Origin of the sequence: Archangium violaceum Cb vi76 (genome assembly GCF_000733295.1) — a bacterium.
GTDB classification, from domain to species: Bacteria; Myxococcota; Myxococcia; order Myxococcales; family Myxococcaceae; genus Archangium; species Archangium violaceum.
The window spans coordinates 57,672-113,701 of the sequence record NZ_JPMI01000017.1 but is presented as its reverse complement, the minus strand read 5'-3'; the positions used below and the strand labels follow the sequence as shown (position 1 = coordinate 113,701).

Annotated in this window: 17 protein-coding genes and 1 tRNA gene (1 of these 18 only partly in view); 7 read left to right on the top strand and 11 right to left on the bottom strand. The window is 69.3% G+C overall.

Translation table 11 applies throughout. The features are described from left to right. Positions 1 to 582, top strand: a 582-nt coding sequence (locus Q664_RS58810) for a hypothetical protein (RefSeq protein WP_043389811.1), incomplete at its 5' end; no start/stop codon positions are given. Between the two features lie 363 nt (positions 583 to 945). Further along, on the top strand, positions 946 to 1,476 hold the full coding sequence (locus Q664_RS03485) for a hypothetical protein (RefSeq protein ID WP_043389810.1): 531 nt from the start codon (positions 946 to 948) through the stop codon (positions 1,474 to 1,476). 570 nt (positions 1,477 to 2,046) lie between these two features. On the opposite strand, the gene Q664_RS03480 is transcribed toward Q664_RS03485, so the two are convergent. Both Q664_RS03480 and Q664_RS03475 read right to left on the bottom strand, forming a co-directional pair. Beyond that, positions 2,047 to 2,132: transfer RNA gene (locus Q664_RS03480), tRNA-Leu, on the bottom strand. 129 nt (positions 2,133 to 2,261) lie between these two features. Then, positions 2,262 to 4,172, bottom strand: a complete 1,911-nt coding sequence (locus tag Q664_RS03475; RefSeq protein WP_235216535.1) for a hypothetical protein — start codon at positions 4,170 to 4,172, stop codon at positions 2,262 to 2,264. Between the two features lie 215 nt (positions 4,173 to 4,387). Here Q664_RS03475 and Q664_RS03470 point away from each other — a divergent pair, with 215 nt between their 5' ends. Next, positions 4,388 to 29,941, top strand: a complete 25,554-nt coding sequence (locus tag Q664_RS03470) for a hybrid non-ribosomal peptide synthetase/type I polyketide synthase (RefSeq protein ID WP_043389808.1) — start codon at positions 4,388 to 4,390, stop codon at positions 29,939 to 29,941. A gap of 205 nt (positions 29,942 to 30,146) precedes the next feature. Here the strand turns inward: Q664_RS03470 and Q664_RS03465 are convergent, their stop codons facing one another. The 4 genes from Q664_RS03465 to Q664_RS03450 all read right to left on the bottom strand — a co-directional run bounded on the left by Q664_RS03465 (position 30,147) and on the right by Q664_RS03450 (position 35,539). Beyond that, the gene (locus Q664_RS03465; protein WP_043389807.1) at positions 30,147 to 31,892 is read right to left on the bottom strand and encodes an ABC transporter ATP-binding protein; all 1,746 of its coding nucleotides are present in this window, start codon (positions 31,890 to 31,892) and stop codon (positions 30,147 to 30,149) included. Positions 31,893 to 31,912: 20 nt separating this feature from the next. Further along, entirely contained in the window at positions 31,913 to 33,505 is a 1,593-nt protein-coding gene (locus Q664_RS03460; protein ID WP_043389806.1) for an MBL fold metallo-hydrolase, read from the bottom strand. A gap of 29 nt (positions 33,506 to 33,534) precedes the next feature. Then, the gene (locus Q664_RS03455) at positions 33,535 to 34,566 is read right to left on the bottom strand and encodes a nucleotidyltransferase domain-containing protein (protein ID WP_043389805.1); all 1,032 of its coding nucleotides are present in this window, start codon (positions 34,564 to 34,566) and stop codon (positions 33,535 to 33,537) included. A gap of 106 nt (positions 34,567 to 34,672) precedes the next feature. Then, positions 34,673 to 35,539 (bottom strand): 5'-nucleotidase C-terminal domain-containing protein, encoded by an 867-nt coding sequence (locus Q664_RS03450; protein ID WP_043389804.1) that lies wholly within the window; start codon positions 35,537 to 35,539, stop codon positions 34,673 to 34,675. A gap of 146 nt (positions 35,540 to 35,685) precedes the next feature. On the opposite strand from Q664_RS03450, the gene Q664_RS03445 reads away from it, so the two are divergent. The 4 genes from Q664_RS03445 (at position 35,686) to Q664_RS54425 (ending at position 41,582) form a co-directional block, all read left to right on the top strand. Continuing rightward, positions 35,686 to 37,275 carry an MBL fold metallo-hydrolase gene (locus tag Q664_RS03445; RefSeq protein WP_043389820.1) on the top strand — a complete coding sequence of 530 codons (1,590 nt, stop codon included), beginning with the start codon at positions 35,686 to 35,688 and terminating at the stop codon, positions 37,273 to 37,275. A 40-nt stretch (positions 37,276 to 37,315) separates the two neighbouring features. Continuing rightward, positions 37,316 to 37,534 (top strand): MbtH family protein, encoded by a 219-nt coding sequence (locus Q664_RS03440; protein WP_043389803.1) that lies wholly within the window; start codon positions 37,316 to 37,318, stop codon positions 37,532 to 37,534. A gap of 194 nt (positions 37,535 to 37,728) precedes the next feature. Then, positions 37,729 to 39,372: a signal recognition particle protein gene (gene ffh, locus Q664_RS03435; RefSeq protein WP_043389802.1), complete on the top strand. Its 1,644-nt coding sequence runs from the start codon at positions 37,729 to 37,731 to the stop codon at positions 39,370 to 39,372. Positions 39,373 to 39,632: 260 nt separating this feature from the next. Next, positions 39,633 to 41,582: an Ig-like domain-containing protein gene (locus Q664_RS54425; protein WP_075207313.1), complete on the top strand. Its 1,950-nt coding sequence runs from the start codon at positions 39,633 to 39,635 to the stop codon at positions 41,580 to 41,582. 81 nt (positions 41,583 to 41,663) lie between these two features. On the opposite strand, the gene Q664_RS03425 is transcribed toward Q664_RS54425, so the two are convergent. The 5 genes from Q664_RS03425 to Q664_RS03405 form a co-directional block, all read right to left on the bottom strand. Further along, entirely contained in the window at positions 41,664 to 42,704 is a 1,041-nt protein-coding gene (locus Q664_RS03425; protein ID WP_084609496.1) for a TIGR04552 family protein, read from the bottom strand. Positions 42,705 to 42,869: 165 nt separating this feature from the next. Continuing rightward, on the bottom strand, positions 42,870 to 43,370 hold the full coding sequence (locus tag Q664_RS03420; RefSeq protein ID WP_043389800.1) for a toxin-antitoxin system YwqK family antitoxin: 501 nt from the start codon (positions 43,368 to 43,370) through the stop codon (positions 42,870 to 42,872). Between the two features lie 219 nt (positions 43,371 to 43,589). After that, positions 43,590 to 44,492 carry a hypothetical protein gene (locus Q664_RS03415; RefSeq protein WP_052517618.1) on the bottom strand — a complete coding sequence of 301 codons (903 nt, stop codon included), beginning with the start codon at positions 44,490 to 44,492 and terminating at the stop codon, positions 43,590 to 43,592. A 222-nt stretch (positions 44,493 to 44,714) separates the two neighbouring features. Beyond that, entirely contained in the window at positions 44,715 to 46,757 is a 2,043-nt protein-coding gene (gene gltJ / locus Q664_RS03410; protein WP_043389798.1) for an adventurous gliding motility protein GltJ, read from the bottom strand. 154 nt (positions 46,758 to 46,911) lie between these two features. Next, positions 46,912 to 56,030: the 3' portion of a tetratricopeptide repeat protein gene (locus Q664_RS03405; protein ID WP_043389797.1), read on the bottom strand. Its footprint extends 3,148 nt past the window's final position; only the last 9,119 of its 12,267 coding nucleotides appear in the window; its start codon lies off the right edge, out of view; its stop codon occupies positions 46,912 to 46,914.

The following is a 56,030-nucleotide window of genomic DNA, read 5'->3' as shown; positions in this document are numbered from 1 at the left end:
CCGAAATACATCTCCATCGCCGTGCGGCCGCCCTGGGTGCCATGTGCCGTGGGGCGGCTCCTGCTCGATGCGAGCGGCAAACGCGTCACCATCCTCCACGACCTCTCGCCGTCGGTGCCACCCGAGCGGGACTGGGCCAATGCCCTACCCGCCAGGGCGGCCCCTGACTCCCGCGGGCTGGTATACGTGGTCATCACCAATGGCCTGCGCGAGGTGGCTGTGGGTTACCTGCACAACCGCGAGGGCAACCCCGCCCTCCGTGAGCGGATCCGCCTGCGAACCCACCGCATGCTGCGCGTGCTGGAGCAGCATCCCCTCGCGCCCGCCATCAGCTACATCGGCGGCGGCTTTCATCTGCCACCGAGCAGGGTGGGAACGGACGCCACCGGATTCGCCTTCGCCTATGGCCTGGGGCCGACCACGGCGGAGGGCGACATCCACGATTATTGGTATTGCCGGGTCAATCCCTTCACGCCCGTGGGTCTGCCGCCTGGATTCATCGTCCCCGCGCCCTCGCTGAGTGCGGCGACCGTGGGGTCCACCCGGTCCGATCATGCGGCGTGCCTGTTGCGTGTGATTTGAAGCGTCACGTGCTCTGGATGCTCATGGTGGCTCTCTCCTGGCGCCTCGGCGCACGGTGGAGACACATGTACTATTCGTGGCCAGGCCGCTCTGTGTGCGGGTTCACTGGCGAGCTGTGACGCGGGTCATAGGTCACTCCCGCGAGCCCTCCGGAGACATCCCCTCCATGTGGCCCACGGTGGCGGTGAGGCGCGTCGAGACCTCCAGCCCCCTTCGTCGGCTCCTCCGCAAGACGCCGGAGCCGGACGGTGTGAACGGCACAAGGCTCATGTCTTCACCCAGCGGCGCCGCTCTCGGGGAGTTCATCACACCGTCCACGCCACCACGTCTGAAGGGAGACCTACAACAGAACAGGAGGGCCGCATGAGGAAGATTTCCGTTACCGACAAACGAGCACTGGACGAGACGTTCACCAAGCAATTCCTGTCTATCCAGCAGGTACGCGAGCAATTGCAGGACTACGCCAACAAGTTCCTGGAGAACTTCCACCAGGACACCTATCTGTTGTTCGACACGATCCGCATCAGCGAGCTGTGCTCGCTCAGCGTGAAGGGAGGATTGGGCATCGCCAATCTGATGGCACGCCGGCAGCAACAACAGCTCAGGGGGCTGGTGTGGGACGACTATGTCGGCGACTGCGATCTCAACCTCTTGATCCGGAAGAACGAGTTTCCGCCGGGCCGTACCACGGGTGAGGTCATGGCCGCGGTGGCGCAACGGATCAAGATCCTGCTGGCCAGGACCATCTCGGATACGGCCTATTGCTCGCTCGTGAAGGATGTCGAGACCCCGCTCCCGTGCCCCGGAGTCACGCCCCCCTTCTCTCCCCCCTGTACCGCTGCACCCAACTGCAGGCCCTGTCCCACCTGCTCGGCTTCGTTTCCGACAAGATGAGGCCGCCGCTGCCCAATGCGCCGCTGACGCAGCCGCGCGACCTTCAGTCCGTCCTGAACCTCTCCGAAATGTTACGCACCGTCTCCTCGGCCATGATCGAGGTGTGCGGGGCCGATCTCCAGGCCGCCATCAATTCCGTGGCGGTGTCGAAGAGCATCGAGTGGCTTCATGGCCGCGGGAGGCGGCGTACCACCAGCGCGTGGCCACCGAGGACCCCTGGAGCGCCCTGCGTCTGGGCGAAGGCGCTGCTGGACGGCAAGAACGCGATCGTCCTCGCCCCACCGCCGGAGGGAAGACGGAGGCATCCCTCTTCCTCATGCTGGCGGAACTCATCGAGCGCCCCGGAACGCCATCCTCCGGGCCAGCAAGCGGGCGGGCCTGCGTTCCATCGGCTGGCACACGCTGCGGCACAGCTTCGCCAGCCACCTCGTCGCGCGCGGGTGATGACGATGCGCTACACCCACCTCAGCCCGGACGTGAAGAAGGACGCCGTGCGCGCGCTCGAGGGACACACCGGGGCACATGGCGCGGGACGAGAGAGAATCCTCGGTGAGTCCAACCACTTAGGATTGCACGAGCCGGGGATCGAACCCGGACGGCCCCTTCGGGCCAGCGGATTTTAAGTCCGCTGCGTCTGCCAGTTTCGCCACTCGTGCGTCCATTACCTCAATAGCCTACCGGCCCGCGCCCCACATTGCACTCCCGCAGCGCCCATGGGGCCCTGCGGGTACCCACTTTCGTACCCCTCCGAAGTACCCGCTTCCATCCCCTCGTCTAATGGTGAGCTACCCGCCGTAGCAGATACCACCGCAGACGGCCTCGACCTTCCCTCCTGGCACCAGGAAGCGGTTCACCTGCTCACGGCTCTCGGCGTCACGCCGCACGCCCTCGTGGACCGCGTTGTTCTCCGGTGGCAGGTCCGCCACCGTGCCCGGCAGCGGCTCCGGCAGCTTGAAGTCGAACTGTACCAACGCCGAACCATCCACCTCACCCTCTCGCAGCAGAAGCCCTGGCACCAGCTTCGTGGCGGGCAGTTGCTGCACCAGTCCCAGCGCGCGGGCGTGCACCTCGGTGGCCACGTTGGGTACCGAGGGATCTCCCAAGCCATACTGCATCAACACCCGGCGCGACGCGGGACCTCCGGCGTACGTGTCCGCCAACACGTGCGGCGCGTAGGTGATGGGATCGATCCGATCGAACCCCGTCTGCGTCAGCGCCGCGAACTTCTGCTGGTCGAGCGCGTCCGGCAGCACCTGCGCGATGGAGGAGAGGAACGGGCTGAACGGCCTGGCCCGGAACATCATCAGCGAGAAGTCCACCCCTCCCACGCTCAGCACGCCCCGCTCGATGTGCGGCGAAAGCGCCAGATACGTCCCCCCGAGGATGTGGCCCTGGCTGATGCCGTAGAAGTACGTACTCGCGGGGTCGTACACGAGCACGCCGTTGTCCCTCAGCTCCTCCAACGCCCCGAGCGTGGTGCGCGCCGCGTACGTGACGGCGATCTGGTTCGCCATCGCCTGATGCACGCGATCCGTGAAGCCCAGTGTCTGGCCAGGGTTGTTCGCGATGGCATTCAACACCATCGGCGCATCCGCGGAGGACATGCCCCACCAGTCCACCGTGAGCACCACCATCTTCGCCCCGTTGATGAAGGGCCTCACGAACGAGGAGTCCGCCTCGGCCCGGCTTCCGAAGAAGCCATGGCCGTACTGGAGCAGTCTCACCGGCGCCTCGCCCTGCCCCCAGACACTCCGGGGAATCTGGAGCGTGAAGGGCACCTCCGCCTCCCCATTGCGCCGCACCCGGCCCCGCTCGTCCCTCGCGAGCAGCGCTCCCGGTTGGGCACTCTCCAGGAAGAGCGGCACGCGCAACGTCCCGGTGATGCGCCGGGCGATGTTCGCGTCCACATCGTCCTTCACCTCCGTCACCGTGATGGCGGGCGGCGTGGCCTCCAATGACTCCATCGCGAGGCGCCGCACCTCCAGCATGTCCCGGGTGACGTTCTCCTCCGACCCCGTCGTGAAGTCCCACGCCAGCTGGAGCTCCGCGCGCGGGATTCCCGCGGCCTCGAGCACCGGGAAGATCCGCTCCTCGTAGTGCCGGGCGAGTGGCTCCAGGAGCGGGTCTCCTTCCGTCTGGCCATCGCGGATGCGGCGGAAACCCTCGGGGACGGGCACCCGGCCCCCACTCTTCGCCCTCAGCCCGCGCAGGGCCACGATGTAGCGCGTCTGGTTGCGCAGCCGCACCAGGGGCCTCAAGAGGAGCGCGCGGCGCTCGTCAATCGGAGCACGCGGGTCCAGCTCGGCGAAGTGGAGCACGCCCTTTCCCTGCTCGGCGTCCAGCAGCATCGTGGTCCCGCTGACCGCCGCGGGGCTCTGGAGGGACGGGAGGTTGGCGACGTCCACGCCTCCGGGAAACAGGGCGAGGATCTGCGTGCCGTGCGACCAGCCGTCCGCCGCGTGCAGGTCCGTGAAGTCGAACCCCGTCCCCTCCTTCGTCTTCAGCTTCGCGGCCTCGGAGAGCCGCACGCGATGGCCCGAGGGCAGCGTCCCGTCCTCCGCGAGGAAGTAGTCCGAGGGGAATGGCAGGAGGCAGTCGTGCTCCGCCGCCAGCGGATTGCAACCCTCGGGCACCTCCAGCGGCCGCTCGGGGTCCGGGCAGGCAGCCAGCAGCGCCACCGCACACAGCAAGGCCATCGTCCCGTGTCTCCGCATCCGCTCCCACATACGTCGCGCTCCTGGCCGGCTCCGGCATGAGGTCGAGACGGGGGTTCAACCACACGCGGCGGAGGCGGGAAAGCCCGGGCGGTCAGACGTCCGTGCTGGAGTCGCTCGAAAGTGACGTATCTTGAAGGCCCCCCGGCGACCCCCCGGCGCGGCAGCCTCCCGGCTCCAGTCCCACACCCTCGACCATGCCCCAGCCACGTTCCCTCATCGACCTCCTCGAAGAGCGAAGTGCCACCCGTTCGGAGCAGCGCCTCTACACCTTCCTCGAAGAAGGGGACGCGGAAGGGGTTCCGCTGACGCGAGGGGAGCTGTACACGCGCGCTCGGCGGATTGGCGCCGTCCTCCAGGAGCTGGCCCCCGCGGGCGAGCGCGCCGTGCTCCTCTATCCCCCGGGAGCCGAGTACCTCACCGGCTTCTTTGGGTGTCTCTTCTCCGGCCTGGTGGCGGTCCCGGCCTACCCGCCGGATCCCTCTCGACTGGAGCGCACGCTGCCCCGGCTGAGGGCCATCATCCAGGACTCGAGCGCCACGGTGGTGCTCACCACCTCCTTCGTCCTCTCCATGGCGGAGCTCATCTTCGAGGCCGCCCCGGACCTGAAGGCCCTGCGCTGGGTGGCCACCGATGAGCTCGCTCCGGGTGCGGAGACGGGCTGGAAGCGGCCGGACGTGACGAGCGACTCGCTGGCCTTCCTCCAGTACACCTCCGGCTCCACCGGCACCCCCAAGGGCGTGATGCTCAGTCACGCCAACCTGCTGCACAACCTGGAGCTGATCCGCGGCGCCTTCCAGACGCGCGAGGACAGTGCCGGCGTCATCTGGCTGCCGCCCTACCACGACATGGGGCTCATCGGCGGCATCCTCGTGCCGCTGTACCAGGGCTTCCACACCGCGTTGATGTCGCCGCTGTCCTTCCTCAAGCGCCCGCGCTCCTGGCTGGAGGCCCTCACCCGCTTCGGAGGCACCATCAGCGGCGGGCCCAACTTCGCCTTCGAGCTGTGCGTCCGCCGCATCGCTCCCGAGGAGCGCGAGGGGCTCGACCTGAGCCGCTGGGAGGTGGCGTTCTGCGGCGCCGAGCCCATCCGCGCCGGCATGATGGAGCGGTTCACCCAGGCCTTCGCCCCCCACGGGTTCCGCCGCGAGGCGTTCTATCCCTGCTACGGACTGGCCGAGGCCACCCTCATCGTCTCGGGCGGCGCGAAGTCCGAGCCGCCCCTCCTGCGCGAGGTGGAGACCGTCGCGCTCGAGCGGGGTCATGCGGTGGCGCCCCGTCCGGGGAGCGAGGCCAGCACGCTGGTGAGCTGTGGCGGAACATTGGGGGAGCAACGTGTCGCCGTGGTGGATCCCGAGTCCCTCCGGCAGCTCCCTCCCGGCGAGGTCGGTGAGATCTGGGTGAGCGGCCCCAGTGTGGCTCACGGCTACTGGCAGCAGCCGGAGGAGTCCGCGGCCACCTTCCACGCGCGCACCGCCAGCGGAGAGGGACCGTTCCTCCGCACCGGGGACCTGGGGTTCCTCGACGGGGGCGAGCTGTACGTGACCGGGCGGCGCAAGGACCTCATCATCCTGCGCGGCCGCAACCTCTACCCCCAGGACCTGGAGCTCACGGTGGAGCAGAGCCACCCGGCGCTGCGGCCCGGGTGTGGTGCCGCCTTCGGCGTCGAGGTCGACGGCGAGGAGCGGCTCGTGGTGGTGCAGGAAGTGGATCCGCGCAAGCTGGACGGCACCACGGAGTACCTCGTGGGCGCCATCCGGCAGCGGCTCGCGGAGGGGCACGAGGTGCGGCCCCACGCGCTGGTGCTCATCGAGCCGGGCAGCCTGCCAAAAACATCCAGCGGCAAGGTGCAACGCCGGGCCTGCCGGAGTGCGTTCCTCGCGGGCGAGCTCCGCGCCATCCATGACTGGCGCGCCACGGAGGAGTCCACCCCTCGGGCTCCGTCCGCGCCCTCCCCTGCTCCTCGCGCCGCCTCCAGTGAGATGGAAGCCCTGGTGCTGGCGCGGATCGCCGCTCGGCTGGGAGTTCCCTCGGAGTCGTTGGATCCGGACATGCCGCTCACCCGCCTCGGCCTGGACTCGCTCGCCGCGGTGGAGCTGGCGCACGGGTTGGAGAAGGCCCTGGGCGTGACGCTCCCCATGGAGACGCTGTTGAGCGGAGTGAGCGCCTCGGAGCTGGCCCGCGAGCTCTCCGCTCGAAAGGCGGCGGCCGGTGCGCGCCCGGCGATTCCACGCACGCCTCGCACCGCGTTCCCCCCACTCTCCTTCGCGCAGCAGCGGCTGTGGTTCCTCGACCGGCTGGAGCCGGGCAGTGCCTTCTACAACCTGCCCGTGGTCTCCCGGTTGACCGGGGCCCTGGATGTGCCAGCGCTGGAGCGGAGCCTCCAGGCCCTGCTCCAGCGGCACGAATCCCTCCGCACGGTGTTCCTCGAGAAGGACGGCGAGCCGTACCAGCACATCCTGGACGAGCTGTCCCTGCCGCTCGCATTCGTGGACCTGAGCGGGCTGCCGGAGGATACGCGCGAACAGGAGGCACAGCGGCTCTCGCGAGAGGAGGCCCAGCGCCCCTTCGAGCTGTCCCGGGGACCCCTGCTCCGGGCCACCTTGCTGCGCCTCGGTGCCGAGCGGCACCTGCTGCTGCTCACGCCGCACCACATCACCGCGGATGGTTGGTCCATGCGCGTCCTGGTGCGCGAGCTGGAGGAGCTCCACCGGGCCTTCTCCGCCGGGCACACGCCCGCGCTCGATGCGCTCCCCATCCAGTTCGCGGATTACGCGGTCTGGCAGCGTGAGTGGCTGCGGGGCGAACGGCTCGAGGACCTCGTCGGCTGGTGGAAGACGCACCTCGCCGGGGCTCCTTCCGTCCTGGAGCTGCCAGGTGACCGTCCCCGGCCCCGGGCCCAGTCCTACCGAGGCGCGCAGGTGGTCCGGCGGCTCGAACCGGCGGCCTGGGAGCGCGTGAAGGCGCTCGCCCGCCGCGAGGGCACCACCCCCTTCGTCACCCTGCTGGCCGGCTTCCAACTGCTGCTGCACCGCTATACCGGCCAGGAGGACCTCGTCGTGGGCGTGGACACCGCCCACCGCGCCCGCCCCGAGACGGCTGGGCTCATCGGCCTGTTCGTCAACCAGCTCCCCGTGCGCGGCAACCTCTCCGGCGCCCCCACCTTCCGCGAGCTGCTCGCTCGGCTCCACCAGGAGACCCTGGACGTCTGGGCCCACCAGGACCTGCCCTTCGACGAGCTGGTACGTGGCCTCAACCCGGAGCGCAGCCTCGCGCATGCGCCCGTCTTCCAGGTGAAGCTGGTGCTCCAGGATGCCGCGCCCGCGTCCCTGGGACGCTCGGGCCTGTCCCTGGAGAGCACCCTGGGTGACACCGGCGCCACCAAGCTCGACCTCACCCTCTCCGTCACCGATACCGCCCACGGGCTCGAGCTGCTCTGCGAGTACGCCACCGACCTCTTCGACGCGAGCACCGTCTCCCGCATGCTGGGACACCTGTGTCTCCTGCTCGAGGGCGCCGCCGCCGCACCCGGACGCCGGATCTCCGAGCTGCCCCTGCTCTCCCAGAAGGAGCGGCACCTCGCGCTGGTGGAGTGGAGCCGCACCACGCCCGCGGCCCCCGAGGATTGTGCACACCGCCTCTTCGAGGAGCAGGCGCGGCTCACCCCCGAGGCCACCGCCGTCTCCCTGGGAGAATCCGCCCTCACCTACCGGGAGCTGGACGCACGCGCCAACCAGCTCGCCTGGCACCTGCGATCCCTCGGCGTCGGACCCGATGTGCTCGTGGGCATCCACCTGGAGCGCACACCGGAGCTCGTGGTGGCGATGCTCGGCGTGCTCAAGGCCGGTGGTGCCTTCCTGCCGCTCGATACCAGCTACCCGTCCGCACGCCTGGAGCTGATGCTCCGCGAGGCCCGCGTGCCCGTGCTCATCAGCCGCGAGGCGCTCGCGGATTCCCTCGGCTCCCAGGGCGAGCTGCTGGTGCTCCTGGACACGGAACGCTCCACGCTGGCGAGCCAGCCGGAGACAGCGCTCTCGCCTGCTCCGGACGTCACGCCCTCGAACCTCGCCTACGTCATCTTCACCTCCGGCTCCACCGGCACGCCCAAGGGCACCCTGCTGGTGCACCGCGGCCTGTGCAACACCGCCCGCGCCACCCACGAGGCCCTCGGCCTGCATCCTGGCGGCCGCTTCCTGCAACTGGCGGCCATCGGCTTCGATGCCTCCGTCAGTGAGATCTTCTCCACGCTGCTCTGCGGCGCGGAGCTGGTGCTCGCCCCGCCCGAGTCGCTGCTGCCCGGCCCCCCGTTGCAGCAGGTGCTCGCGGAGAAGGCCATCACCACCATCACCGCCACCCCCACCTCGCTCGCTCCGCTGGAGCCGGAGGCCCTGCCCGCCCTGGCCGTGGTGGCCTCCGTCGGCGAGGCGTGCACGCCGGAGCTGGCCAGGCGGTGGAAGAACGGCCGCCGCTTCCTCAACTTCTACGGCCCCACCGAAGCGACCGTCTGCGCGACCATGGAGCGGGACGTGGATCCGCGTCAGCCGTCCATCGGCCGCGCCATCCCGGGCGCCCAGACGTACGTGCTGGATGCGCGCATGGAGCCCGTCCCCGTGGGCATCCCCGGCGAGCTGTACGTGGGCGGCACGGGCGTGGCCCGCGGCTACCTGAACCGCCCCGCGCTCACCGCCGAGCGCTTCGTGCCCAACCCCTTCTCCGCTTCTCCGGGAGAGCGGCTGTACCGCACCGGGGACCTGGTGCGCCTGTTGCCGGATGGGAGCCTGGAGTTCCTCGGGCGGCGCGATGCGCAGGTGAAGGTGCGTGGCGTGCGGGTGGAGCTCGGCGAGGTGGAAGCGGCGCTGGGCCTGTACCCCGGCGTGCGCCAGGTAGTCGTCGTCCCGCGCGAGAGCGCTGGTGAGTCGAGGCTGGTGGCGTACGTCGTGGCCAGTGAGGAGGCCGAGCCGGCGGCCCTGCGGCGCTTCCTCAAGGAGCGGCTCCCGGATGTGATGGTGCCCTCCTCCTTCGTGCGGCTGGACGCGCTCCCCATCACCCCGGGCGGCAAGGTGGATCGCCAGGCACTGCCCTCGCCCGAGCCGGTGGGCCCCGCACCGGATGCCCCCTTCGCCGAGCCTCGCTCCGAGCTGGAGCGGCGCATCGCCACCATCTGGGCCCGCGTGCTCGAGGTGCCTCGTGTGGGGCTGCACGACCACTTCTTCGAGGACCTGGGCGGCAGCTCGCTGCTGGTGGTGAAGGCGAGCACACAGCTGCGCGACGAGCTGGGCCAGACCGTCCCGGTCACCCACCTCTTCGAGCACCCCACCGTGAGCAAGCTGGCCGCGCGCCTGGAGCGGGAACTGCCGGCCCGCGCCCCCGAGCCCACGCCTCGCCCCGCTCCCTCCGGGGATGAAGGCTCCCACGACATCGCCCTCATCGGCATGGCCGGACGCTTCCCTGGTGCCAACGATGTCCACGCCTTCTGGGAGAACCTGCGCCAGGGCGTGGAGTCCATTTCGCGCTTCGCTCCGGAGGAGCTGGAACCCTCGCCGCTGTTCCCCGACTCGCTGCGCGACCATCCGGACTTCGTCCCCGCGGGCGGAGTCCTCGAGGGCGCGGACGGGTTCGATGCCCGCTTCTTCGAGCTGTCGCCGCGCGAGGCGCAGTGGATGGATCCGCAACAGCGGCTCTTCCTCCAGTGCGCGTGGCATGCGCTGGAAGACGCTGGCTACGACCCGGAGCGCGTCCAGGGGCCCATCTCGCTCCACGCCGGAGCGGGGACGTCGAGCGTGCACCTGCTCTCGCTGCTCGGCCAGACGAAGAAGGACCCGGCCTCGCTGTTCGAGGCACTCGGGACCACCAGTGGCGAGAACGTGGCCACCAAGACGGCCTACAAGCTCGGGCTCTCGGGTGAGTGCCTCAACGTCTATACCGCCTGCTCCACCGGCCTGGTCGCCGTCCACCTGGCCTGCCAGAGCCTGCGCACCCGCCAGTCGGACCTGGCGCTCGCGGGCGCGGTGAAGGTCTCCCTGCCGCAGCGCACCGGCTACCTCTTCCAGGAGGGGATGATCCTCTCTCCCGACGGGCACTGCCGCGCATTCGACGCGAGCGCCCGCGGCACCGTGCTCGGCAACGGCCTGGGTGTGGTGGTGCTCAAGCGGCTCTCGGACGCCCTGCGTGATGGGGACAACGTCTACGCCGTCATCAAGGGCTCGGCCCTCAACAACGACGCGTCCGCCAAGGTCAGCTACACCGCGCCCAGCGTCCAGGGACAGAGCGAGGTCATCGCCCGCGCCCTGGCCTCGGCGGGCGTGGACGCCTCCAGCATCGGCTACCTGGAAGCCCACGGCACCGGTACCTCGCTGGGTGACCCGATCGAAATCGCCGCGCTCACCCGCGCCTTCCGCGCCCAGACGGACCGCACCGGCTACTGCGCCATCGGCTCGGTGAAGACCAACATCGGGCACCTGGACACCGCCGCCGGTATCGCCGGCCTCATCAAGGCAGCCCTCGCGCTGCACCATGGCGAGCTGCCCCCGAGCCTCCACTTCGAGCGGCCCAACCCGGAGATCGACTTCGAGCACAGCCCCTTCTTCGTGAACACCACCTCGCGCGCCTGGGAGCGTGGAGAGAGCCCGAGGAGGGCCGGTGTCAGCTCGTTCGGCATCGGCGGCACCAACGCCCACGTGGTGCTGGAGGAGGCCCCCCGCCAGGGCGGCGGTCAGGGCAGCCACCGCACCCGGCAGCTCATCACGCTGTCGGCCCGGAGTGCCTCCTCGCTGGAGGCGATGACGCACTCGCTGGCCGGCTTCGTCGCGACCCACCCGGAGGTGGACCTGGCGGACCTGGCCTTCACGCGCAACGTGGGGCGCAAGTCCTTCGAGTACCGCCGTGCGCTGGTCGCGGAGGATGCCGCGGGCCTGCTGCGTGCACTGCGCCACCCGGGCACTCCGTCCGAGGTACGTGACCTGGAAGCCGCCCGCTCGCGCCGGGTGGCCTTCCTGTTCCCCGGCCAGGGTGCCCAGTCCGTCCGGATGGCCCAGGAGCTCCACGCGACCGAGCCGCTCTTCCGGCGTGAGCTGGACGCGTGCCTGGCGCTGCTGCCCAAGGCGGGCCTGTCCGAGGACCTGCGCCCGGTGCTCTTCCCCGAGCCGGGCGCCGAGGCCCAAGCGGAGGCACGTCTCGCCGAGCCCCGCTTCGCGCTGCCCGCGCTCCTGGCGGTGGAGTACGCGCTCGCACGGCTGTGGATGGGCTTCGGCTTCGAGCCTTCCGCGCTGCTCGGCCACAGCTTCGGCGAGTACACGGCGGCGTGCCTGTCCGGGGTGCTCTCCCTGGAGGACGCGCTCCGGCTGGCCGTCGTGCGTGGCGAGCTCATGTCCCGGCTCCCGCCCGGCGGCATGCTCGGGGTAGGGCTCTCCGCCTCGGAGGTGGCACCGCTGCTCTCCGGTGAGCTGGAGATCGCCGCCCTCAACGGCCCGGATCGCTGCACCGTGTCCGGCCCCGTCGAGGCGCTGGAGTCCCTGGAGCGCCAGCTGTCCGCGCGCCGCGTGGGCGTGGTGCGGCTCGCCGCGGCGCACGCGTTCCACTCGCGCGCGGTGGAGCCCGTCATGGCCGAGCTGGAGCGGGCCGTGGCCAGGCTCACGTTGAACGCGCCCACTATTCCCTTCGTGTCCAGCCTCACCGGCACGTGGATCCGCCCCGAGGAGGCCACCTCCCCGCGTTACTGGGCCCGGCAGATGCGCGAGCCCGTGCGCTTCGCCTCCGGACTGGACGCGCTGGTGGACGCCGGCTGCGGCTGGTTCATCGAGGCCGGCCCGGATCAGGCGCTCACCGCGCTCGCCAAACCGCGCCTGCGGACCGCACGTGAAGCACTGGTGGTGCCCTCGCTCCGCCGGAGCGGCACCTCCACATCCGACGCCCAGACCCTGCTGGAGTCCCTCGGCGCGCTCTGGCGCGCGGGCGCCGCCGTGGACTGGAAGGGCTTCCACGCCCACGAGCACCGCCGCCGCATCCCGCTGCCGGGCTACCCCTTCGAAGAGAAGCGGATCACCCTCGAGGAGCGTCCCCCCCTCCCCCTGCCGCTCCCGGCCGCGGCGCCCATTTCCGCGCCCACCGCGGTGGCCACCGTGCCGCCCGCGGCGCCCGTGACTCCCGAGGCGCGTGCGCCCCAGGGTGACATCCAGCAACGCCTGACGGAGCTGTGGCGCGAGCGGCTGGGCGTGGAGGACATCGGTCCGGACGACAGCTTCCTCGACCTCGGCGGCAACTCGCTGATGGCGGCGCAGCTCCTCACCCGGCTGCGCGAGACGTTCCGGGTGCAGATTCCCCTCAGCGATCTCTTCGAGGCGCCCACCATCGCGGGACTGGCCGCGCGCATCGAGGCCCGGCTCCAGGTGGAGCTACCGGCCGGCGAGACCGCGGCGGCGGCGATGCTCCCCGTGCCCCGTACCGGGGAGATCCCCCTGTCCTACGTGCAGGAGCGCGTCTGGGAGATGGAGCTGCGCGAGCCGGGAAGCTCCATCTTCAACGAGCCGCTCGCGATCCGGATCTCCGGCGCGCTGCAGCCCGCCCTGTTGGAGCGCGGTCTCAACGAGGTCATCCGCCGGCACGAGTCGCTGCGCACCGTCTTCACCCAGGTGGACGACAGGGCCGTGCCTCGCATCCTCTCCGAGGTGCGCATCTCCCTCCCCGTGGTGGATCTGCGCGGCTTCACCGGGGACCGCGAGGCCGAGGCCATGCGGCTGGCCCGTCTCGCGCCCGCCGAGCCGTTCCCGCTCGATCGGGGTCCCCTGGTCCGCGTGCAGCTGCTCCAGATGGCCGAGGCCGAGTACATCCTGCTCGTCACCATCCACCACATCGTGGCGGACACGCTGTCCCTGGTGAACTTCATCCGGGAAGCGGTGGCCTTCTACACCGGCTTCGTCCACGGGCGGCCCGTGCCCCTGCCGGAGCTGCCCATCCAGTACATCGACTTCACCGTCTGGCAGCGCCGCGCCCTCTCCGATGGCACGCTCACGGCGCAACAGGCGTACTGGCGCAAGCAGCTCGCGCGGCGGCCAGGTCCCCTGCCCCTCCCGCTGGATCGTCCCCGCGCCGAAGGTGCGCGCCGCCATGGTGCGCGGCACTCGTTCGCCTTCCCCAAGGCGCTCGGCACCGCCCTCCAGGCCTTCAGCCAGCGCGAGGGCCTCACGCCGTACATGACGCTGCTCGCCGGCTTCAAGGCGCTCCTGGCCCGCTGCTCGGGTCAGGAGGACATCCTCGTGGGCACCTCCATCGGCAACCGGACGCGTCCCGAGCTGGAGCCGCAGATCGGCTACGTGGCACACGCCCTGGCACTGCGCACCTCCATGGAGGGGGACCCGAGCTTCCGCGCGCTGGCGCTCCGCGTCCGAGACACCACGCTCACCGCCTTCGCCCACCCGGACGTGCCCTACGAGCAGCTCCTCGGAGAGCTCGAGCCCGGTGAAGAGGCCCGGCTGTCGCGCCTGTTCGACGCCATCTTCCTGCTGCACACGCAGGACGTGTCCGCGCCCATCCTGGAGTTCCCCGGCCTGCGGTTGAGCTACTTCGACGTCACCGGACTGCCCGCGCAGTACGGCACGTCGCTCGCGGACCTCACGCTGCTGATGCGCGAGGACGCACAGGGCTTCTCCGGCACGCTGGAGTACGCCGTCGACCTGTTCGACGCCGCCACCATCGTCCGGCTGCTCTCGCAGTTGGAGGCGTTGCTCACCGATGCGGTGGCCTCGCCGGACAAACCCCTGTCCCAGTTGTCCCTGGAGGCTGCCCCGGAGCGGACGGGAAGCCCGGTGGCCGGAGTCTCCGAGACCACGTCCCTCGTGGCCCTGCTGTCCGCCCAGGCCGAGCGCACGCCGGATGCGGTGGCGCTCCGTCGCGGAGACCAGCACCTGACGTGGCGGGCCCTGCGTGCCCATGCGCTCGCGCTCGCGTCCGGACTGCGCGCCCGCGGTGTGGGCCCTGGCATCCCCGTGGCCGTGAGCCTGGAGCCCTCTCCCGAGCGCGCGGTGGCCCTGTGGGGCGTATTGGCCTCCGGCGGCGCCTATGCGCTCGTCTCACGGGAGCAGTCCGAGGAGGTGTCCAGGCTCGGGCTGGACGGGTTCCCGCCCCTGCTCATCACCACCGCTTCTCTGCCACTGCCTCCGGGCGTGGACGAGAGCCGGGTCATCCGCCTCGCGCTCTCCGGTGAGCCGTCCGCCGTCGCCTTCACTCCATCCGTGGACGCGAGCAGCCTGGCCTGCCTGGTGCGCGAGACGGACGACGGCGGGCGCCCGCGCCTGATGTGGAGCCACCGCAACCTGCTCCACCGCTTCGCCGAGCTGGATGCACGCGTGGAGACCCGCCCGGGCGAGACGTGGCTGAGCGCCTCGAACGCCTCCGCGGATCCGGCGGGCGTGGAGCTGCTCTGGGCGCTCGCACGCGGGCTCCAGGTGGTGTTCCCGGCCCAGCCCACGGCGCGGCTCGTGGCGCTCCGCCCGGAGCGGACCACGGCCCGGCCACTGGACTTCAGCCTCTTCTACTTCGCCAACGACGCGGAGGCCTCGGGCCGGAAGAAGTACCAGCTCCTCATCGACGGAGCGAAGTTCGCAGACACGCACGGCTTCAGCGCGGTGTGGACGCCCGAGCGGCACTTCCATTCCTTCGGAGGCCCCTACCCCAGCCCCACCGCCACCAGCGCGGCGCTGGCCATGGTCACGGAGCGCGTCTCCCTGCGCGCCGGCAGCGTGGTGCTCCCGCTGCACGACCCCATCCGCGTGGCCGAGGAGTGGTCCGTCATTGACAACCTCTCGGATGGCCGCGCGGGCGTCTCCTTCGCCACGGGCTGGAACGCCAACGACTTCGTCTTCGCGCCCCAGAACTTCCACCAGCGCCCCGAGGCCATCCGGCGCGGAGTCGAGGAAGTCCGCACCCTGTGGCGCGGCGGCTCCGTGCGCCGCACCAACGGCACGGGGACCGAGGTGGAGATCTCCATCCGTCCGCGACCGGTGCAGGAGGAGCTGCCCATCTGGATCACCGCCGCCTTCAATCCGGAGACCTTCCGGCTGGCGGGCGAGCTGGGCACGGGCCTGCTCACCAACGTGCTGGGGCTGGGACAGGACTTCGAGGAGCTGACGAAGAAGATCGCCCTCTACCGCGAGGCGCGGCGCAAGGCGGGGCACGGCCGGGGCCACGTGGTGCTGATGCTCCACACCTTCGTGGCGGCGAGCCAGGAGGACGTGAAGCGCCAGGCGCGCGAGCCGCTCACCCGCTACTTCCGCAGCTCGGTGGAGCTGTTCAACGGGCTGGTGGCGAACCAGGGCCTGGGCTTCGACGTGCGCGACCTCACGCCCCAGGACATGGAGGTGCTGCTGCAGCAGGGCGTCTCCCGGTACCTGGAGGCGGGCGGCATGTTCGGAACGCCCGAGACGCTCGCGGCCCGAGTGGAGCAACTGCGCCGGGCGGATGTCGACGAGGTGGCCTGCCTCATCGACTTCGGCCTGGGGCATGAAGCCGCCATGGAGGGCCTGCGGCACCTGGACGTGCTGCGCCGCCGGAGCCAGGAAGGGCAGGCCGCCGAGCCCTCTGCCCCGGTGCTCGTGGAGGCGGATGGGCTCAGCGCGCTGGCGGAGTCGCTGCGCACCAGTCCTCCGGCACACCTGCGCTGCACCGCCGCGCTCGCGCAATCGCTCGCGAGGATGCCGGATGCGGCCCAGGTCCTCGGCCCGGTGCGCACGCTGGTGCTCGATGAAGCAGACGGGCTCCCGGCGAACGTGGCCGAGACGCTGAAGCGGGTGGCCTCCGCGCGCGTGGTGGCCCCCGTGTCTCCGCTGCCCGATACGAAGGACGCGGCTCCCCGGACCTCGCGGTTCGTGCTGGACGCCGCGGGCCGCCGCGCCCCGGTGGGCGTGGTGGGCGAGCTGTTCCTCGGTGGTGACGCGGCGCCCCTGGGCTTCTGGAAGGCGCCCGAGCTGACGCGGACCCGGCTCCGTGCCTCGCCCGATGGTACGGAGGCCCGCCTGTATGGCACCGGCACTCCCGCCCGCCACCGCGCGGACGGCGAGGTGGAGGTCCTCACGCCCACGGCCCGGCGCCGTCAGGCCCCGGTAGAGCCCACCCCGAGCGCCTCCGTCCCGGTCCGCCCCGAGGCTCCCGTGGTCCGGGAAGGAGTCATCCCCCGCGCGCCCCGGACCGGCCTGTTGCCGCTCTCGTACGCACAGCAGCGGCTGTGGTTCCTGGACCAGTACCAGCCGGGAAGCGCGCTCTACAACATGCCGGCCGCGATGCGGCTGAAGGGCACGCTCGACGTGGCGGCCCTGGGGCGGGCCTTCGCCGATGTGATGAGCCGCCATGAAGCCCTTCACACGGCCTTCCAGGCCCACGAGGGCGAGCCGGTCCAGATCATCTCGCCCGACATGCCCTGGACACTGGAAGTGGAGGATCTGGGGCATCTGCCGGAGCTGGAGCGGGAAGCGGAGGGGATGCGCCTGGCGCGTGAGGAGGCCTCCCGGCCCTTCGATCTCTCCCGCGGCCCCCTGCTGCGCGCGAGGCTGCTGCGGCTGACGGCGGAGGAGCACCTGCTGCTGGTGACGATGCACCACATCGTCTCGGACTCCTGGTCCGTCGGCGTGCTGATTCGCGAGGTCGTCACGCTCTACGCGGCGTTCGTCGCGGGAAGGCCCTCGCCGCTGCCCGAGCTGCCCATCCAGTACGCGGACTACGCGGTGTGGCAGCGCGAGTGGATGCGGGGACAGGTCCTCACGCGGCAGTTGGAGTATTGGAGGAAGCAGCTCGAGGGAGTCCCTCCCGCGCTGGAGCTGTCCACGGACTGGCCGCGCACCGCGAACACGAGCAACCCCGGCGCCTCGCTGCGGGTGGAGCTGCCGCTGGAGCTGACGCAGGGCCTGAGGGCACTGTGCCGGCGTGAGAAGGGCACGCTGTTCATGGGCCTGCTGGCGGGCCTGCAGGTGCTGCTGGCGCGCTACACGGCGCAGGACGACATCTGCGTGGGCGCGCCCATCGCCGGGCGCAACCAGCCCCAGACCGAGGCGCTCATCGGCTTCTTCGTCAACACGCTGGTGCTGCGGGGCCAGCTGCACGGGGACCCGACCTTCCTCGAGCTGTTGAGGCAGGCGAGAGAGGTGACGCTCGGGGCGTACGCGAACCAGGACGTGCCCTTCGAGAAGCTCGTGGAGGTGTTGCAGCCCCCGCGGCTGCCGGAGCACACGCCCTTCTTCCAGGTGGCGCTGGTGCTGCTCAACACGCCCTCGTCGGAACTGAGGGGGCCCGGGCTCACCTTCCAGCCGGTGGAGGTGGACTCGGGCACCGCCAAGTTCGACTTCACGCTGGTCATCACCGAGACGCCGCGTGGCCTGAGCACCACGTTGGAGTACCGGAGCGATCTGTTCGAGGCCTCCACGGCCGCGCGGATGATGGATCACCTGCGCCAACTGCTGGAGGACGCGGTCGCCCATCCCGAGCGGCGCATCTCCCAGCTGTCGCTCATGTCCGAGGCGGAGCGGCGTCAGGTGCTGGTGGAGTGGAACACCACCACGCCGGAACCCGTCCGCCCCTTCTGCATGCACGCGCTGTTCGAGGCCCAGGTCCCGCGCACGCCGGACGCGGTGGCGGTGGTGTTCGAGGACAGCCAGCTCACCTACGCCCAGTTGGAGCACCGCGCCAACCAGCTCGCCCATGTCCTGCACGAGCGGGGCGTCCGCCCGGGTGTCTGGGTGGCCATCTGCCTGGAGCGCTCGCTCGAGATGATCGTGGCGGTGCTCGCCGTCCTCAAGGCCGGCGCCTCCTACGTGCCGCTGGATCCCGCCTACCCCGCGGAGCGGCTGTCCTTCATGCTCGAGGACACCGGCGCGACCGTGCTCCTCACCCAGGAGCACCTGCGCGCCACCCTGCCCCCCTTCTCGGGCCACGTGCTGGAGCTCGAGCCCTCCTGGCGGGCCTTCTCCCAGGTGTCTTCCGAGCCCCTGGCCTCCGGTGTCACCCCGGGGCACCCCGCGTACATCATCTACACCTCGGGGAGCACGGGCACACCCAAGGGCATCGTCATGCCCCACCGGGCGTTGAGCAACATGCTGGCGTGGCAGATACGCCAGTCCAACCTCCCGGGCGCCACCACCCTCCAGTTCTCCTCCCTCAGCTTCGACGTCTCCATCCAGGAGTTCTTCACCACCTGGGACACCGGCGGCACCCTCATCGTCCCCACCGCCGCCGTTCGCCAGGACATGCCCGCGCTGCTCGCGTTGCTGGTGCGCCATCGCGTGCAGCGGCTCTTCGTGCCCTTCGTCGTCCTGCAAGCCCTCGCCGATGCCGTGGCCCACGGAGGGCCCCTGCCCACCAGCCTGCGCGAGCTGGTGACCGCCGGTGAGCAACTCCAGGTAACGCCCGCCCTCGTCTCCCTGTTCGAGCGGCTGCCCGGGTGCGTGCTGGAGAACCAGTACGGCCCCTCGGAAGCCCACGTGGTGACGGCCCACCGGCTGCGCGGCCCTCCCGCCTCCTGGCCGCGTCTCCCTCCCGTCGGCTCGCCCCTGCCCAACACGCCGCTCTACGTGCTGGATGCGCAAGGCCAGCTCTGTCCCATCGGCGTGCGCGGGGACGTGTTCGTGGGCGGCCCGCAGCTGGCGCTCGGCTACCACGATCGCCCCCACCTCACCGCCGACAGGTTCGTCCCCAACCCCTTCTCCCGTGAGCCCGGAGCCCGCCTCTACCGCACCGGCGATCACGTCCGCTGGAGGACCGACGGCACCCTCGAGTACCTGGGTCGTCTGGACGGCCAGGTGAAGGTGCGTGGCTTCCGCATCGAGATGGGCGAGGTGGATGCCGCCCTGCGCGAAGCCCCGGGCGTCCGCGACGCCACGGCCCTGGTGCGCGAGGACTCGCCGGGTGACAAGCGGCTGGTGGGCTACGTGGTGCTCCACCCCGGCATGGACTGGGAGCCCGAGGCCCTGCGCCAGTCCCTGGCCAGCCGGCTGCCCGAGTACATGGTGCCCTCGGCCCTGGTGCGTCTGGACGCCCTGCCGCTCAACCCCAGTGGCAAACTGAACCGCGGCCAGTTGCCCGCTCCCGACGCGGACAGTCTGCGCGGTGCCGCTCCCTTCGTCGCGCCTCGCACTCCGGTGGAGCAGACGCTCGCGGACACCTTCTCCAGCGTCCTGGGCCTGCCGCGCCTGAGCGTCACCGACAACTTCTTCAGCATGGGTGGCCACTCGCTGCTGGCCACGCAGATCGTCTCCCGTCTGCGCTCCTCCCTGGGCGTGGACCTGCCCCTGCGCGCCCTCTTCGAGGCCCCCACCGTGGAGGCGCTCGCCCGTCGTATCGAGGCCCAGACACAGACCGGCGAGAACAAGGCTCGCACGGCGGTGGTCGTGCCACGCACGGGGCTGACCGAAGGAGAGCTGTCCTTCGCGCAGCAGCGGCTGTGGTTCCTGGACCAGTACCAGCCGGGCACCGCGCTCTACAACATGCCGGCCGGCCTGCGGCTGGAGGGGACGCTCGATGTGGGCGCCCTGGAGCGTGCCTTCACCGAGCTGGTCCACCGCCACGAAGTCCTCCGCACCACCTTCCAGGTTCGCGAGGGCAAGCCGGTCCAGGTCATCGCTCCCTCCTCGCACCGGACGCTGGACGTGACCGACCTGGGGCACCTGCCTCGGCCAGAGCGGGAAGCCGAGGCCATGCGCCTGGCGCAAGAGGAGGCGCGCCAGCCGTTCGACCTCGCCCGGGGTCCCCTGCTGCGCACGAGGCTGCTGCGCCTGGCGGAGCAGGATCACCTGTTGATCCTCGTCCTGCACCACACCGTCTCGGACGGCTGGTCCATCGCCGTGCTGATCCGCGACATGGTGGCGCTGTACGACGCTTGCGTCACCGGAAGGCCCTCGCCACTGCCCGAGCTGTCCATTCAGTACGTGGACTACTCCATGTGGCAGCGCGAGTGGCTCCAGGGTGAAGTGCTGGAGCAGCAGATCGGCTATTGGAGGAAGCAGCTCGAGGGGGCTCCGCCCTCGTTGGAGCTGCTCACCGACAGACCTCGCACCGCTGACGAGCGCAACCCTGGCGCCACGCTGAATGTGGAGCTGCCGCCGGAGCTGATCCAGAAGCTCGGCGCGCTGTGCCAGCACGAGGGAGCCACGCTGTTCATGGGCCTGCTCGCGGGTCTGCAGACGGTGCTCGCGCGCTACTCGGGACAGGACGACATCTGCGTGGGGGCGCCCATCGCCGGACGCACCCAGACCCAGACGGAGGAGCTCGTCGGCTTCTTCGTCAACACGCTGGTGATGCGCACCCGGATGGACGGCAACCCCACCTTCCGCGAGCTGCTCGGCCGGGTGAAGGACGTGACGCTCGGGGCGTACGCGAACCAGGACGTGCCCTTCGAGAAGCTCGTCGAGGTGTTGCAGCCTCCGCGGCTGCCGGAGCACACGCCCTTCTTCCAGGTGGCGCTGGTGCTGCTCAACACGCCCTCGGCGGAGCTGAGCGTGCCCGGGCTCGACCTCCGGCTGGTGGATCTGGACACGCGCACCGCCAAGTTCGACTTCACGCTGACGCTGCGCCAATCGGTCCAGGGGGTGGAGGGAGCACTGGAGTACCGGAGCGACCTGTTCGACGCCGCCACGGCCGCGCGGATGATGGAGCACCTGCGCCTGCTGCTGGAGGACGCGGTCGCCCATCCCGAGCGGCGGCTGTCCGAGCTGTCGCTCATGTCCGAGGCGGAGCAACACCGGGTACTGGTGGACTGGAACACCCCCACGGCGGCCCCCGCTCGCCCCGCCTGCGTGCACGAGCTGTTCGAGTCCCAGGCCGCGCGCACCCCGGACGCGGTGGCGGTCGTGTTCGAGGGCAGCCAGCTCACCTACGCGCAGTTGGAGCGCCGGGCCCATCAGCTCGCGCATGCCCTGCACGCGCGGGGCGTGCGCCCGGGTGACAGGGTGGCCCTGTGCCTGGAGCGCTCGCTGGAGATGGCCGTGGCCGTGCTGGCCGTCCTCGAGGCCGGCGCCGCCTATGTGCCGCTCGATCCCGCCTACCCCTCCGAGCGTCTGGCCTTCATGCTCGAGGACGCGGGTGTTTCCCTGGTGCTCACGCAGTCCTCCCTGACCTCCTCGCTCTCCACGGGCACGCGGGCCCGATGGATGTGCGTGGACACGGAAGCCGAGGCGCTCTCCCACCAACCGGCGCATGCTCCGGCCCACGCGTTGTCGCCCGAGTCCTCCTGCTACGTCATCTACACCTCGGGGAGCACGGGCAAGCCCAAGGGCGTGGCCCTGCCTCACCGCGCGTTGAGCAACCTGCTGGAGTGGCAGCTGCGCCAGTCCGTCAACCCGGCGGCCACCACCCTCCAGTTCGCCTCCCTCAGCTTCGACGTCTCCTTCCAGGAGCTCTTCTCCACCTGGTGCGCCGGCGGCACCCTCGTCATCCCCACCGCCCCGGTTCGCCAGGACATGCCCGCGCTGCTCGCGTTGCTGGTGCGCCATGGCGTGCAGCGGCTCTTCCTGCCCTTCGTCGCCCTGCAGGCCCTCGCCGACGCGGTGGCCCATGGGGCGCCTCTGCCCACCAGCCTGCATGAGGTGGTGACGGCCGGTGAGCAACTCCAGGTGACGCCCGCCCTCGTGGCCCTCTTCGAGCGGCTGCCCGGGTGCGTCCTGGAGAACCAGTACGGTCCCTCGGAAACCCACGTGGTGAGCGCCCACCGGCTGCAAGGGCCTCCCGCCTCGTGGCCTCGCCTGCCTCCCATCGGCTCGCCCCTGCCCCACACGCCGCTCTACGTGCTGGATGCGCGGGGCCAGCCCTGTCCCGTGGGCGTGCGCGGAGAGCTGTTCATCGGCGGCGTGCAACTGGCGCTCGGCTACCACGAGCGTGCCCAACTCACGGCCGACAAGTTCGTCCCCAACCCGTTCTCCCGTGAGCCCGGAGCCCGCCTCTACCGCACCGGCGACCATGCCCGCTGGAGGGCCGACGGCACCGTGGAATACCTGGGCCGCTCGGACGGCCAGGTGAAGGTGCGTGGCTTCCGCATCGAGCAGGGTGAGGTGGAAGCAGCCCTGCGCGAAGCCCCGGGCGTCCGTGACGCGGCGGCCCTGGTGCGCGAGGACTCGCCGGGTGACAAGCGGCTGGTGGGTTACGTGGTGCTCCACCCGGGCACGGCCTGGGAGCCCGAGGCGCTGCGTCAGTCCCTGGCCCGCCGGTTGCCCGAGTACATGGTGCCCTCGGCCCTGGTTCGCCTGGAGGCCCTGCCTCTCACGCCCAGCGGCAAGCTGGCCCGTCGCATTCTGCCCGCCCCCGACGCGGACAGCCTGCGGGGTACCGCGCCCTTCGTCGCGCCTCGCACCGCGGTGGAGCAGACGCTCGCGGACACCTTCTCCAGCGTCCTGGGCCTGCCTCGGCTGAGCGTCACCGACAACTTCTTCAGCCTGGGCGGCCACTCCCTGCTGGCCACGCAGATCATCTCCCGGCTGCGCTCCTCCCTGGGTGTGGACCTGCCCCTGCGAGCGCTCTTCGAGGCCCCCACCGTGGAGGCTCTCGCCCGTCGCGTCGAGGCCCAGGCACAGGCCAATACCCGCCGGGTGTCCGCCCCGATGATCGTCCCGCGCTCGGTCGAGGCGGAGCTGTCCTTCGCACAGCAGCGGCTGTGGTTCCTGGACCAGTACCAGCCGGGAAGCGCGGTCTACAACATGCCGGCCGCCCTGCGGCTGGAGGGCGCGCTCAACGCAGCCGCGCTGGAGCGTGCCTTCACCGAGCTGGTCCGCCGTCACCAGTCGCTCCGCACCACCTTCCGGGTCCGCGAGGACAGGGCTTTCCAGGTCATCGCGCCCGCCTCGCACTGGGCCCTGGAGGTGAAGGACCTGGGGCACCTGCCGCCCGCGGAGCGAGAGGCGGAGGCGCTGCGTCTGGCCCAGGAGGACGCGCGCCAGCCGTTCGACCTCGCCCGAGGGCCGCTGCTGCGCACGAAGCTGCTGCGGCTCACCGCTCGGGAGCACCTGCTGCTGGTGACGATGCACCACATCGTCTCGGACGGCTGGTCCCTCGCCGTGCTGATCCGCGAGGTCGTCACCCTCTACGCGGCGTTCTCCGCGGGAAGGCCCTCACCGCTGCCCGAGCTGCCCATCCAGTACATGGATTACGCGGCGTGGCAGCGCGACTGGCTCCAGGGTGAGGTGCTGGAGCAACAGCTCGGCTATTGGAAGCAGCAGCTCGAGGGGGCTCCGCCCACGCTGGAGCTGCCCACGGACAGGCCGCGCACCGCGGACGCGCGCAACCCGGGCGCCTCGCTGAAGGTGGAGCTGCCCCCGAGCTTGATGCACGGCCTGAAGGCGTTGTGCCAGCGCGAGGGAGCCACGCTGTTCATGGGCCTGCTGGCGGGCCTGCAGGTGGTGCTGGCGCGCTACTCGGGACAGGACGACATCTGCGTGGGGGCGCCCATCGCCGGACGCACCCAGGCCCAGACGGAGGAGCTCATCGGCTTCTTCGTCAACACGTTGGTGCTGCGTACCCGGCTGGAGGGGAACCCCACCTTCCGCGAGCTGCTCGGCCGGGTGAAGGACGTGACGCTCGGCGCCTACGCGCACCAGGACGTCCCCTTCGAGAAGCTCGTCGAGGTGTTGCAGCCTCCGCGGCAGCAGCTCGGACGCACGCCGTTCTTCCAGGTGGCACTGGGTCTGCTCAACACGCCCACGGCGGAGCTGAGCGTGCCCGGCATGCTCGTCCAGCCTCTGCCACTGGACAGCGGCACCGCCCGGTTCGAGCTCTCCCTTTCCTTCACCGAATCGCCCCAGGGGCTGAACGGCGAGCTCGAGTACCGGAGCGATCTGTTCGAGGCCTCCACGGCCGCGCGGATGATGGAGCACCTGCGCCTGTTGCTGGAGGACGCGGTCGCCCATCCCGAGCGGCGGCTGTCCGAGCTGTCGCTCATGTCCGAGGCGGAGCAACACCGGGTACTGGTGGACTGGAACGCCACCGCCGCGGACTTCCCACGTGAAGCCCGCGTGCACGAGCTGTTCGAGGCCCAGGCCGCGCGCACGCCGGACGCGGTGGCGGTGGTGTTCGAGGACCAGCGACTCACCTACGCGGAACTGGAGCGCCGGGCGCGCCAGCTCTCGCACCACCTGCGAGCCCTCGGCGTGAAGCCGGGAGACCGGGTGGCGGTGTGCATGGAGCGCTCGCTGGAGCTGATGGTGGGCCTGTTGGGCATCCTCGAAGCGGGAGCGGCCTACGTCCCGCTGGACCCCTCCGCGCCGCGCGAGCGCCTGGCCTTCATGTTGGAAGACACCGCCGCGCCCGTGCTCCTCACCCGGGAGCACCTGCGAGCCACGGTGCCGTCCTTCCCGGGCCACCTCGTGGCCGTCGATGCGGGCTGGGAGACCATCTCCCAGGCGCCTCCCCTGCCGCCCGTCGGCGTCAGCGCCGAGCACCCGGCCTACGTCCTCTACACCTCCGGAAGCACGGGCCAGCCCAAGGGAGCTCTCATCTCCCACGGGGCCCTGGCGAACCACATGGCGTGGCTGCTCTCCACGTTCGGCCTGGGCGCCGGGGAGCGGGTCCTCCAGAAGACGCCGTTGAGCTTCGACGCCTCCGTCTGGGAGTGCTGGGCGCCGCTGCTGGTGGGCGCTCCATTGGTGCTCGCCCCACCCGAGGCCCACCGCGACCCGGCGGCCCTGGTGGAGTGCGTGGTGCGCCAGCGCATCCACGTCCTCCAGGTGGTGCCCTCGCTGCTGCGCTTCATGCTGGACGAGCCAGCGCTGGCCCAGGCCACGGAGCTGCGCTGGCTCTTCTGCGGTGGTGAGGCGCTGCCCTCGGAGCTGGCCGTGCGCATGCGCGCGGTGCTGCCCGAGGTCCGTCTGGTCAACCTCTACGGTCCCACCGAGGCCACCATCGACGCCACGTGGGCGGCCATCTCGGGCCAGGAGCCTGGCGGCACGCTTCCCATCGGCAAGCCGGTGGCGAACACCCAGGTGTACGTGCTGGACGCCGCGCTGAGGCCGGTGCCCGTCGGCGTGCCTGGAGAGCTGTACATCGGTGGCGTGCAACTGGCGCTCGGCTATCTGGGACGGCCCGCGCTCACCGCCGAGCGCTTCGTGCCGAACCCCTTCGGCACCGAGCCGGGCGCGCGTCTGTACCGTACCGGAGACAAGGTCCGCTGGTCTCAGGACGGCCAGCTCCAGTTCCTCGGACGCATCGACTTCCAGGTGAAGGTGCGCGGCCTGCGCATCGAGCCCGGAGAGGTAGAGGGCGTGCTCGTCCGGCACCCGGCGGTGCGTGAGGCGGTGGTGGTGGCACGCGAGGACCTCGCGGGTGGCACGGGACTGGTGGCCTACGTCACCGCGCGCCCGGGCGAAACCGTGGAGACGACGGCCCTGCGCACCTTCCTCCGCGACAGCCTGCCCGAGTACATGGTGCCCGCGGCGTTCGTCGTGCTGGACGCCCTGCCCCTCACGCGCAACGGCAAGCTGGACCGCCGGGCACTGCCCGCCCCCGAGGCGCCTCGCGCGGACGAGTCCCCCATCGCCCCGCGCACGGAGACCGAGAGCAAGCTCGCGGGTCTCTGGCATGAGTTGCTCGGCCTGGAGCAGGTAGGCGTGCGGGACGACTTCTTCGCGCTGGGAGGCCACTCGCTGCTGGCCACGCGGCTGCTGTCCCGCATCCGTGGTGCCTTCCAGGTGGAGCTGCCCTTGCAGGCGCTCTTCGAGGCCCGGACGCTGGAGGACCAGGCCGGGCGCGTGGACGCGGCCATGGGTGTGGGCCAGAAACTCCAGGCCCCGGCCCTGCGCCCCGTGACACGCCGGGAGCACATGCCGCTGTCGTTCGCTCAGCAGCGGCTGTGGTTCCTGGAGCAGCTCGAGCCCGGGCTCGCCACCTTCAACATCCCCATCTTCCTGCGGTTCGAGGGCAACCTGGACATGCGGGCGATGGAGCATGCCTTCCAGGAGCTGGTGCGCCGGCACGAGTCGCTGCGGACCGTCATCGAGGAGGGGCCGGAGGGCGCCGCGCAGAGGGTCATTCCCTCGGTGGAGATGACCCTGGCCCGGGTGGACCTGCGGGAGTTGCCGCCCGGCACCCGCGAGCAGGAGACACGGCGGCTGAAGGAGGTGGAGGCACAGCGGCCCTTCGATCTGTCCAAGGGGCCCCTGATGCGCGCCACGCTGCTGTGGCTCGAGGACGAGGTGCACCTGCTGCTGCTGACGATGCACCACATCGTCTCGGATGGCTGGTCGCTGGGCGTGTTGGTGCGCGAGGTGGTGGAGCAGTACACGGCGCACCAGGAGAAGCGGCCCGCGCGGCTGCCTGCCCTGCCGGTGCAGTACGCGGACTACGCGGCGTGGCAGCGGCAGTGGCTCCAGGGCGAGGCGCTGGAGGCGCAGCTGAGCTACTGGAGGAAGCGGCTGGAGGGAGCGCCGGCGGTGCTGGAGCTCCCGTCGGACCGGCCGAGGCCCGCGGTGCGCACGTACCGGGGCGGCACGCTGCTGTCGACGCTGAGCGCGGAGCTGACCCGGAAGCTGGAGGCGCTGGCGCTGCGCGAGCGGTCCACGCTCTTCATGGTGTTGATGGCGGGGTTCCAGTCGCTGCTGCACCGCTACAGCGGGCAGACGGACGTGGTGGTGGGCACGGACGTGGCCAACCGCAACCACGTGGAGACGGAGCCGCTCATCGGCTTCTTCATCAACCAGCTGGTGCTGCGGCTGAGGATGGAGGGCAACCCCACGTTCCGCGAGCTGCTGGCGCAGGCCAGGCAGGTGTCGATGGAGGCGAACTCGCACCAGGACGTGCCCTTCGAGGAGGTGGTGCGCGCGCTCAATCCGGAGCGCAGCACGGCGCACGCGCCGCTCTTCCAGGTGAAGCTGGTGCTGCAGAACATGCCGCTGTCGGCCCCCGAGCTGCCGGGGCTGAAGCTGAGCCACGAGGATCAGGTGCCGGTCGCGTCCAAACTGGACATGACGGTGCTGGTGAATCCGACGGCGGAGGGGCTGGTGTGCTCGTGGATGTACAGCACGGACCTCTTCGAGGCCTCCACGGTGGAGCGCATGGCGAGGCACTTCCAGCGGCTGCTGGAAGGCGTGGTGGCGCAGGAAGGACAGCAGCGGTTGTCCGAGCTGCCGCTGCTGACGGAGGAGGAGCGGCGGAGGGTGCTGGTGGAGTGGAACGACACCGCGGCGCCGTACGAGCGGCGGTGCATCCACGAGCTCATCTCCGAGCAGGCGGCGAGGACGCCCGAAGCAGTGGCGGTGGTGGCCGCGGACGGGCGGCTCACCTACGCGGAGCTGGAGCGGCGGGCGAACCAGGTGGCGCACTGGCTGAAGGCGTTGGGAGTGGAGCCGGAGCGGCGGGTGGGCCTGTTCGTGGAGAGGAAGGCGCACGCGCTGGTGGGCCTGCTGGGCATCCTCAAGGCGGGCGGGGCGTACGTCCCGGTGGATCCGTCCACGGCGCGCTTCCCGGAGCGGGTGCTGCACGTGCTCAAGGACGCGAAGGTGCAGGTCATCGTCACCGAGGAGTCGCTGGCGGAGGAGTTGCCCTCGCAAGGTGGGTTCGTGGTGAGCCTGGACGCGGAGGACGGGCTGCTGGAGTCACAGCCGGAGGAGGCGCCGGAGAGCGAGGTATCGCCGGGCAACGCGGCGTACATCATCTACACGTCGGGGAGCACGGGGAGGCCGAAGGGTGTGTGCATCGAGCACGGGCAGCTGGCCTGCTACGTGGAGGGAGTCAGCCGGAGGCTGGAGCTGCCGCGAGGGATGAGCTTCGCGTCGGTGTCGACGCTGGCGGCGGACCTGGGGCACACGGCGCTCTTCCCCACGCTGTGCGCGGGAGGCACGGTGCACCTGGTGGAGAAGGAGACGGCCTCGGACGCGGGGCGGATGGCGGCCTACGGGCGCGAACACGGGGTGGAGGGACTGAAGGTGGTCCCGACGCACCTGGAGGCGCTGCTGGCGGCGGAGGACGCCCAGGCACTGCTGCCGCGCCGGAGACTGGTGCTGGGCGGTGACAAGTCGGAGTGGGCGCTGGTGGAGAAGGTGCACGCGCTCGCGCCGGAGTGCGAGGTGTACAACCACTATGGCCCGACGGAGACGACGGTGGGCGTGCTCGCGCAGAAGGTAGAGCGAGGGGTTCGGGTGCCTGGGGCGCAGTCGGTGCCACTGGGCCGGCCGCTGGGGAACGTGCGGGTGTACGTGCTGGACGGGTACGAGCAGCCGGTGGCACCAGGAGTCCCGGGCGAGCTGTACATCGGCGGAGAGAGCGTGGGCCGGGGCTACCTGGGCCGGCCGGAGCTGACGGCGGAGCGCTTCGTCCCGGACCGCTTCAGCGGGGTGCCCGGGGCGAGGCTGTACCGGACGGGAGACCGGGTGCGGTGGGTGGAAGGAGGCCGCATCGAGTTCCTGGGCCGGGTGGATCACCAGCTGAAGATCCGTGGCTACCGGGTGGAGCTGGGCGAAGTGGAAGCGGCGCTGGGGCAGCATCCCAGCGTGAGCGAGTGCGTGGTGGTGGCGCGCGAGGAGGCCGGGGGAAACAAGCACCTGGTGGGGTACGCGGTGGGCAGGCCGGGGACCACGCTGGAAGAGCGGGGGCTGCGCGCGTACCTGGAGGAGCGGCTGCCGGACTACATGGTGCCCGCGGCCTTCGTGGTGCTGGAGGCGCTGCCGCTGACGTCCAACGGGAAGGTGGACCGGAAGGCACTGCCGGCGCCGTCTCGGAGCAAGGCGCAGGAGAAGTACGTGGCGCCGCGCACCGGGACGGAGCAACGGCTGGCGGAGCTCTGGAAGGAGCTGCTCCGAGTGCCGCGCGTGGGCGTGCACGACGACTTCTTCGAGTTGGGTGGACACTCGCTGCTGGCGACGCAGGTGGTGGCGCGGGTGGGAACGCTGTTCGGAGCGCAGCTCGCGGTCATCGATCTGTTCGAGGCGCCGACGCTGGAGAAGCTGGCGGCGCGCATCGAGGCGGGGAGCACGTCGGACTCGCCGCTGGTGACGCTGAGGAAGGGCGGGAGTGGGAAGCCGTTCTTCTGCGTGCATCCGGTGGGAGGCAGCGTGCTGGGGTACCTGGAGCTGGCGAGGAGACTGGACGCGGAGCAGCCCTTCTACGGACTGCAGGTGCCGAGAAACGGGTCGGGAGAGACGGTGGAGGAGATGGCGGCGCGCTACCTGGAAGCGGTGCGCGAGGTGCAGCCCGAGGGCCCGTACGTGCTGGGAGGCTGGTCCATGGGCGGGCGAGTGGCGTACGAGATGGCGAGACAGTTGGAAGCACGGGGCGAGAAGGTGGCGCTGCTGGCCGTCATCGACGCGAGGGGCCGCGAGGAAGCGGCCGGGGCGGAACCAACCCCGGAGACGAAGGTGGAGCAGACGGTGTTCGAGTTCGCCGAGCACCTGTCGAGGCTGGCGGGGCTGCACCCGAGGGCGGCGGAAGTGCTCGAGCAGGTGGACGCGGTGGAGCTGAAGGGGGTGCTGGAGGGACGAGCCCATCCGCAGGTGGAGGAGGCAGCGGCCGAAGAGGTGCGGGCGTTGTGGAGGATGTACGCGCGCAACCGGACTGCCTCGCGCACGTACGAGCCGAAGCCATATGGGGGCTCACTGGTGTTGCTGAGGGCCGCCGAGGGGCCCGAGGGCCAGGAGGAGGATCTGGGCTGGGGTGTGCTGGCACGAGGAGGCGTGGAGGTGCACGAGGTACCTGGCGACCACTTCAGCCTCATCGCCATGCCGAACGTGGAGCACCTGGCCGCACGACTGCGGGAGTTGCTGAAGCGAGCCGGAACAGGGGCAGGTCTCCAGCAAGCGGGCTGATCCTCCAGAGGAAAACCCCCTTGAGGGAAGTGACCAGAAACTCCCTCTCCCCTCGGGAGAGGGTGGGGGTGAGGGTATCCGGGCCCGTTCTCCAACCCGTGTCCCACGATGTGGACAGGGGATTCAACCCGGGGGCCGTGGAACCCTCACCCCGTCCCTCTCCCGGAGGGCGAGGGGAAATAGTCACGGATCAGTCCCGGGAGCGTCAGGCGGCCACGAACTGGCGCTCCACCAGCCTGCGGTAGAGCCCCTCCTGGCCCATGAGGGTGGAGTGGTCGCCGCTCTGCACCACCCTGCCCCCCTCGAGCACCAGCACGCGGTCCGCGCCAATCACGGTGGAGAGGCGGTGCGCGATGATGAGCGTGGTGCGGCCCCGCATCAGCCGCTCCAGGGCCTCCTGCACCAGATGCTCACTCTCCGCGTCGAGCGCGCTGGTGGCCTCATCGAGCACCAACAAGCGCGGGTCCTTCAGCACGGCGCGAGCGATGGCGATGCGCTGCTTCTGACCACCGGACAGCTGCACACCGCGCTCGCCCACCAGGGTGCGATAACCCTCGGGGAAGCGGGAGATGAACTCGTGGGCGTTGGCGGCGCGAGCGGCGGCCTCGAGCTCCGCGTCCGAGGCATCCATGCGGCCGTAGCGGATGTTGTCGGCGATGGACGAGGCGAACAGCAGCGGCTCCTGGGCCACGGTGCCAATCCGCTGCCGGAGCCACTCGGGGTCCAGGGAGCGCAACTCCATCCCATCCAGCAGCACGCGCCCGCCCTGGGGGTCATACATGCGCGTCAGCAGCCCGGCGATGGTGGACTTGCCGGCGCCCGAGGGCCCGACGATGGCCACCACCTCGCCCGGCTGGAGCCCCAGGTCGATGTCATGGAGCACGGGCAGGTCCGGGCGAGCGGGATAGGCGAAGCGCACGGCCTGGAACCGGATCTCGCCCTGAAGCTCCCGGAGACGCTCGCCGCCCGAGGAGGGCATGGAGGGCTGGCGGTCGAGCATCTCGAAGACGCGCTCGGCGCAGCCCGAGGCGCGCATGAGGTCCGCCCACAGGTCGGTCAGCCCGCTCAGGGCCATGGAGACGAGGGTGGAGTAGACGAGGAAGGAGGTAAGACCGCCCATGGAGAGCTCGCCCCGGAGCATCAACCTACTGCCGTACCACAGCACGACGGCGGCGGCGGCGAGGCCCGCGAAGGAGGTGCTGGCAACATAAGCGGTGGACAGGCGGGCGCGCTCGCGAGCCACCTCGAAGGCGCGCTCGAGACCGAGGCGGTAGCGCCCTACTTCATGGCGCTCGGCGGCGAAGGCGCGCACGGTGCGGATGCCGGATAGGACTTCATCGGCCACACCATTGGCCTCGGCGAGCGCGGCCTGCACCCTCCGCGAGGTCTGCCGGATGCGCCGGCCGAAGAGCACGGTCGCGACGACCACGGGGGGCACGATGGCCAGCATCAACAGGGTGAGGAGCGGCGAGGTGTAGAGCAACAGGGCCAGGCCACCAGCCGCCTGGGCGCCACAGCGCAGGGCCGTGGCGATGTTGTTGCTCACCGCGTGTTGGAGCACCTGGGTATCGGCGGTGAGCCGGCTCGTGAGCTCGCCGGTCTTGTGCTCGTCGAAGAAGGCCACCTCCTGGGCCACGAGGCTGGCGAACAGCTCGTGCCGCAGCCGCGTCACGATGCGCTCGCCCGCGTGGGTGAAGAAGGAGTAGCGCAGCGCATCGGCCCCGGCCTGCACGGCGAAGACGGCGATGAGCCCGAGCGCGGCCCGGTCGATGAAGGCCTGATTCCTGGCCCCGAGTGCCTCGTCGATGATGAACCGGAGGGCCTGGGGGAAGACGAGGGCCATGCCGCTGCTGAGCAGCAGGAAGAAGACGCCGGCGGACAGGGCTCGCCACTCGGCCCGGGCCAGTCCCAGGAGGCGGCGCACGGTGGAGGAGGAAGAGTCCTGGGACATGCGGTGGGGGGCGGAGGCCGTCAGCGGAGGAAGAGCTCGGCCTGACCGTAGGGCATGTCCGCGGTGATGCCGTGCTGGCGGCAGTACTCGAGCAGCTTGCGGGACTCCACGAGCTGCGGCGAGTTCTCGTGGTAGCCCATCACCATCACATGGCCCAGCCAGGGCTCGCGGCCCATGGCGTAGATGAAGACCTGCCCGGGCTCGAGCCGCTGGACGATCTCGATGGCGCGCACGGCGTTGGAGCCATTGAGCCGCCGGGACTGATCCATCTTCCTGGGCATGGGAGCGGGCAGCAGGGGGCCGTACATCCAGCTCAGCGGCCCACCTTCGGACTCCATGCCCAGCCACATCATGTCGATGTTCCCCACCTCGCGGTGGACATGCTCGTAGAGGCGCGGCTCGAGCGCGTTGGAGTCGGCGGCCATCAACAGGTTCTTCCCCTCGAGCCGGACGAGGTGGGCGATCTTGGCCTGGATGTCGAGATCTCCGTGCTCGCCGATGAAGGGCAGGCCGATGAGCTCGCCACCGGGGAGCGGCAGGGACTCCAGGTCCGAGAGCGCCACCACGTTGTGGAAGCCGGCGTGCTTGAGCATCAGCTTGAGCGAGGGGTCCGCGATCCGTCCGCCGTTGTTCGCGGGCACCACGATGGTGCCGATGCGGTGGCGCAGCTGGAGCAGCGGCTCGAACATCAGGTGATCGGCGTGCCCGTGGGTGATGAGCACGTAGTCGATCTTCTCCGGCAGATCCGCGAAGGTGTAGCGCGGCATGTCCGTGGGGAAGTCGTAGCTGACGACCGGATCCGTGAGGAGGCTGACGTGGCGCGACTCGATGAGCACGCACGCGTGGCCGAAGTAGCGCACGCGCACACCATCGCCGTCGTACCGGGGAGCGGGGCGCGGCGGCTGGTCCGTGAAGAAGGAGGAGAAGGTCTCGAAGTCCCGGGACTCGATTCCCAGCGCCTCGCGCACGGGCTCCACGGGGCCGGGGGTGCGCCGCATGGCGTAGAGCTGGTCGAGGGCCTGGTGCCGGTAGGGAACCTTCACCTGGAGGCTGCCGTCGAGCGTATCCAGCCGTGGGGTGCTGAAGACGTAGGGCCGGGCGTCTCCATGGATGAGCCGCATGCAGAGGCTCTGCGAGGACTCGCGGTGGAAGGGGCTGCGGTAGAGGAGCGACTCGAAGAAGCGGGGCGAGGCCCGGTTCTTCATGTCATACGTGAGCTCCACGTAGCCGCGCAGCAGGTCCGGCACGCGCGGGTACAGTTCCTCCAGGGAGAAACCCTCGGCCGAGTCCAGCAGCTTCTCCAGCTCCAGGACGGCCTCCGCGTACCGCAGGGACAGGGCCTCTTCCTTCAGGGTGCGCTCGAGCAGGGCCTTGACCGCGTCCACCTGCTGCACGCCGTAGTTGATGTAGGGCCCGCCCCGCAGCACCGGGCTCTTCAGCGCGGCCACGTGGATGGCCGGGTTGTCCACGAAGGACTCCATGATCTTCACATGGAGGTTGGCCACGAAGAGTGGCGCCGTCATGGGCGAGGCCAGGAACCACCACGCGTACCACTGGTTGTAGAGCGGTTCGGTGACGACGTTCTGCTTCAGGTACAGCGCGGGCGTGGACATCCACACTCCTCGGAGGAAGGCTCGAAGACTCAGGCCGCTGGAGAGTTCTGGTGGGCGGAGTACCGCTCGATGAGGCGAAGCGACTCCCGGGCGGCCTCGCGCAGCTCGGGTTCCGGCGCTTCCTGGAGCGGAGTCAGGGCGGCGGGCACCTCGGAGCCGGGATAGAGGATCTCCCCCAGGCGCCGGGCGGCCAGCACCCGGTCGCGAACCTCTCCGCGCTGGAGCTCGGCGAGCAGGTAGTCCTTGTAGAGGCCCAGGAAATGGTTCTCCGCGTCCAGGATGCGGGCGCAGAGGGAGCGCAGGTTCGCCTGGTCCTCGGGGGCATCCGGCACCCGGTAGCCCCAGCGCTTGCGGCACTCGTGGATCTGCTCGAACAGGAGCGTCCGCTCGTTGTTGACGTGCAGGCGGTGCGCCTCGATGGCGTCGCGCTTGGAGAACACGTGTTTTCCGGCCAGAGCCACCTCGGCCGCCGCGAGCCGGCTGGCCAGGGTGACCAGTTCCTTGAAGCCCCGGTGCGGCATGCCCTGGGCATCCAGTACGGCGGAGTGATCGTAGCCGTAGAGTTCGCCCCGCGGGTCCGGATGGGCGAGCGGGTAGCGCAGGGGTTCGCCCTCGGCGCGAGCGCGGGCGCGCTCCATGAACATATAGGGCCGGTGCATGCAGAAGCGCAGCCACTGCTCGAGGGGCATCAGCGGGATGCGCTCGCGGATGTCTTCCCCCGCCAGCAACAGGGAGGCCCGCTTCAGGTTGACGGTGCCTTCGGCCATCAGCCGGGCCTCGTCCATGGCGCTCACATCCAGGGGGAAGCGGGCCATCATGCCCACGGAGCGGCGGAAGTGCTCATGGCGCTCCCCCTCCCCTTCCTGGAACCGGTCCTTGAAGACGAGCAGCAGGTCGAGGTCGCTGTCGGCGACCCCATCCCCCGTCGCATGGCTGCCCAGCAGGAAGCAGGCCCGGAGGCGCTGGGGGAAGGCCATCTGGCACAAGCCGATGAAGCCGAAGAGGACGGAGTTGATCCCCATGTCCTCCGTCATGCCGACGAGTGAGAACTCTTCCTCCATCCGTGAACCCCTCAGAGCGGCCAAAGGCGAGGCCGGCATCCTAGTGTGAATCCCCCGGGCCTGCAGCATGCCTGCTCGGAGCCCGGGCGGGCGGCGCCGGCGCGCCTCACGGGCCGACGGACTTGATGCGCGTATCGGCTTCCTTGGGGGTATCGGCCTCGGCGTAGCCCGGACCGGAGGCGGGCCAGGTGGCGGCGAGGTAGTCCGCGAAGGCCCTGTGCTCACGGCCCTCGTCGTTGAAGCCCTGGTTGTTGGGGGTGGTGTCCAGCGGGACGAGGTTGTAGCGGGCCGCGTTCTGGAGCTCGAAGAGGGGGAAGGGGAAGTAGTCGCCTCCGAGGGCGACGACGAAGTCGAGCGTCACCATGCGGAAGGTGCGTTCGGGATCTCCGGCGAGGGCGCCATTGGACACGAGGGTATCCACCACGTTGCCGGAGCCATCCACGATGACGGCCTGGCGGATGCGCTCGCCCTCGGTGAGGAGGTTGCCGTCGAGGTCGAACAGCTGGGCGGGCTTGCTGGCGTCGTACTCGAAGCGGAGACCGCTCACCTGGAGGAACTGGCCCGCGGTGACGTCGGGGGCCACGGCCGCCACGCCGTGCTCCAGCACCTGTTCGAGCTGTGCGGCGGTGACGGTGACGAGCACCAGCGCGTTGTTGAAGGCCAGGCTCTTCTCGATGTCGAGCTGCCTGATCTCGCCGGTCTCGATGGATTCACGGATGCCGCCACTGTTCCGGAGGGAGATGACGGTGGAGGGATCCTTCTTCCGGGCGAACCAGAGGTAGGCATCGGCGGTGAGATTTCCGAGGTTCGTCTCCTCGGTGCGAACGGAAGCCCTCGCGCCGTTGAGGTACACCTGCGTCTTGCCGAAGATGACGGCGTCCGGAGGAGGCGCCGGGGTATCGCAGCCGGCCAGGAGGGCGAGCGCCACGAGGGCACCCGCCAGCGAGACGGGTCGTTTCTTCGAAGGGGGCATGGAGCCGGAGGGTACCGCACCCCGGCCGGGACATTCCCGGTTCCCGAGAGCCGATGGGTGAGCCCCCCCTTGCTCCCGGCATCCGGGTCTTTCATCATCTCGCCACCCTCATCACTTCGGGCTCCTGGGGGCCCGAGGAGCACCGCGTGTCCCAGCCCGCGCTGTACCTGAAGCAGAACGTTGCCGTCGAGCCGCTGTACAACCAGTGGTACGCGTGGTGGTACCTCATCGCGCCCGCGACCGCGCCGCTGTACGTGGCCAACCACCATGTGAAGATCATGGAGTCGTTCGTGGCCAACCCGGCCATCCACGTGGCGGCGCTGAAGAATCCGGCGCTGGCCGGTGGCCCCTACCTCAACTACGGCGTCGAGCGGGCGGGCGAGGTCAAGGAATTGCTGGAGCGGACGCGCAAGGAGCAGGCGGCCTCGCTCCAGTTCGCCCAGGCGGTGGCGGAGCTGGACAAGCTGCTGCTCCCGTCCAACGGCGCGTCGTTGGAGGAGCTGTACAAGAAGGTGCCGGACATCCTCCAGGGGTACGTGGAACTGCTGTACGACCTGAACAACCGGGCGTCGGCGCGTTTCTTCGAGCCGCTGCTCTACCGCAGCCCGCACTACAAGGAGTCCTCGCAGAGCCTGTCGTTCCGCCTGCTGAAGGGGGATGCCCGGCCGTACGTCTTCAGCACGCCGCGGCTGGACTCGGACAAGGACACGCTCCAGGTGCACCTGCCCTTCCGCCACGAGGCCATCGACCAGCTCTACGCCATGCGGCGCACCCCGGGCTCGGTGGACGCCATCCGCGAGGCCATGGGCATTGGCGCCAGGGATGCCGAGCTCTTCTCCACCTTCTTCACGGACCAGGCTCCGCGTCCGGCCCCGCGCTATGACGGCGACGGCGTGCGCGTGCGCTACATCGGCCACGCCTGCGTGCTCATCGAGTCGCGCGACGTGAGCATCCTGACGGATCCCGTCATCTCCTACGACTTCCCCACGGACGTGCCGCGCTACACGCACGCGGATCTGCCGGAGAAGATCGACTACGTGCTCATCACCCACGGGCACGCGGACCACCTGATGTTCGAGCCGCTGCTGCAGCTGCGTCAGCGGATCGGCACCATCGTGGTTCCGGCCAGCAACGGTGGCGGCCTGGCGGACCCCTCGCTCAAGCTGATGCTGAAGGCGGTTGGCTTCAAGAACGTGGTGACGCTGTCCGAGCTGGAGTCCATCGAGGTGCCGGGCGGCTCCATCACGGGAGTGCCCTTCATCGGCGAGCACGCGGACCTCAACATCCAGGCGAAGCTGGCGCACCTGGTGCAGCTCAAGGGCCGCTCGCTGCTGATGGCGGCGGACTCCAACGCGCTCGAGCCGCGCATGTACGACCACGTCCACGCGGCCGTGGGGGACATCGACGTGCTGTTCCTCGGCATGGAGTCCGAGGGTGGGCCGCTGAGCTGGATGTACGGCCCGCTGCTGCCCGCGCCGCTGCCGCGCAAGATGGACCAGTCGCGGCGCCTCAACGGCTCCAACGCCGATCGGGCCATCGAGATCGCCCGGCGGATCAACCCCAAGCAGGTCCACATCTACGCCATGGGCCGCGAGCCCTGGATGGGGCATGTCATGGCCATGGGGTACCATGAGAACTCGCCGCAGCTCATCGAGGCGCGCAAGATGCTCGCGTGGTGCCAGGAGAAGGGAATCACCGCTTCGCTGCCCTACATCCAGGCGGAGCTCTTCTTCTGACGTCCCGCGAATCCCCGTTCACCTGTAGGAGCACTCAACCATGAGCGAGCAAGAGGATACGACCGTCTACAAGGTCGTGATGAACCACGAGGAGCAGTACTCCATCTGGCCGGCGGACCGGGAGAACGCGCCGGGTTGGAAGGACGCGGGCAAGCAGGGCCCCAAGGCCGAGTGCCTGGAGCACATCAAGCAGGTGTGGACGGACATGCGTCCGCTGAGCCTGCGCAAGAAGATGGAGGCGCAGTCGCGCCCCAACTGAGGTGGTAGGCAGGACCTGCCGTCCGGCCCGGGCGGCAGGCACCTTCCAGGGGCCCGGCCGGCCGGGCTGCCTGGGTCTCAGCCGGCCGGGCGATGGGGTAGGCCCGGGGCGAAGGGCGCTTATTTCTCGACTGGTGGACGGCTCGACGCACTTGGGCATCCCGTCCTGGCCTGCGCTGTTATATAGCGACCGCCATGCTTGAGACCGTCGCCAAGGGCTTCCGAGCCGCCAAGAACCGCCTTGCGGGCAAGAGAGAGATCACCCCGGAGATGGTGGACGAGTCGCTTCGCGACATCCGCGTCTCCCTGCTCGAAGCGGACGTCGCCTTCGATGTGGTGAAGAAGTTCGTCGCGCGGGTGCGCGAGAAGGCCGTCGGGGAGGTCGTGCAGACGACCGTGACCGACAAGGCCGGCCAGAAGCACCGCGTCACGGCGGGCGACCACTTCGTCAAGATCTGCCACGACGAGCTCGAGGCCCTGATGGGCCCTGTGGACACGAGCATCCAGCTCAAGCCCAAGGACCAGGTCAGCGGCATCATGATGGTGGGCCTGCAGGGCTCGGGTAAGACGACGACCACGGGCAAGCTCGCCAGCAAGCTCCTCAAGGAGGGGCGCAAGCCGCTGTTGGTGGCGGCGGACATCTACCGTCCGGCGGCCGTGGATCAGCTCAAGGTGCTGGGCGAGCGGTTGAAGGTGCCGGTGTACTTCGAGCCCAACGTGCCGCCGCCGGAGCTGGCGAAGCGCGGGTATGCCGCGGCGCGCGAGCAGAAGTGCGACGTGGTGCTGATCGACACCGCGGGCCGGTTGGCGATCGACGAGGCCCTGATGACCGAGCTGGAGGCCATCAAGGCGAACGTCCGGCCGGACAACATCCTGCTGGTGTGCGACGCGATGATTGGCCAGGACGCGGTGCGCACGGCGGCCGAGTTCGACCGGCGGTTGAGCCTGGACGGCTTCATCCTCACGAAGCTGGACGGTGATGCGCGCGGTGGCGCGGCGCTGTCCATCAAGGAGGTGACGGGCAAGCCCATCAAGTTCCTGGGCATGGGCGAGTCGATGGACAAGCTCGAGGAGTTCCGCCCGGATGGCCTGGCGAGCCGGATTCTGGGCTTCGGCGACATCGTCGGCCTGATGAAGGACTTCGAGGGCGTCGTCGACGAGAAGAAGGCGGCGGAGGACGCGCAGAAGCTGCTGTCGGGCAACTTCTCGATGAAGGACTTCGTCGAGCAGATCCGCATGGTGCGGAAGATGGGCCCGCTGAAGGATCTGCTGGAGAAGTTCCCGCTCTTCGGGGAGATGACGGAGCATCTGAACCCGGACGAGAAGGAGCTGACGAAGATCGAGGCGATGTACGACTCGATGACGGAGCAGGAGCGGCTGCGTCCGAACCTGATCAACGACAGCCGGGTGAAGCGCATCGCGAAGGGAAGCGGGCGCAAGACGGAAGAGGTGCGCGAGCTGCTGCAGAAGTTCGGGATGATGCAGCAGGTGATGGGGACGATTGGGCAGAACCCGGGCCTGTTGGGGCGCATCCCTGGCTTCAAGCAGATGGGCCAGCTGGCGCAGATGAAGAACATGGACATGTCGAGCATCTTCGGGAAGGACCCGAAGATGATGGAGAAGGCGATGGCGGGGATGGGGATGGGGGGCATGCCGATGCAGATGCCGCAGATCGCCCCGGGCTATACGGCGCCGATGGGACAGGCGGCGATGGCCAAGGCGCGGATGATGGGCTACGCGCCGCCGTCGGCCGCGGGCAAGCCCGAGAACAAGGACGCCATCAAGGAGCGCCGCAAGCGCGAGAAGGAAAACAAGAAGAAGAATCGGAAGAAGAAGTAGCCGCTGTCGCGGACCCGGTGTCACCCACGCGCCGCTCGGGAGCCCCAAGGAGGGCCTCCTGGAGCGGCGCGGGTGTTTCGAGGGTCCAGGCGTCCAGCGTTGCGGACGGCGCATCCTGGGAGTGAGACGGGACTCCTGGATGGATTCACGGCGCAAGTGGAACTGAGGCATTCTCCGCGAGTCGTTTCGGGGGCTTACGAGCGTAAGAGCCCGAGACTCAGCCCCAGGCACCTGGAATGGAGCCTGCACAGCGGAGTGGCATGCCAACCCTCAAACGTTACATCCCCCTGTTTCTCGCCGGATTGATGTCCGCATGCCTGCAGCTGCCGGAGATCGACACCAGTCCCCCGACACAAACCGACGCGGGTGTGAACCCGGACTCAGGAACACCCTCCACGGAGCTGTCTGTCACGATCACCGCTCCGACGGGCACGTTCTACACGAGCGGGTCCGTTGAACTCGCAGTCGACGTGCGCGGAGGAACACCTGACCTGGTGCGGCTCTACAAGAATGAGGCGGAGCTCGCGATCATCGACTCGCCCTATCGCTACACCTGGAACACCGCAGCTGAGCCTGAGGGCAGTTACACGCTGACAGTTCGTGCCCTCAAGGCGGGCCGGACCTTCTCGAGCGCGCCCGTCACCGTCATCGTCGACCGTACCAATCTGCAGGTCGCTTCGCGTTCACCGGCCCCCAGCTCGACCAATGTGGCGTACAGCACGCCCATCCAGGTGCTCTTCTCGAAACCGGTGAAGGCCACGACGATCAGCGATACCACGGTGAGCTTCACCGTCTCTGGAGTGTTGGCAGAGAAGACGCTCTCGCTTTCGAGCGACGGCAGAACACTGACCCTCGCCCCCAAGGTGAAGCCTCCCCTGCCAGCGACCGTCTCGATTGGCCTGAGCAGTGGCATCACCGACTCGGCTGGCAACGCGCTCGTTGTTCCGAGCACGCCGTGGAGCTTTCAGCTTCCACACTGGTACTCGTTCGGTGGACCACTGCATGCAGTGGGCGGCAATACGCTTCTGAAAGACACTGCCATGGCGCTCGATGGCCAGGACAACCCAGTGGTTGCATGGAGTGAGGAGGCCACTGCGGGAGGCAAGTCATCCATCTACGTCTATCGCTGGGACGGTAACGCGTTCACGCCGATTGGAAGCGCGCTGAACGGTACCTCAAGCGGCTCCGCCTACAAGCCTGCGCTGGTGCTTGATGGCAGCGGAAACCCCATCGTGGCATGGCAGGAATCGGACGGGTTCAACGAGAACATCTACATCAGACGTTGGACGGGAACCACCTGGCAATCCGTGGGCTCCGGAGTCATATCCGCCGAAAATGACACGCGTTCCAGCCCGGTTGCGACGCCCGCCCGCAATCCCTCGCTCGCGATACGCGGAAACGATATCTACGTTGCCTGGGATGAGATGAATATCGATGAATTCTCGGCTATTTACGTCTGGAAATCCGTCAATGGAGCAGCATTCACCAGTGTGGGCTCTTATGGAGGCGTGGTCAGTGCCGTAAGTAAGTTTACCAGCGCCACCAAGCCCTCGCTCGTGTTGGACAGCAATGGCCAACCCATTGTGGCCTTCCAGGAACAGACGCTAGAGGAATACTCCCCTACGAACATCTACGTCATGCGCCTTCAATCAAACGGCTCTTGGGCCTCTGCGGTTCCACCCTTCTACGGCGACGACACCAACGGCTACGTCTCTGGTGGTCTTAGCGCCTCCACAGGAGCAACATATGCCCGTGACTGCTCCTTGGCCATTGATGCCCAGAACAACCTGTATCTAGCCTGGACAGAAGAGTCCTACATTGATGGCCCTAGGGATATCCAAATCTTCCGTTCTACTGGACCACAGTCCTGGGAGCGAGTTGGAGATCCCATGAGTGCATATGGCGGTTACACCTATGCAGGGCAGGCACGGCTCCAAGCCACCCCCTCTGGTAATCTTTTCATTACCTGGAAGGAGTTCGATGGGATGGCAGAGACAGGATATTACCACCTGTTTGCCAGCTACTGGGACAGCACCACTTGGAATAGCCTAACTACCGGAGATGGAATCAACCAGGGCCAGAAGAATAGCCAGAGCCCTATGCTCGCAATCGATTCTGCTCGGAGACCCGTAGTCGCTTGGCACGAGAGTCGCGACGCTGTAGAGAATTCAATGGGAGACCACGTCTACGTGCGCCGGTACAACGAATAGACGTCCTATTCTCTGAATAGCACTGAAGCGGCCGCTATCGCAGTAATCTCACGGGATTCTACAAAGCGGCAGAGTATAGCTTCAGCCTTGCCGCTTTGGAACGACCAGCCCACGAGACAAACGGCGCAGGACTCGCCGCTTCTGTCGGCGCTTGTAGAGTTTGTGCGCATTCTCGCCTTCCTCGTTCTGGCGAGCGGTCTCTTCGTCCATGATCTGGAACTCCACGAGCGTGAAGACCGTGCGGTTATTGCGCTCGCGAGTGTCCTCTGCCGGTGACGGCAAGTAGGCATCCATCCGAACAGGAACATCCACGACGAAGTTTAACGCTCGGTAGGTGTTTCCGGAGAACAGGTTGCGCGTGCGCTCCTCGCGGTCCTCGTAGTCGAGATCCAGATGGAGATGCTGGGCGAACTGCTTGAGGTGGGGGTTCTCCTCAAGCACCGACTTGAACGAGACGAGCGTGTTCTCGGTCTGACCAGGTACGACGAAGTTGAAGGGAAAGAGGTGCTGCGTCAGGAAGTAGAGGACTGGGACGATGTCCGTCGGCTTTTGGGTGATGATGCGGAAACGCGTCCGATCATAGATCTGGGCTGCGACCGTTTCCTTCTTGGCCAACAACTTCGTGATGAGGGACTCGCGCGACTTGATAGAATGAGCGAACTCGACAATGGGCAACCCCTTGTCCCGAAGCAACTGCGCTACACCCAACACCTTAGCAGTCACCAGCTCGGAGAGATCCGCCTCGGAAACCGCCAAGCGATGCATCAAGTCCCGGCCCTCAATGTGCTGAAGAACGTGCATAACCTTGAGCACAATGCAGGCGATACGGCGATGTCTCGGGAGCCCCTTCACACCGGAGGCATAGAGGAATAGATCGTGGATCTCATCCGGGTCCGCGACGGCGTCCGCGACCCGGTAGTCAAAGGTCTGACGGAGGTACTCGACGGCATCGGCAAGGACCGTGCGAGCCCATGCTTCGTCCTCTGGCCGAGAAGTGTCGATCTGACAGAGCCGGAGGAAACGGTCGACCTCCTCCCGGCGCTGGAAGTGCATCCGCCGCCAGTCGATGACCGAGCCACCCCGAAGGATGAGCCGAATGCGCTCAAGCTCGCGGAGGCCCATGTCCGCCACGGAACAAACGGGGATATCGGGCAACTGTGGGATATTGGGCGGGAACTTCACGACTGGGCTTCTAGCCGAGCCTGTCCACAGAGGGAAGTGCTTCCGGAAGAAGGGCCTCGCCTGCTCGGAGAGGGCCTTCTGGAAGTCACCGCAAGGCAGCCGTGCTTACTTCTCGGCGATCTGCTGATCATCGCGGTACTGAGCTTGGCGAACGAGTTTGCCGTCCACAGAGAACTCCTGGGCAAGACCGTTGCGCCTGCCGTTCGCGAACTCCTCGACCAAGCGCTGCTTTCCGTTGGGGAAGTACTCCACGTGCTTGCCGTGGTAGTTGCCCCCTTGGAACTCCGTCTTGCCCCTTACCTGACCGTCCTCGCTGTAGAAGGTCCACAAGCCGGTGCGAAAGCCATCGACGTACTGCCCCTCAGCGCTCTTCTTGCCGTTGGGGAAGTAGGAGGCGTACGGCCCATGCGCATCACCCCTGCCTGCCTTCACATCCCCTTTCCGGCAGTAGAGACCATCCTTCAGGTTGCCGGTTTGCAGCGTCCCAGCCGGGCATGCCAGCTTGGGAGTGGAACCAGTGCTGGCCGCAGTCCCCTCAGCAAACGCCACGGAAGTGGCAAGCGTCAGTCCAACAACGAGCGTGCGAGTCAGCTTCGAATGCAGCATGTGCTCTCCTTATGAGTACGCCGGAATCCCCGTGTGCTCAATCCTTGGGACGTCCACGCCCGGGACATATTCATACCGAATTCCCATGCGGACCCCCACCAACTCTAAGCTACAAACCTACCACTTAAAAACAGAACCCCATCCAGCGACATACTGGATGGGGTTCCAATGCAACGACTGCGGCTGCCCTGCCACTAACAAACGCTCATATTTGGAGCGTTAGTAGTTGGCTTGATAGCAGAAGAAGTTACCATTGGTGAAGTAGGTACCAATAGACAGGGTGTCGCTGGACTCCGCGACGCAGAAACTCATGACGAAGTCCGCGCGCTCACGGTTGGTTCCGGTCACCGTATAGTTACCCGACGAACTGCTGATCAGGTCGGTGCCATCCACAGGGGTACCCGAGACCATGACATAGAAGAGGCCGTTCAGCTCATCCTTGCTCTGAGGGAACGGCGTGCTGGAGTAGGCAGACACAGTGACCTTCACGCGCTTGGGGGTACTTCCAGTGCCGCAGAAGCTATCCAGTGCCGCACTCGTCGTCACGGCCTTGAAGATGATGGGGCCGGTCGTGCCCAGTTCAGCTTTCCGAGTGAAGTTCGTGTAGTTTGTACACGCAGGAGCGGGAACCGCCGCGCACGTGTTGCTGTTGCAGTACTGGCCGTAGGCGCAGACGCTCTTGCCCTCACCAGAGCAGGTAGTGGGCGCAGCAGAGCACGTGCCGTTAGTCGTGTTGCAGACTTGACCCGTGCCGCAGTCAGCGTCCTTGGTGCAACCCGACGTAGTGCCGCCCGTGCAGACCTTGTCGGCCGAGCACTTCAGACCCGAGGCGTCGCTGATGCGCTCGTCACGCTGGCACAGCGCGTCCGTGCTGCACTTGCAGATCTTCGTGCTGTTGCTGGCGCTGATCGCCTCGCAGGTCTTCGACGACTCGGGGCAATCATCTCCAATGGTACAGGTCTGCACGCACACCTTGGCGGTCGGGTGACAGATCTCATCCGCGACGCAGTCCGTGTCCGCCGTACAATCGAGGCTCTCACGGCCACCGTCCGGGCAACCCGTCAGCACCATGCTCATCGTTCCCAGCACGGCGAGCATCAACGTCATCTTGCGAAGCTGCATTCTCGACTTCCTCCTGAATGGATACGTCGAGGCGGGCCTCCGGCCACTCACTCAGGCCCCCCTCCGTCCTACAGCGCGCGGCTTTAGTCCCGGCGCTCCAGACGTGTCAACGAATGTCGACACATCCTTCGACGCATCCCCCATGAGGCAATTCAACATCCGTTGAAGCGGACAGTCGTACGAGACAAGTGCCACAAAAGTGACTGTCCGCCTCTTGGATGTTTAGAACGTGAACGGAAAGTCGATCGGATCGCCCTGCACCTTGTGCTTCGGGAAGCTCCAGCCCTTGATCAGCCCAGAGATGCAGGTGGCCATGTAGGTCGTGCGGAACTCCGACGTCTGGCAGGACACGTTCTTCGTCTTGCCGTTGGTCTGGATCGTCCAACGCATCACCAGCTTGCCGCTCAGGCCCGGATCCTTCTTCTTCTGCTCGTTCACGCACTTGATGATCGCCGGCTTGTTGGCCAGCACCACCTGCATGATGTCCGACTGCCCAAGCCTGTCCTGCGCCGCGCCACCACCGCCAGGCTCCGGCGGAATGTAGGCCGTACGGCCGTTCGCCGACACCGTGTCGTTCTTGGAGCTGGGCTTCTTCGTGCCGAAGAGCTCATCGAACTCGTCATCCGCGTTCCCGCCGCCCCTTGCGGGCTGCGGCTTGCTCCGCACCGGCTCTTCGTCGTCTTTGCTCGCCGTGCGCGACGGCGGGGGACGACTCGAGGTGGTCGGCGTCCGCTTGCCCGGCACCTCGGCGCGAGCCACCTGCGGCGGATCCGACTTCGCCGGCTCGGCGGGCTTCACCGGCTCAGTCGCAGGCGGAGGTGTCGCCGCAGGCGTGGTTCCAGGCGTCCCCGCCGCGGCGACCGCGGGAGCAGTCGCCGGCGCCGTGGCCGGCTGCGTCGTCGCTGCCGCCGGCTGGGTCGTGCCCGCCGCGGGCGTGGCGGTGTTCTGTGCCACCGCCGTCGGAGGAGGCTGCGTGGGCGGCACTTCCGTCGGCTTGGACGGCGCCTGGGCCATCTGCTGCGTCGTCGCGGGCGGCGTCACAGGGGTCGGCTGCTCGGAGGGCCGGGTCGCGAAGAAGGCACCCCCTCCGACGAGCAGCACCCCCGCGGCCACCGCGCCGATGATCATCCCCATCTTCCCGCCCTGCTTCGGCGCGGGCGCGGCCGGCGGCGGATAGCCAGGGTACCCCGGAGGCGGAGCATAGGCCTGGGGCGGATACGGCTGGGCCATCGGCTGCGCGTACGCCTGCGGAGGCGGCTGCGCATAGGCCGGCGCCGGAGCGGGCTGCATGTACGGCGCGGGCGCGGGAGGCTCGGCCATCAGCGGGCTCTGCGCCGCCACGGGAGCCGCCTCCGGCGGAGGAACATCCAGCAGCCCCGAGGCCGCTGGCTTCCCCTTCTTCTCCTCCGCAGAGGCCGCCTTGGACGCGGGCTTCGACAGCGCCTCGTTCTCCTCCTTCACCAGCGAGGCGAGCACGCTCGCGGCCGAGGGCTTCCACCCCGACTCCTGCGCGGACGGACCCACGGGCGCTGGCGTATCGGCCTTCGCCGGCTTCGCCAGACCACTGGCGAAAGCGGACTCGACCGGACCGGACGCCACCGGCGTGGACGACGCCACCGGCGCGGGCTCCACGATGACCGGCTTCGTCGGGCGCGGCGCCAACACCGACGCCAGCTCCGAGGCCTCGGACAGTGGAATCCAGTCGCTGAAGCCCGAGCGCCAGCACAGGCTGTCAGGACCGACCTCGCCCCGATCCCAGTAGTCCTTCACCTTGTCCATCGACAGAGGACCCACCTGCTTCTCGTCGATGGCCACGAACCACTCGTGCGAGGCCGCGGACTTCGCGTTCCCCTCGGCCTCCGCGAGCTTGCGCACCGTCTCGCCGGCATCCGACAGCGCCGACGAGTCCAGCTGCGCCGGACCCGACGCCTCGCCCGCCGGAATCTTGTGCGACCCGGAGTTGAGCACCTGGTCGAACACGGCTCCGAGCTCGTCATCCTCGACACCGCTGAAGATGCCGCCCTCGGGAGGCGTGCCCAGAGTCGGGGGCAACCCGAAGCCGTCGTTGGTGGCCTGGTTCTGGGACGCGGCCGCACCGCCAGCGGCCTCACCACTCGTCCCCTCCTCCTTGACCGGCTCGGAGCCGGCTGGGCGGACCACGATGTTGTAGCCGCACTTCTTGCAACGGACCTTGACGCCCTTCGCGCCAACCTTGTCGTCGCTAATCATGTACTGCGCGCGGCAGCTATCGCAGACGAAACGCATCGTTCCCCGCAACTCTCAGAAAATACGGCAGAAAATCCGCCGGAATCGTAGAGGTGGCACCCGGGGGGGTCAAGGATGGCGCTTTCGCCCGCCCGGTTGCTGGTTCAACGCGTGAGACCCCCTTTTGGATCTCACGCTCCTTCGAGCCGCTCATCTACTTCCTCACCTGCACCTCCACGTCCGTACCTACCGCGACACGCAGCTCGCGGAGCTCGTCGGACGTGGCGAACAGCAGCAGCTCCTTCAACTTCGCCTTCGGAGAGACCCGGAAGGCCGAGCCGGTCTCCCCCATCACCATGCGCTTGACGGGCTCGCACTCGCCCGCCGCGAAGAGGCCGGCACGCGCGGCCGTCAGCTCCGCGCCCTCGAGGTACTGGCGCACATCCGCCGGCGTGGCCGTGGGCAGGTAGACACGCGCCACCTTGGCCAGGGCCGCGCGGCCCGGCTCGCTGAAGGCCTTCTCCAGCACCCGGCGCTCGGCGTCCACCATCCGCGGGTCCACCGTGAAGCGCAGATTGGGCACCACCAGGCTCAGCGCGGCCTGCACCACGGCCTCGAGCCGCTCCGGGACCAGCCGCTGGCTCATGGCCAGCTCCGGACGCACCAGGGCGAGCGTCCGCCCCAGCAGGTAGTACGCCTCGCGCTGCCCCTGCTCCGCGAAGAAGCGCCCACCCGCGCGCACGCAGGCCGGGTGCGTCTGCAGCACCTCCACGTTGACGAGCGGATCCGGCGCCGGATCGTTGGAGCGCTTCGCCATGTTCTCGCGGCGGACCACCAGGTGCGGCGAGTACAGCTCCACCGCGTCCAGGCCGAACAGGCGCGCCACGTACCGGTAGTGCTGCACGTGGTACTCCTGCGCGCTCGCCAGGTCGATCCGGTGCTTCTTCGGGACGATCTGGTAGTTCTGGTGGGGCACCGCGTACAGGTGGCCCACCTGCACGAAGAGCAGCCCCATCAGCTCGGTGAGCGGCCCCCGCAGCTTCGGGTGCAGCAGGTGCGTCAGCCACATCTGGTCGGACAGCGGCCGCTGGGCCACTTCCTTGCGCTTCGCGTAGGGCCCGAGCTTGGTGAGGATCTCCTTCTCGTCATCCCCCGCCTCGCCGAGCAGCCCCGCCGCCGCCTGCGCGGCCATCCAGGCACCGTCGTAGTCCTTGCGCACCGCGGACAGACGCACCAGCTGCGCGACGACCTTGCGCGGGTCGGTCGTGTTGGGCAGGGCACGGCGGAGCGCGGCGACAGCCTCGTCCTCCTTGCCCGGAGAGGCCGCGGCCAGTTCGGCGTAGATCTCCTGCGCCTGCGCGTCGTCCGGCAGGCCCTTGGCGACGACGCCGTAGGCCGCCACCGCGCCCTCCTGGTTCCGCAGCACCTGGCGGTAGAGGTCACCCAGCGCCCGCCACAGCCCCATGCGCGCGCCGTGCGTGTCGGGCGTCTTCGGCATGCGCCCGAGCATCTTCGCGTAGTTCTCCTCCAGGGCCTTCCACTTGCCCGCGCCGCCCAGCATCGCCTCGAGGGCGCTGAAGGCCTCGATGAAGCGGTGGTCCAGGTCCAGCGCCGTGTTGAAGGCCACGGCCGCGCCGTCCACGTCGCGCAGCTCGTCCCGGCGCAGCTCGCCGAGCGCGAACCACACCCGCTTGGCCTTGTTGGGCTCGGCGTTGAGCGCGGGCAGCCGCAGCATCCGATCCAGCATGTCCGCGGCCTTCTGGCCCTGGCGCGTCTCACGCAGCAACACGTAGAGCGCGTCCAGCACCTCGAGCGACTCCGGCATGATCTTGAGCGCGCCGGTGTACGCGTCGATGGCCTGGTACGAATCCTTCAGCTTCTCGCGCGCGATCTGGCCCAACTCCAGGAAGACCCGGACCTTCGCCTCCCCTTCCAGCACCTGGGCGAGCTGCTGGCGGAGCTCGGCGGCCCGCTCCCAGCGGGCGCCCTGGTCCATCAGGGCCACCAGCGCACGCAGGGACGCCTCGTGGCTGGGGTCCACGGCCAACGCCTTCTCGAAGTGGTTCTGCGCGCGATCCGCCTGGTTCAACTTCGCGTGGATGTCGCCGAGCTGCCAGTAGACCTCCACCACCTCCATGTCGGTGAGCTCTTCCCGATGGTGGATGAGGATGGTCTGGAAGATGCGCAGTGCATCCTCGTAGCGCTTCGCGTGCTGCACGAGCAGGTGGCCGTAGCCCTCGAGCACCGGCAGGAAGGTGGCGTCGAGGTCGTACGCCTTCTTGTAGGAAGCGAGCGCCTTGTCGCGGTTGCCCAGCTTGTCCGCCACGTAGCCCAGCCGGTACAGCTGCCGGCACAGCTCCGCGGCGACCGCCTGGTCCTTCTCCGCGATGGCCTTCTCCGCCATCTTGCGCACGACGATGTCGAGCATCTGCTCGGCGGCCACCCAGTCCTCGCGCGCGCTGTAGACGTCCGAGAGCGGACGCGCCGCCTCCAGGCTGTCCGGGGCGTACTTGAGGGTCTCCTCGTAGTAGGCCGTGGCCGTCTCCGGATCCCCCTTCGTCTCGGCGTTGTAGCGCGCCACCTCGAGCAGCGAGCGCGCCTTGGCATCCGCGTCCTCGGTCTGCTGCGCCTCCTGGAGCAGCGTCTGCTCGTAGCCGCCCCAGTCCTTCTCCTGCTCCTGGATGCCCTTGAGGGCGCGGATGCTGGGCAGGTGGCCCGGGTCGATGGAGAGGGCGTTCTGATAGGCCGTACGGGCGCTCCCCGTGTCCATCAGCATGTCCTCGTTCATCTTGCCCATGCGGTAGTACAGCTCCACCGCGTCGGGAGCGGCGCCCGCCAGCTGCGCCTCCTGCTGCAGCATCTCCAGGGCGTAGGGCCAGTTGCCGCTGCGCTCGTACAACTTGCCGAGCGCATGCAGCGCGGGCCGGCAGCCGGGATCCATCCCCAAGGCGTGGTGGTACGTGTTCACCGCCCGGTCCACCTGCTTGAGCTGCTGGTGGTAGACGTTGCCGATCTCCACGTACAGCTCGGCCTGCTCCTGCGTGGACGTGGCCAGCTGCAGCTGCCGCTCGTAGGCGACGACCAGGTCCTCCCACCGCGCCTGCGTGCGCCGCAGGCGGATGAGCGTCTTGATGGCCTGCAGGTTCTGCGGATCGATCGCCAGCACGCCCTCGATGAAGGCGTCCGCGTTGGCCGGGTTCTGGTACTTGTCCTCCCAGATGCTCGCGCAGCGGAACATCACCCGCACGCGCTCGCGGTAGTCGCTGACCACCTCGAGCATGCGCTCGTAGATGGCGAGCAGCTCCGCCGGTTGATCCAGCTTCGTGTGCAGCCGCTCCAGCGATTCCAGCGCATGAAGGTTGTACGGCTCGAACTCGAGCGCCTGCCGGAAGGCGACCACCGCCGCCTCGTCGTCGCCGATGTCGCGCTCGTAGACGTTCGCCACCTCCACCTGGATGCGCGCCCGCTCCTCCACCGTCGCCGCCAGGTCTCGCGCCCGGAGCAGCGTGGAGGCCACCTCGCGCCACGCCTTCTGGCGGCGGTACAGCTCGGTGAGCACCCCGAGCGTCTCCGCGTCCGGCTCCAGGTCCAACGAGCGCAGCAGCGCGCTCGCGGCCTCGTCGGGGTCTCCCTGCTCCTCGAAGACGCGGGCGATCTCCCGGAGGATACCCTTGCGCGCCTCGATGGAGCCGGCGGCCTCGAGCTTCTGCTCCAGCGCGACCACGTACTCGCGCTCACGGCCCCGGCGCTGGAACATCCCCGCGAGCCCATCGAGCGCCGTGGCGTTCGTCGGGTCGAACTCGAGGATCTTCCGCAGCGCCGCCTCGGCCGCCTGCGGATCGTTCAGCTTCAGGTCATGGACGCGCGACAGCGTGGCGTACATCCGCTCGGCGAGCGGGCCACGCGGCAGGGCATCCGCCACCTCCTCGTAGACGGCGGCGAGCTCCTCGTGCGAGCCCGTCTCGTCGGCGAGCCGCTCCACTTCCTCGCGCAGCGTGTCGTCCGACGCGTCGATCTGCAGCGCGCGGCAGAGCGCCAGGAAGGCCACGTCCTTCTGGCCGAGCCGCTGCTCCTGCACCCTCGCCAACTCCCTGAGGGTGGCCAGCTTCTCCTCTTCCGTGACGAGGTGCGGCAGGTAGCGATCCACCACCTGCGCGTAGGCACGCCAGTCGTTGAGCGTCCGGTACAGCTCGCAGACGCGCGCGTACGCGGTGGGGTTGGCCGGATCCAGCTCCAACACCTTCTCCAGCGCGCCGCCGGCCAGCTCGGGCTTGTTGCCCGCGCCCGTCCACAGGTCCGCCACCGCGAACCACGCGGCCACCGCCTGCTCACGCTCCTCGGCCTGCTGGTGCACCTGCACCTTCAGCTCGAGCGCACGCACCGCGTCGTTGTACGCGCGCAGCGAGACGAAGAGCGCATGCACGCGCTCCAGGTCCGCCACCGCGTGGGGCTCCACCTCCAGCGCGCGGCGAGCCGCGTCCAGGGCCTCCTCGCGGCGGCCCATGCCCGAGAGCACCTCGGCCAGCCGCAGGCGCAGCGCCTTCACGCCCTCGGCCGACTCCTGCAGCGGGACGAGCCGCCGCAGGATGCCCACCAGCTCCTCCGCCTGCCCCGTCTCCTCGTACAGCTCGCGCAGCGTGTCCAGCACGCCCCGGTGCCGCGCGTCGCGGTCCAGCGCGGCCTTGAGGTAGCTCACCGCCGCCTCGGGCTGCTTCAACAGCCGGTACAGCACCCGGCCCAACCGCTCGTTGAGCCGCACCACCTCGCGCGGATCCAACGTCTGCGACAGGCGGTCCGCCAGCAGCGTCCGCAGCTCCTCGTGCCGTCCGGACTTCTCGAGGAGGGCCTCCAGCGCGGTGAACGCCTGCTCGTTACGGGCATTCTTCGCCAGCAGCTCGCGGTACAGCTCGATGGAGCGGTCCAGATCCTCCAGGCCCTCGGAGGACACCTGCGCCATGCGCGTGAGGACCCGCTCACGCTCCGGGCCGGTGACGCGCTCGGACTGCAGCTTGAGGATGTTGTACAGCTTGTCGTGCGCGCCGGCCGAGTCGTAGATGGTCTCCAGCAGCCGCGCCGAGGCCAGGTGCCCCGGCTCCAGCGCCATCACCTGCTCGAACGCGGAGGCCGCGCGATCCATGCCGTCCAGCTTCTCCTGGACCAGCTGGCCCAAACGGAAGAGGAAGCCGACCTTGTCCGCCTTCTCCTCCGCCGTGGAGGCCAGCGCCTCCAGGACGTTGGACAGCTCCGGCCACGCCTCCAGCGCCACGTACAGCCGATCCAGCGCGGCCAGCGCCTTCTGCTGTGCCGCCGGGTTCAGCGTGCGCGCGCGCTCGTAGTAGACGACGGCGCGCTCGGGCTCCTGCAGACGCGCCTCGAACAGATGGCCCAGCTTGAGGCACATGTCCGAGGCGTCCTGGGCCTCGGCCACGCGCGGCAGCGACTCCTCGTAGGCCACCACCAGCTCGTCGTACGAGCCGGCCGCGTCCGTGGCGCTCTCCAGCCGCTTCCGCAGCTCGCCGTCGTTCGGGTCCTCCTTGAAGGCGCGGAAGAGCGCCAGGAAGGTGAGCTCCGGCTCTCCCTGGCTCTCGCGCAGCGTGGCCAGCTCGCTCAGCAGCGACTTGCGCTCGAACGCGTCCGGCGACACGCCCACCCGCGTCTCGATGACCGACGCGAGCCGCCCCACGTCCCCGCTCGCCCGGAAGGCGCGCAGCAGCGTCTCCACCGCGAGCAGGTTCTGCGGCTCGCGGTTCACCAGCGCCTCCAGCCGGCCCACCGCTCCGGCATGGTTGGGCTGCAGCGAGAGCACCTCGCCGTAGAGCGCCAGCGCCCCCGCCTTGTCCAGCAGCTTCGTCTCGCGCAGCACCGCGAGGCGGAAGCGCAGCTCCAGCCCCTCCTCGGGCGTCACGAGCGCGATGCGGCGGGCCAGCACGTCCGCCATCTCCGGCCAGCGCTCCAGCTTCTGGCACAGGGCGTCCATCCGCGTGAGCGCGGCGGCGTCGTCCTGCTTCACGTCCAGCAGGCGCCGCAAGGTGGCCAGTGCGCCCAGCCCGTCCTGCAGCTTCTCCTCCTGGAGCACGGCGATCTGCAGCAGCACCGACGCACGGCGGGCCGGCTCCTCGGCGCTCGCGAGCTGGCGGCGCAGCACCTCCAGCAACTCCTGCGGCGTACCCGTATCGGCCACCAGCCGCGCCACGCTGTCGAGGGCGTCCGTGTCCGTGGGCCGCAGCGTCAGCACCCGGCGCCACGAGGCCAGCGCCTCGTCGTCCTCGCCCAGGCGGGCCTGCAGCCGGGCCAGGGCCCGGTACAGCTCCGCACGGGCCGAGTCACCCGCCCGTGGGGCAATCTCCGAGAGGACGGCCGCGAACTCCTCAGCCGCTCCCGCCTTGTCCACCAGCGAGAGGCACAACTCCAGCGTGCGGGCATCATCCGCCGCGTCCCGCAGCGCACGCGTGGCGGACAGGAAGGCCATCTCCGCGTTGTCCAGCGGGCCCGCGTACGTCTCCGCGATGCGGCGCATCAGCGCCGCGCGCTCCTGGGGCACCGGCTCGGCGGAGACGCGCGACTCCAGCATCTGCACCTGCTTGAGGTGGTCACCCACCGACGCGAACACCGGCTCGAGCGCCAGTGCCGCCTGGCCACGCAGCGGGCTCTCCGAGCGCGCCATCTCTTCCAGCGCGCCCACCGCACCGGGGTGTCCCTCGCGGCGGCGGAGCACTTCCTGGTACAGCTCCAGCGCCCCGCGCGGATCATCCAGGCGGCTGACCTTCAGGCGGCCCAGGCGCACGCGCAGCTCGCTGCCCTCTTCCTGGGCCTTGCGCGCGTCGGCGAGCTGGATCTCCCGCTCGATGTGCTGCGCCAGCTCCGGCCAGCGCTCCATCTGCGTCAGCACGCGGCCCAGCAACTTGAGCGCGTTGGCGTCCTCGGGCCGGCGCTCGAGGACGTCCCGGTACGTCTGCGCCGCGAGCGCCTTGTCGGAGAGCGTCTCCTCGGCGAGGTGGGCCAGCTCGAAGAGCAGGTTCACCTGCGCGGGCACGGACGGCTCGGCCGCCACCTGCCGGCGCATGGCCAGCGCCAGCTCGCGGTTGGCACCGGTGCGCCGGTGCACGCGGGCGATGGATTCCAGCACCTGCTTGTTCTGCGGATCCCGCCGGCTGACCTCCTCCAGCGCACGCACCGCCAGGTCGTAACGCTTCAGGCGGCCGTCGTAGATGCCCGCGAGCCGCCGCCACAGGTCGCCCGCCAGGGGCTCGGTGGCTCCGCGCTCGAGCTGATCCTCGTACGCCGCCGCCACCTCCTCGAAGGAGCCGGAGTCGGCGGCGAGCCGCTCCAGGTCATCACGCACGCCGTCACCCTGCGGGGCCTCGTTGAAGGCACGCAGGCGCGCGGCGAAGGCGAGCGACGTCTGGCCCAGCGCCTCGCGCAGGGTGGCGATCTCCTGGATGCGCTCCAGCTTCCGCGCGGGCGACGTGACGGGCAGGAGCAGCTCCAGCACCTCCACCAGCTTCCGGGTGTCGTTGAGCCCGCGGTAGACGGGCTCCAACAGCCGCGCCGCCTCCACCCGCTGCGCATCGACCTGGAGCATGCGCTCCAGACCCGCGACGGACTGCGGATCTCCCGGAGTCAGCGCCAGCAGGTCGCGATACGCGGTCAGCGCCTCGGCGTGGTTGCCCTCCTTCTCCAACAACTGGGCCCGGCGCAGGATGAAGCCGCGGCGGGACTCGGCGTCCGTGGCCTGCTCGGCGAGCAGATCCAACACGTCCGCCTGCTCCGCGAAGCGCCGCGTCTTGGCGAACAGCTTGTCCAGCGCGAGCAGTCCGTCGGCCGCCCTGCGGATGGCCAGCGCCGAGCGCCACGCCTCGATGGCCTTGGCGTCATCACCCGCGGCCGCGTAGGCCTCGCCGGACTTCACCAGCAAGGCGCGCCGGGCCTCGGGGTCCGTCACCAGCGCCGACTGGGCGGCGTAGACCTCGGAGAGGCTCTTGGCGTTCTGTCCCCGCTCGTACAGCCGCGAGAGGGCCTCGAGCGCCTGCCGATCCTGCGGCGCGTCCTGGAGGATCTTCTTCCAGACGCTGGCGGACTCCTCCGTCTGTCCGAGCTGCTCGCGCAGCTCCGCGGACCGGCGCAGCAGGCCGAGCCCCGAGGGGTCACCCGTGGGCAGATCCAGGGCGGCCTCTTCGTACAGCTCGGCGAGCATCTCGAAGGAGCCCGTCTCGCGCGCGAGCCGCTCCAGCTCCGGCTGCTGGCCCTCGCGATCCAGGCCCTGGGAGAAGGCCTTCACCGCCGCCATGAAGGCGAGCGACGGCTGCTGCATGTCCTGCTCGTAGATGCGGCGGATGTCCGCGGCGAGCTGCACCTTCTCCGCGCTGAGGGCGGAGGCCATGCGCGCCTCGCGCAGGGCCACGCGGCGCTGGTGATCGCCCAGCCGCGCGAGCACGGGATCGAGCACCTCCAGCGCCCCCGCGCTCATCGGCACGGCGGCCTTCACCCACTCCTCGAGCGCGGAACGGGCACCGGGGTGGCCCGGATCCTCGGAGAGGATGCCCTGGTAGAGCTGGAGCGCGCCGTTGGGGTCATCCAGCCGCGTGCGCTTCAACTCGGCGAGGCGGAAGGAGACCTCGCGGCCCTGCGGGCTCTGTCCCTCCTGCGTGCGCCGCAGGCCGAGCGCCCACGCCAGATCCTTCTCACGGCCCGGCTCCGCGTAGAGCCGGTCCAGCGCCACGGCGGCCTCGCGCTGGAGCGGATCCCGCTCGGCGATGGCGCGCCAGGCGGCGGCGGCGCTCTCCTTGTCGCTCAGCTTCGACTCGTGCAGCAGGGCGGCCTCGCGCAGGTACGCGAGCTGCTCGGCCACCTCGGGCGCGGCGGCGGCGAGCTTCTCCAGCACCTCGGCGAGCGCGGCCCACTCCTCACCCGCGCGGTGCAGGCGCTGCAACGAGCGCAAGCAGTCGAGATTGCCCGGCTCCAGCGCCAGCAGGGCCCGGAGCGACTTCAGCGCGGCGTCGCGATCGTCGAGCTTCTTCTCCTGGACCTCGGCCAGCTCGCGCAGCAGCCCCGCCCGGGCGGGACCCACGCTGCCCTCCTCCGTCAGCTCGATGATGATTTCCGCGTAGGCGTCCAGCGAGTCCGCGTCCTCGGCGGCCTGGCGAGCGGCGGCGCGCAGGGGCATGTCCCCCGGCGCCAGGCGCAGGGCCCGGGCGAGCGAGGCGAAGGCCAGTTCCGGCTGGCGCAGCTGCGTCAGGTGCACCTGCGCGGCCTGACGGAGCACCAGCACCCGGGACGCATCATCCCGCGCCACCTCGGCGAGCACGTCCAGCGCGGCCACCAGCTTGCGGTGGT

Excerpts from the sequence above, each read along its gene's own strand:
- Q664_RS03485 (WP_043389810.1), top strand. The coding sequence starts at position 946 with ATGAGGAAGATTTCCGTTACCGACAAACGAGCACTGGACGAGACGTTC.
- Q664_RS03475 (WP_235216535.1), bottom strand. The coding sequence starts at position 4,172 with ATGGCCTTGCTGTGTGCGGTGGCGCTGCTGGCTGCCTGCCCGGACCCC.
- Q664_RS03470 (WP_043389808.1), top strand. The coding sequence starts at position 4,388 with ATGCCCCAGCCACGTTCCCTCATCGACCTCCTCGAAGAGCGAAGTGCC.
- Q664_RS03465 (WP_043389807.1), bottom strand. The coding sequence starts at position 31,892 with ATGTCCCAGGACTCTTCCTCCTCCACCGTGCGCCGCCTCCTGGGACTG.
- Q664_RS03460 (WP_043389806.1), bottom strand. The coding sequence starts at position 33,505 with ATGTCCACGCCCGCGCTGTACCTGAAGCAGAACGTCGTCACCGAACCG.
- Q664_RS03455 (WP_043389805.1), bottom strand. The coding sequence starts at position 34,566 with ATGGAGGAAGAGTTCTCACTCGTCGGCATGACGGAGGACATGGGGATC.
- Q664_RS03450 (WP_043389804.1), bottom strand. The coding sequence starts at position 35,539 with ATGCCCCCTTCGAAGAAACGACCCGTCTCGCTGGCGGGTGCCCTCGTG.
- Q664_RS03440 (WP_043389803.1), top strand. The coding sequence starts at position 37,316 with ATGAGCGAGCAAGAGGATACGACCGTCTACAAGGTCGTGATGAACCAC.
- ffh (WP_043389802.1), top strand. The coding sequence starts at position 37,729 with ATGCTTGAGACCGTCGCCAAGGGCTTCCGAGCCGCCAAGAACCGCCTT.
- Q664_RS54425 (WP_075207313.1), top strand. The coding sequence starts at position 39,633 with ATGCCAACCCTCAAACGTTACATCCCCCTGTTTCTCGCCGGATTGATG.
- Q664_RS03425 (WP_084609496.1), bottom strand. The coding sequence starts at position 42,704 with ATGGGCCTCCGCGAGCTTGAGCGCATTCGGCTCATCCTTCGGGGTGGC.
- Q664_RS03420 (WP_043389800.1), bottom strand. The coding sequence starts at position 43,370 with ATGCTGCATTCGAAGCTGACTCGCACGCTCGTTGTTGGACTGACGCTT.
- Q664_RS03415 (WP_052517618.1), bottom strand. The coding sequence starts at position 44,492 with ATGCAGCTTCGCAAGATGACGTTGATGCTCGCCGTGCTGGGAACGATG.
- gltJ (WP_043389798.1), bottom strand. The coding sequence starts at position 46,757 with ATGCGTTTCGTCTGCGATAGCTGCCGCGCGCAGTACATGATTAGCGAC.